General features: G+C 63.4%; 43 protein-coding genes and 1 pseudogene. 16 read left to right on the top strand and 28 right to left on the bottom strand.

What is annotated here, in order from left to right; translation table 11 throughout:
- A pseudogene (locus ABDB81_RS23270) lies at window positions 1-139 on the top strand (bacterioferritin); the annotation flags it as partial.
- Window positions 140-306: 167 nt separating this feature from the next.
- On the opposite strand, the gene ABDB81_RS23265 reads toward ABDB81_RS23270, so the two are convergent.
- From ABDB81_RS23265 to ABDB81_RS23255, 3 genes are all read right to left on the bottom strand, one after another.
- Window positions 307-1356 (bottom strand): DUF1254 domain-containing protein, encoded by a 1050-nt coding sequence (locus ABDB81_RS23265; RefSeq protein WP_249359568.1) that lies wholly within the window; start codon window positions 1354-1356, stop codon window positions 307-309.
- Between the two features lie 166 nt (window positions 1357-1522).
- Complete coding sequence (locus ABDB81_RS23260; protein ID WP_137926997.1) at window positions 1523-1912, bottom strand: hypothetical protein; 390 nt, start codon at window positions 1910-1912, stop codon at window positions 1523-1525.
- Window positions 1913-1996: 84 nt separating this feature from the next.
- Entirely contained in the window at window positions 1997-3772 is a 1776-nt protein-coding gene (locus ABDB81_RS23255; protein ID WP_346813718.1) for a cytochrome c biogenesis protein DipZ, read from the bottom strand.
- A 237-nt stretch (window positions 3773-4009) separates the two neighbouring features.
- On the opposite strand from ABDB81_RS23255, the gene ABDB81_RS23250 reads away from it, so the two are divergent.
- The 5 genes from ABDB81_RS23250 (at window position 4010) to ABDB81_RS23230 (ending at window position 7954) form a co-directional block, all read left to right on the top strand.
- Window positions 4010-4753 (top strand): response regulator, encoded by a 744-nt coding sequence (locus ABDB81_RS23250; protein ID WP_137926995.1) that lies wholly within the window; start codon window positions 4010-4012, stop codon window positions 4751-4753.
- Window positions 4750-6051, top strand: a complete 1302-nt coding sequence (locus ABDB81_RS23245) for an ATP-binding protein (protein WP_346813717.1) — start codon at window positions 4750-4752, stop codon at window positions 6049-6051. The genes ABDB81_RS23250 and ABDB81_RS23245 overlap by 4 nt, the downstream gene beginning before the upstream one ends.
- 364 nt (window positions 6052-6415) lie before the next feature.
- A complete protein-coding gene (locus ABDB81_RS23240) occupies window positions 6416-6820 on the top strand; it encodes a hydroxyquinol 1,2-dioxygenase (RefSeq protein ID WP_346813716.1) in 405 nt (134 codons plus the stop codon).
- 54 nt (window positions 6821-6874) lie between these two features.
- The gene (locus tag ABDB81_RS23235) at window positions 6875-7294 is read left to right on the top strand and encodes an organic hydroperoxide resistance protein (RefSeq protein ID WP_137928293.1); all 420 of its coding nucleotides are present in this window, start codon (window positions 6875-6877) and stop codon (window positions 7292-7294) included.
- A 69-nt stretch (window positions 7295-7363) separates the two neighbouring features.
- Window positions 7364-7954: a thioredoxin family protein gene (locus tag ABDB81_RS23230; RefSeq protein ID WP_137928294.1), complete on the top strand. Its 591-nt coding sequence runs from the start codon at window positions 7364-7366 to the stop codon at window positions 7952-7954.
- A gap of 18 nt (window positions 7955-7972) precedes the next feature.
- On the opposite strand, the gene ABDB81_RS23225 is transcribed toward ABDB81_RS23230, so the two are convergent.
- The 3 genes from ABDB81_RS23225 to ABDB81_RS23215 all read right to left on the bottom strand — a co-directional run bounded on the left by ABDB81_RS23225 (window position 7973) and on the right by ABDB81_RS23215 (window position 9900).
- On the bottom strand, window positions 7973-8311 hold the full coding sequence (locus ABDB81_RS23225; RefSeq protein ID WP_137928295.1) for a cupin domain-containing protein: 339 nt from the start codon (window positions 8309-8311) through the stop codon (window positions 7973-7975).
- 193 nt (window positions 8312-8504) lie between these two features.
- A complete protein-coding gene (locus ABDB81_RS23220) occupies window positions 8505-8834 on the bottom strand; it encodes a hypothetical protein (protein ID WP_160474423.1) in 330 nt (109 codons plus the stop codon).
- Window positions 8835-9024: 190 nt separating this feature from the next.
- Complete coding sequence (locus tag ABDB81_RS23215) at window positions 9025-9900, bottom strand: methyltransferase domain-containing protein (protein ID WP_346813715.1); 876 nt, start codon at window positions 9898-9900, stop codon at window positions 9025-9027.
- Between the two features lie 81 nt (window positions 9901-9981).
- On the opposite strand from ABDB81_RS23215, the gene ABDB81_RS23210 reads away from it, so the two are divergent.
- Entirely contained in the window at window positions 9982-10416 is a 435-nt protein-coding gene (locus ABDB81_RS23210) for a helix-turn-helix domain-containing protein (RefSeq protein WP_137928298.1), read from the top strand.
- An 18-nt stretch (window positions 10417-10434) separates the two neighbouring features.
- On the opposite strand, the gene ABDB81_RS23205 is transcribed toward ABDB81_RS23210, so the two are convergent.
- The 3 genes from ABDB81_RS23205 to ABDB81_RS23195 all read right to left on the bottom strand — a co-directional run bounded on the left by ABDB81_RS23205 (window position 10435) and on the right by ABDB81_RS23195 (window position 13566).
- Entirely contained in the window at window positions 10435-10935 is a 501-nt protein-coding gene (locus ABDB81_RS23205; protein ID WP_137928299.1) for a DUF3016 domain-containing protein, read from the bottom strand.
- An 89-nt stretch (window positions 10936-11024) separates the two neighbouring features.
- Entirely contained in the window at window positions 11025-12572 is a 1548-nt protein-coding gene (locus ABDB81_RS23200) for a M20/M25/M40 family metallo-hydrolase (RefSeq protein WP_346813714.1), read from the bottom strand.
- Between the two features lie 37 nt (window positions 12573-12609).
- Window positions 12610-13566, bottom strand: coding sequence for a tripartite tricarboxylate transporter substrate binding protein (locus ABDB81_RS23195; RefSeq protein ID WP_346813713.1), 957 nt, complete (start codon window positions 13564-13566; stop codon window positions 12610-12612).
- 197 nt (window positions 13567-13763) lie between these two features.
- Here ABDB81_RS23195 and ABDB81_RS23190 point away from each other — a divergent pair, with 197 nt between their 5' ends.
- Window positions 13764-14240 carry a nucleoside deaminase gene (locus ABDB81_RS23190; RefSeq protein WP_346813712.1) on the top strand — a complete coding sequence of 159 codons (477 nt, stop codon included), beginning with the start codon at window positions 13764-13766 and terminating at the stop codon, window positions 14238-14240.
- Here ABDB81_RS23190 and ABDB81_RS23185 read toward each other — a convergent pair.
- From ABDB81_RS23185 to ABDB81_RS23165, 5 genes are all read right to left on the bottom strand, one after another.
- On the bottom strand, window positions 14227-15189 hold the full coding sequence (locus ABDB81_RS23185; protein ID WP_346813719.1) for a tripartite tricarboxylate transporter substrate binding protein: 963 nt from the start codon (window positions 15187-15189) through the stop codon (window positions 14227-14229). The two genes, ABDB81_RS23190 and ABDB81_RS23185, sit on opposite strands and share 14 nt — an antisense overlap.
- A 269-nt stretch (window positions 15190-15458) precedes the next feature.
- Complete coding sequence (locus ABDB81_RS23180) at window positions 15459-16241, bottom strand: LuxR C-terminal-related transcriptional regulator (RefSeq protein ID WP_237380668.1); 783 nt, start codon at window positions 16239-16241, stop codon at window positions 15459-15461.
- Window positions 16242-16480: 239 nt separating this feature from the next.
- Window positions 16481-17554, bottom strand: coding sequence for an NAD(P)-dependent alcohol dehydrogenase (locus ABDB81_RS23175; protein WP_160474428.1), 1074 nt, complete (start codon window positions 17552-17554; stop codon window positions 16481-16483).
- 150 nt (window positions 17555-17704) lie between these two features.
- A complete protein-coding gene (locus tag ABDB81_RS23170) occupies window positions 17705-19084 on the bottom strand; it encodes an amidohydrolase family protein (RefSeq protein ID WP_346813711.1) in 1380 nt (459 codons plus the stop codon).
- Between the two features lie 3 nt (window positions 19085-19087).
- The gene (locus ABDB81_RS23165) at window positions 19088-20440 is read right to left on the bottom strand and encodes a nucleobase:cation symporter-2 family protein (protein WP_160474430.1); all 1353 of its coding nucleotides are present in this window, start codon (window positions 20438-20440) and stop codon (window positions 19088-19090) included.
- Window positions 20441-20575: 135 nt separating this feature from the next.
- Here ABDB81_RS23165 and ABDB81_RS23160 point away from each other — a divergent pair, with 135 nt between their 5' ends.
- Window positions 20576-21601, top strand: a complete 1026-nt coding sequence (locus ABDB81_RS23160; RefSeq protein ID WP_346813710.1) for an AraC family transcriptional regulator — start codon at window positions 20576-20578, stop codon at window positions 21599-21601.
- A gap of 281 nt (window positions 21602-21882) precedes the next feature.
- Here the strand turns inward: ABDB81_RS23160 and ABDB81_RS23155 are convergent, their stop codons facing one another.
- The 5 genes from ABDB81_RS23155 to ABDB81_RS23135 are packed head-to-tail and all read right to left on the bottom strand — an operon-like array spanning window position 21883 to window position 27224.
- The gene (locus ABDB81_RS23155) at window positions 21883-22965 is read right to left on the bottom strand and encodes a GTP-binding protein (protein ID WP_160474431.1); all 1083 of its coding nucleotides are present in this window, start codon (window positions 22963-22965) and stop codon (window positions 21883-21885) included.
- Window positions 22962-23588, bottom strand: coding sequence for a UbiX family flavin prenyltransferase (locus tag ABDB81_RS23150; protein ID WP_160474432.1), 627 nt, complete (start codon window positions 23586-23588; stop codon window positions 22962-22964). The genes ABDB81_RS23155 and ABDB81_RS23150 overlap by 4 nt, the downstream gene beginning before the upstream one ends.
- Window positions 23585-25870 (bottom strand): molybdopterin cofactor-binding domain-containing protein, encoded by a 2286-nt coding sequence (locus tag ABDB81_RS23145; RefSeq protein WP_346813709.1) that lies wholly within the window; start codon window positions 25868-25870, stop codon window positions 23585-23587. The genes ABDB81_RS23150 and ABDB81_RS23145 overlap by 4 nt, the downstream gene beginning before the upstream one ends.
- Window positions 25867-26364, bottom strand: coding sequence for a (2Fe-2S)-binding protein (locus tag ABDB81_RS23140; protein WP_346813708.1), 498 nt, complete (start codon window positions 26362-26364; stop codon window positions 25867-25869). Before ABDB81_RS23140 ends, ABDB81_RS23145 begins: the two co-directional genes overlap by 4 nt.
- The gene (locus ABDB81_RS23135; RefSeq protein ID WP_346813707.1) at window positions 26364-27224 is read right to left on the bottom strand and encodes a xanthine dehydrogenase family protein subunit M; all 861 of its coding nucleotides are present in this window, start codon (window positions 27222-27224) and stop codon (window positions 26364-26366) included. The genes ABDB81_RS23140 and ABDB81_RS23135 overlap by 1 nt, the downstream gene beginning before the upstream one ends.
- A 182-nt stretch (window positions 27225-27406) precedes the next feature.
- Between ABDB81_RS23135 and ABDB81_RS23130 the strand changes: the two genes are divergently transcribed.
- A complete protein-coding gene (locus ABDB81_RS23130; RefSeq protein WP_346813706.1) occupies window positions 27407-28321 on the top strand; it encodes a LysR family transcriptional regulator in 915 nt (304 codons plus the stop codon).
- 160 nt (window positions 28322-28481) lie between these two features.
- On the opposite strand, the gene ABDB81_RS23125 is transcribed toward ABDB81_RS23130, so the two are convergent.
- The 4 genes from ABDB81_RS23125 to ABDB81_RS23110 all read right to left on the bottom strand — a co-directional run bounded on the left by ABDB81_RS23125 (window position 28482) and on the right by ABDB81_RS23110 (window position 33499).
- Window positions 28482-29870: a nucleobase:cation symporter-2 family protein gene (locus ABDB81_RS23125; RefSeq protein ID WP_346813705.1), complete on the bottom strand. Its 1389-nt coding sequence runs from the start codon at window positions 29868-29870 to the stop codon at window positions 28482-28484.
- Between the two features lie 232 nt (window positions 29871-30102).
- Window positions 30103-31521, bottom strand: coding sequence for a UbiD family decarboxylase (locus ABDB81_RS23120; RefSeq protein WP_346813704.1), 1419 nt, complete (start codon window positions 31519-31521; stop codon window positions 30103-30105).
- Window positions 31522-31641: 120 nt separating this feature from the next.
- Window positions 31642-32556, bottom strand: a complete 915-nt coding sequence (locus tag ABDB81_RS23115; protein ID WP_160474762.1) for an amidohydrolase family protein — start codon at window positions 32554-32556, stop codon at window positions 31642-31644.
- A gap of 40 nt (window positions 32557-32596) precedes the next feature.
- Window positions 32597-33499 carry an amidohydrolase family protein gene (locus ABDB81_RS23110; RefSeq protein WP_137927339.1) on the bottom strand — a complete coding sequence of 301 codons (903 nt, stop codon included), beginning with the start codon at window positions 33497-33499 and terminating at the stop codon, window positions 32597-32599.
- Between the two features lie 311 nt (window positions 33500-33810).
- Between ABDB81_RS23110 and ABDB81_RS23105 the strand changes: the two genes are divergently transcribed.
- The 6 genes from ABDB81_RS23105 (at window position 33811) to ABDB81_RS23080 (ending at window position 42638) form a co-directional block, all read left to right on the top strand.
- Complete coding sequence (locus ABDB81_RS23105; RefSeq protein ID WP_346813703.1) at window positions 33811-34818, top strand: formylglycine-generating enzyme family protein; 1008 nt, start codon at window positions 33811-33813, stop codon at window positions 34816-34818.
- 295 nt (window positions 34819-35113) lie between these two features.
- Window positions 35114-36337, top strand: coding sequence for an MFS transporter (locus ABDB81_RS23100; RefSeq protein WP_160474440.1), 1224 nt, complete (start codon window positions 35114-35116; stop codon window positions 36335-36337).
- A gap of 94 nt (window positions 36338-36431) precedes the next feature.
- Entirely contained in the window at window positions 36432-36779 is a 348-nt protein-coding gene (gene czcI, locus ABDB81_RS23095; RefSeq protein ID WP_137927342.1) for a cation efflux protein, CzcI family, read from the top strand.
- Between the two features lie 72 nt (window positions 36780-36851).
- Entirely contained in the window at window positions 36852-38114 is a 1263-nt protein-coding gene (locus tag ABDB81_RS23090; protein ID WP_346813702.1) for a TolC family protein, read from the top strand.
- A gap of 28 nt (window positions 38115-38142) precedes the next feature.
- The gene (locus ABDB81_RS23085; protein WP_346813701.1) at window positions 38143-39444 is read left to right on the top strand and encodes an efflux RND transporter periplasmic adaptor subunit; all 1302 of its coding nucleotides are present in this window, start codon (window positions 38143-38145) and stop codon (window positions 39442-39444) included.
- 14 nt (window positions 39445-39458) lie between these two features.
- Window positions 39459-42638, top strand: a complete 3180-nt coding sequence (locus tag ABDB81_RS23080; RefSeq protein ID WP_346813700.1) for a CusA/CzcA family heavy metal efflux RND transporter — start codon at window positions 39459-39461, stop codon at window positions 42636-42638.
- A 10-nt stretch (window positions 42639-42648) separates the two neighbouring features.
- Here ABDB81_RS23080 and ABDB81_RS23075 read toward each other — a convergent pair whose 3' ends face one another.
- The 5 genes from ABDB81_RS23075 to ABDB81_RS23055 form a co-directional block, all read right to left on the bottom strand.
- Entirely contained in the window at window positions 42649-43374 is a 726-nt protein-coding gene (locus tag ABDB81_RS23075; RefSeq protein ID WP_346813699.1) for an anti-sigma factor, read from the bottom strand.
- Window positions 43371-43949: a sigma-70 family RNA polymerase sigma factor gene (locus ABDB81_RS23070; protein WP_137927347.1), complete on the bottom strand. Its 579-nt coding sequence runs from the start codon at window positions 43947-43949 to the stop codon at window positions 43371-43373. Before ABDB81_RS23070 ends, ABDB81_RS23075 begins: the two co-directional genes overlap by 4 nt.
- An 85-nt stretch (window positions 43950-44034) precedes the next feature.
- Window positions 44035-44580, bottom strand: coding sequence for a DUF3455 domain-containing protein (locus ABDB81_RS23065; protein ID WP_346813698.1), 546 nt, complete (start codon window positions 44578-44580; stop codon window positions 44035-44037).
- A gap of 200 nt (window positions 44581-44780) precedes the next feature.
- Window positions 44781-47006 (bottom strand): hypothetical protein, encoded by a 2226-nt coding sequence (locus tag ABDB81_RS23060; protein ID WP_346813697.1) that lies wholly within the window; start codon window positions 47004-47006, stop codon window positions 44781-44783.
- On the bottom strand, window positions 46999-47673 hold a 675-nt coding region (locus tag ABDB81_RS23055), incomplete at its 5' end, for a hypothetical protein (protein WP_346813696.1). The genes ABDB81_RS23060 and ABDB81_RS23055, both read right to left, overlap by 8 nt.

Below are 47673 nucleotides of genomic sequence, written 5' to 3'. Positions count from 1 at the left end.
TCGCGAGATCGTGCATTACATCGGGGAAAAAGACCCGACGTCACGCCGGCTGATGGAAAGCATCCTGGCCGTTGAGGAAGAACACGCGGATGAAATGCTGGACTTGCTGGCGGCGAACCCGGATGAGAAGTCGCACTAAAGTTTGAATCACTGATTGTTTTCTCCCCTCTCCCTCCGGGAGAGGGGCGGGGGAGAGGGCAAGCGGTGCAAATTACGATGTAATCGGCAAGCAGGACCTCCTGCCCTCTCCCCTAACCCCTCTCCCGCTCGCGGGAGAGGGGACCACGTTGACGGAATGCTTGAACCTCACTTCACCGCCACCGCCTCCGGAAACACAAACTTCCCGTTCAGCACTTCCTTCTTCGGCTGGTACAGCCGCACCGTGTAGTTCCATCCTTCCATGATGGGCAGGCAGTTGAACGTCTGCGCATCGCAGTTGCCGAACTGGATCTTGATGCTGCCATCGGTCTCGCGCCGGGCCGTCACATTGTTCAACGTATAGGCATTGGCTTCGTTCTTCTCGAAGTAGCCCTTTGCGTTGTAGACGCTGACCGACCAGAAGCCGTCCACGGGCACTTGACCCACTTTCAGCCGGTACACGGTCTTGCCGTCGTTCTGCTTGGGCGTGACGTTGAGGTACTGGGCATCGCGATCCGGATTGCCGCCCCAGCCTGCGGCCGTACCGATGATGTGCTTCAGCGAATCGACTTCGCCCTTCTTGCCGAAGGACTGGTGGAAGTCAGGCATCACCGAGGCCAGCACCAGTAGCGCATCGCGGATCTTCTTCTGGCCTGCGGGGTCCCAGTTGGGCAGATCAAGCTTGCCGGGCGATGCCTGGCTGACCTGGATGGCATCCTGCAATGCATGCACGCGCTTGGCGTCTGCGGGATCGTCGGGATCGATCAGCGTGCGGATGCCAACCACCGCGTAACGCGTGCCCACGTTCGCGCGGGTCAGCACACGCTTGCCGGCACCGTAGTACACCGCCTGGGTGTAGTGATCCTCGTTGATGACCTGCATCGAGAAGAACCGCTTGCCCGGATCAGGCATCGTGATGGTCACGGGGCCGGCATCGAGGTCGAACACACCGGACGAGTAGAGCGTGTCGCGGTTGAGTCGGACCACGGTCTGGTGGTCGATCGACGCGGGCTCGCGACGATGCAGGAGTTTGCCAACGCCCCCTTGCTTCGCCAGTCCGGCGAAATACATGTCCGATTCGGCCCGCACGAAGTTGTCGAGCGTGACCGGCACGGTGGCAGGTGCAGGTGCTTGCTGGGCATGCGCCACGCCTGTCGCGGCAAGCGCGGCTGCGACGATGAATGGGCTAACGATTTTCGCGATCTGTGTGGATTTCACTGGCTCACCTCTCCTCGGGATGGAAGACTCCATGGCCGGGGCAGTATGCCGTACGCCTTCACACACGCGAACGCGCGACGAAAGGTGTCAGATCGCGCCTTGAAATAATTGAATGCGATGTCCGGATTCGACTCGAAACCGTCGATTCTGGACGATCAGAAACGTCTTACCGCACTGCCGTGCCGGGCTTGCAGTCCCTGACGTAGCCGGTCACGCGGCCCTGGCTCAGCAGCGGCCGGAAATCGCCGGCGGTGCTGATTTCCACGTTCGTACCCTGCTGTGCGGCGCGCAGGCGGATCAGGTAGGAATAGCCTGCATCGGCGCGGCTGCCATAGCCCACGCGGACATCGACCTTGCCGGGTTCGGGATAGGCCATGACGTTGGCATCGTCACCGAGCTTGCGCTTCAGGCAGAGCACCAGATCGCCCACGCTGGCATCCGAGTGCAGGTCCTTGCCGTCCTGGGCTTCCAGATACTCCACGTTTGTCCCGCTGGCGCAGGCGCCCAGCAAGGGGGGGATGATCGCTGCAAGCAGCATGGCACGAATCCGGGTCATCGATGCTCCTGTTCCTGAAAAGGCATGAGCCGCGATGCTGCCACGGGCGGGCGCGGCGGTCAAAGTCCCGCCGCGCCGCGCCGCTCAACCGAACGTGAACGCGTAAGCCTGCGCGCCCGGGTCCAGGAAACGGATTTCGAAGGTGTGCTCGCCCACTTCGCCCGCTTGCCGCACCAGTTGATAGAGCCGGGTCTGCGTGATGGCACCGTTGCCGTTGGCGTCGATATCGGCGCCGTGGCTCGCGCCGGGCGGCTTGCCGTCGATGGTTACCAGGAACCGCACGGCACGGCCATCGGGGGCCGGCCCCAGCACCAGATGAAGATCGCGCGCCTGGAAGCGGTAGCGGATGCTGCCATCGGCGCGCTCGAGCGCGGCGTGGTCCGGACGCACGGTCCACTGGCCGTTCAGTCCCCACTGGTTCAGGCGCAGGTCGCCCACGGTGTAGTTGCGCGGGGCATCCTGGCGGATGCCGCCCGGCGATGCGAAGTTCGTCGCCTGCTCATAGCCCACGTAGGTTTCGCCGGAACGCAGATCCTTGAGATCGGGGGCGGCCTGCGCACCGGGCGCGTCGGGCGTCACCAGGTCACGCGAGGCGGACGGCTGGCCGGCCTCGGCGAGCAGCGTCTGGATGACGCGCTCCGACTTGCCATAATCCCCCTCGCCAAACTGGTGATGACGGATATTGCCCTGTGCATCGACGAAATACGCAGCCGGCCAGTAGTTGTTGCCCCAGGCGCGCCAGATGCGGTAATCGCTGTCCACCGCCACCGGGAACTTGATCTTGAAATCGGCAATGGCGCGGCGCACGTTGTCGGGATTCTTCTCGAAAGCGAACTCGGGCGTATGCACGCCGACGACCGTCAGGTTCGGATACTTCTCGGCCCAGGCGCGCAGGTACGGCAGCGTGCGGATGCAGTTGATGCACGAGTACGTCCAGAAATAGACCAGCGTGACCTTGCCCTGCAACTGCTCGCGCGTGAGCGGTGGCGAGTTGAACCACTGCACGGCGCCGTCGAACGATTGCATCTTTCCCTCGATGGGCAGGCGGCTGCCAAAGCCAGGGCTGGTGTCGTTGGCGGCCAGCAGCATGCCGGAGTCGGCGGGCACGCTGGCCTGGGCCGATGCCTGGCGGCCGGCGTGGAACTTGTCGATCAGCGTCTGTTCGAGTCCGGCCGTGCTGCCCGTGGAGAGACGCGCCAGCAGGCCCGTATCGGCGCCAAAGGCGATGGCGGTCACACCGGCCAGCACACCGACGCCCAGCCCCCGGCGCAGCCATTCGCCAGTGCCCATCGAGCGCTTCATGGCCGCGAACAGGCGTCCGCCGAGACCGAGTGCCGCCGCCAGCGAGGTGGCCGCACCCGCCGCGTAGGCCACGAGCAGCAGCGAGCTTTGCACGCTGGCGCCTTGCAGGGCCGCCGTGGTCAGCACGATGCCGAGGATCGGGCCGGCGCAGGGCGCCCAGAGCATGCCCGTGGCCACGCCGAGCAGCAGCGATGCCCAGGGCGAGGGGCCACCGTCGGCGTGAACCCCCTGCCTGTTCGTCAGCCGGTTGCCTAGGGCCACCACGGGCCGAGCCAGCCATCCGGCCAGTTGCGGCACCAGCAGCGACACCCCGAACACGGCCAGCAGCGCCAGCGCGGCATAACGGCCGTACTGGTTGGCTTCCACGGCCCAGGCACCGCCGATCGAGGCCAGCGTGGCCACCCCGGCGAAGGTCAGCGCCATGCCGGCCAGCATCGGCAGCCGTCCGCGCAGGAACGGCTGGGTGCCCCGGCTCAGCACGAACGGCAGCACGGGCAGGATGCATGGGCTCAGGATGGTCAGTGCGCCACCCAGGTAGGCAAGGATCAGCAGGGTCATGGTCGTGTCTCTCTCGGTGGTCTTCTTCGGGTCTGCAGGGCAGGCCAAACGCTGGCATGCCGCTATGAGACGCCTGCCATCTTCCGCAGATGTGTCGTGGAAGCGCCGAGTTGTACCGGATTGTGGGACCCGCGCGGCCAGATACACTGCGATACACGTTGCCGGCGCACCCCCCATACAATGGCGGCCAGCAAGGCAGATCGCCCCCCAGTTCCAGAAAGAAAAAGGTGAATAGGCATGGAAACGCACGTGGACCACATCCTGATCGTCGATGACGACCGCGAGATCCGGGAGCTGGTCTCCACCTACCTGACCAAGAATGGCCTGCGCGTGACCATGGCGCCCGATGGCCGCCACATGCGCCAGTTCCTGGATGCCAACGCGGTGGACCTGATCGTGCTGGACGTGATGCTGCCCGGCGATGACGGCCTGGTGCTGTGCCGCGAGCTGCGTGCCGGCAAGCACAAGACCACGCCCATCCTGATGCTGACCGCGCGAGACGACGAGACCGACCGCATCATCGGCCTGGAAATGGGGGCCGACGACTACCTGACCAAGCCCTTTGCCGCGCGCGAATTGCTGGCGCGCATCAAGGCCGTGCTGCGCCGCACACGGATGCTGCCGCCCAACCTGCAGATCACCGAGGCGGGCCAGATCCTGGCGTTCGGTGACTGGCAGCTCGACACCACCGCACGGCACCTGATCGACCAGGAGGGCACCATCGTGGCCCTGAGCGGCGCGGAATACCGGCTGCTGCGCGTCTTCGTGGATCATCCGCAGCGCGTGCTGAACCGTGATCAGCTACTGAACCTGACGCAGGGGCGTGAAGCGGAAATGTTCGAACGGTCGATCGACCTGCTGGTCAGCCGCCTGCGCCAGCGGCTCAATGACGATGCGCGCGAGCCCGCCTACATCAAGACCGTGCGCAGCGAAGGCTATGTGTTCTCGATGCCGGTGGAGATCCGGGAGGCCCGTCAGTGAACATCCGCCACTGGCTGTGGCCGCGTTCCCTGGTATCGCGGCTGTTCCTGATCCTGCTGGGTGGCCTGATCGTTGCCCATCTGCTGTCGTTCGCGCTGCTGTTTTCCGAGCGGTACCTGTCGGCGCGGCAAGTGATGCTCGGCACGCTGGAAACCGACGTGGCCACGTCCGTGGCGATTCTCGACCGCCTGCCAGCGGCGGAGCGGCCCCAGTGGTTGCCGCGCCTGAATCGCGGCAACTACCAGTACATCCTGGGGCCGGGTCTGCCGGGCACGCCCGAGATGACGCAGCGCGGACGGGACATCGCCGATCGCATCATGGACGCCAGCGGCGGACGGTTTCCGGTGTCCGTGGAAGAAATTCCCGGCGATGGCAAGCGGCTGCAGGCGCACCTGACACTGAGCGACGGCAGCCCGCTGACCATCGACGTGCATCCGCGCATGACGCCTGTGGCGCAGTGGCTGCCGTACACGTTTGTGCTGCAGTTGCTGCTGCTGGTGCTGTGCTGCTGGTTCGCGGTGAGGCTGGCCATTCGTCCGTTGGTGGCGCTGGCCGATGCAGCCGACGCGCTCGATCCGAATACCAAATCGACACCGCTCGACGAATCCGGCCCCACCGAACTGGCCCGCGCCGCGCGTGCCTTCAACGCCATGCGCGACCGCATCGCCAAGTTCGTGGAAGAGCGCGTGCAGATCCTGGCGGCGATTTCCCATGATCTCCAGACGCCCATCACGCGCATGAAGCTGCGCGCCGAGATGGCCGAAGATACCGAGGAAAAGCGCAAGATGGTCAGCGATCTGGCCGAGATCCAGACGCTGGTGCAGGAAGGGCTCGCCTATGCCCGCACCACGAGCGGCGAGGGCGAGAAGCCGTCACGCATCGATCTTGGATCGTTTGTGGAGAGCCTGGTCTATGACTACCAGGACACCGGCAAGGCGGTCAGTATCACCCAGAATGCAGGGGGGGCGCTGACTACGCGGCCCCATGCGCTGCGTCGGATTCTGACCAATCTGGTGGATAACGCGCTGAAATTCGGCGGCGCCGCCGAGCTGGATGTGCGCCGCGAAGCCAATACCGTGATCATTGAAGTGCTCGATCGCGGTCCCGGTATTCCTGAAGACAAGCTCGATGCGGTGCTGCAGCCATTTGTGCGCCTGGAAGGCTCGCGCAGCCGGGAGACGGGCGGCAGTGGGCTGGGTCTGGCGATTGCCCACCAGTTGGCGTTGGCTGTGGGCGGATCGCTGAAACTGCGGAATCGTGAGGGCGGGGGGCTGGCCGCGGAGATTCGGCTGGGGTGATCCTCTCCAATCTGACTGTTTGTTCCCCTCTCCCGCTGCGCGGGAGAGGGGCCAGGGGTGAGGGCAGGGCTTTACGCCACTAGCCACGCTCGTCAAGCACGACACGCTGGCCCTCACCCCCAACCCTTCTCTCGCCTTGCGGGAGAGGGGAGCAAGACCCCCGCCTCCCCCTCTTTGTACCCCCATGTATCAACCCGCCGTACCGATACGCGCCCTGACATAAACGGGGCCAGATCGCTACGGGCGCGATACGTCGGACGCCTTAAATACGTCTCGTGGCCGGATGCAACGCAACGAAGCGAATCCCGGTCCCGGCACCTGCCGATGCAAGTTTTCATCGAAATCGACTTTAAGGAATCTGATCATGTCCAAGACCCTCACCGCCCGCCTCGTCCTCGCCGTTGCCCTTGCTGCCGCCGCCGCTGGCGCACAGGCATCCGTCTCGAGCCCCCGCGACCCGTACACCGACGGTGCACGTACCGTCCAACAGGATCGTGACGTCTACAGCGAAGGTGCCCGTTCGGTTCAGGAGCCGCGCAGCCCGTACACCGACGGTGCCCGCACCGTGGCAGCCATCAACACGCCGGCCGACCCGTTCACCCAGGGTGCCCGCTCGGTGCAGGAACCGCGCAGCCCGTACTACGACGGCGCCCGCAACGTTGACCCGTACTACGACGGTGCCCGCACCGTAGCCGGTCTCGACCGCGTCGGTGTCTCGGCCGATCCGGCGCGCAGCGTCGATCCGTACACCGATGGCGCGCTCGCCTGAGCCTTGCCGAATTCACCGAACTTCCAGCACAACCACCAAAAAGGAGAAACCACCATGATCCGCATCGAAAAAGTCCTCTACACCGGCCGTGTCCACACCACCTCGGGTGGCCGTGATGGCAAGGCGTTCAGCGATGACGGCAAGCTCGATATCGCGCTGTCGTCGCCGGGCAGCCGGGGCATGGGCACGAACCCCGAGCAACTGCTGGCTGCCGGCTGGTCGGCCTGCTTCATCGGGGCGCTGAACAAGGCTGCGGTCAAGCATGAAGTGAAGCTGCCGGCGGACCTGTCCGTCGACGCCGAGATCGACCTCGGCATGACGGCCGACGCCTACCTGCTACAGGCCCGCCTGCGCGTGAACCTGCCGGGCGTGGCGTCCGACGTGGCGCAGAAGCTGGTGGAAACGGCACACGGCACCTGCCCGTACTCCAAGGCGCTCACCGGCAACATCCATATCGAATTCGAGATCGCCTGATCTCACGATTCGCCCGCTGGCAGGCCAATGCATGGCATGCCGGCGGGCATCTTCACGAAAGGCCCCATCATGCGCCGTACCCTTGTTCCCGCCCTGTTTGCAGCCGTCTGCATTGCCATCCTCTACAACTTCGCTGCAGGTGCCTTTGCATCGAGCCCGCGCACCGGCGATCAGGGTCCGGCCCCTGCATTCACGAACATCACGCATTGGCTCAACTCGCCGCCGCTGACGATGGAAGGACTCAAGGGCAAGGTGGTGCTTGTGGATTTCTGGACATACGCCTGCGGCAACTGCGTGAACACGCTGCCGCATGTGAAGCAGTGGTATGACAAATACAAGGACCAGGGGCTGGTGGTCGTGGGTGTCCACACGCCGGAATTCCCGTTCGAGAAATCGACGGCCAATGTGGAGCAGGCGCTGAAGGAGTACGGCATCAAGTACCCCGTGGCGCAAGACAATGACTACGGCACGTGGGCGGCGTATCACAACCAGTACTGGCCTGCGCTCTACCTCGTGGACGCGAATGGCCGCATCGTCTACCAGCACTATGGCGAAGGACGCTACGACGAGACCGAGGCAGCCATCAAGAAGCTGCTGGCCGAGCGCAAGGTCAGCCAGGCCAGCCGCGTCATGGCTGCGGCGCCTACCCCCGTACAGTAAGCCGGAGACAGCGGCGGTCTAGCCGCCGTTGCCCAGCAGCACGATGGTCAGCAGCACCGTTGCATCGGTAATCGCCTTGAGGTCGTGCCTGACGTTGCCGGCGAGATAGATCAGATCGCCCTGATGCAGCCGCTGCGAATTGCCATCGAGTTCGACTTCCACCTCGCCCTCGATGCACTGGATGGTGAGCGGGCCGGCCACGGCATGCGGCGGCAACTGTTTGCCCGCGAGCATCACGAGCCGGCACACTTCCATGTGCGGTGCCTTGAACAACGCGGTGGTGGGGGTGTTCTTGAGATTCGCGCCCAGCGGCAATACGCTGGCGGTCTGGCCGGAAGCAAGGTGGGGAATCGACATGGCTCTTCGCTCGCTGGTGGAGGATTGGCTGATAAAACAGCTGCGCCTTCGCTGCGCGGTTGTGTTCAGTCTAAAAGCAAACCACCCTCCCCATGCAAGCGCTGTGTGGCAAAACCCGCGTAAACACCGATCCGCTCGCATGACACATCGCAGACCAGGCTTTTCCAGGCCCGGCCCGCGATGTGTTCACCGCTCAGGCCAGCGCGCCGTCCGTGTAGACATCGAACTGACGCGATGGCTCCGAAGAAACGCCCCGGCGATCGAGACCCGACAGCGAACGGTCCGAGTCGCGGTCGCGCGTGGTGGCTGGTGTCACGTCGCGTGCGCCTTCGCTGAACGTATCGAAGCGGCCGCTGCGCGCGCCGTCGCTGTAGACGTCGCGGGTTTCCGCGCGGAAGCTGTAGCCGTACTTGTCGCCGGCGTGCGTGCTGTCGCGCGGTCCCGATGCCTGGGCGGCGCCTGCGATCAGTGCGGTGGCGAGGGTGATGGTGGTGAGAACAAACGTGGTGAATCTGCGTTGCATGACAGGACTCCGATGGACAGTAGCAAGGAAAAACACAGAACGCGTAGGGGGCGTTCCCTTGCCATATCGCAGAAGTCGTACCAGTTGGCGTGCGGGCCACAAAGTGATGCCGATGGCGCGTCCCGGCCAGTGTCGGGACTGAAAACGGCTGGACGTGTTGGCCTGTCGCCGACATGCGATCAACACGGTGTCATCGCGGTGCCGACACCGGGATCGATCGGTGTCCAGCGCGCGCATCGATTTGCCAGCACGCTGCCGTAAAGCGCACGTCGTTCCCATCGACGAAGGGTTCGAACGCCGCGCGAACGGTCTCGATCACCCGCGTCCGCGTAGCGGCATCGACGGATAGCAGGCGCTGCCCGACACTCCCCAGCCAGCCGATGTAGTCGATCAGTTGCCCTTCCGTCAGCGTGCACGCGACATCGATCGGCGCGATGTCGATGTCCTGCCAGCCCGCTTCGGCAAGGATCGTGGCCACGCGCTGCGCGTTGGCGAAACCGAACTGCCCGGGCGCATCGGGTGCCCGGGGCGGCACGGGCGGCAGTAGTGGCTCTGCGGTGCGCTCGGCGATGGTCATGAATGGATTCTCGGCGGGGCTGCGCCACGCAACGGCGCGCAGCACGCCATCCGTGCGCACGGCGCGCCGCAGGTTGGCGAATGCCGCAACGGGATCGTCGAAGAACATCACGCCGAAGCGCGACACGATCACGTCGAAGCCTGCCGCATCGAAGGGGTATGTCTGCGCATCCGCCCGCAAGAATCGGGCGTGGATGCCTTCGCGCTCCGCGCGGGTGCGCGCCAGATCGAGCATCGGCGTGGAAAGGTCGGCCCCTGTGCAATGCCCGGCGCCGCCCATCTTGCGCGCCGCAGCAAGGGTCACGGCACCCGTGCCGCAGCCGATATCGAGCACCCGCTGCGCGGTGCCGGCGGCTACCGGCGCAAGCAGGACAGGCTCGAATCCCGCGAACATGCGGTCCAGCGTCGCCTGGTTCCTGACCCAGGCGTGGCCGCCGGTACCGTTCCAGAGCGTGTCCTGATCGATGTTCGCGCGAGGCTGATTGTCCATGATGTGCGTTCCTTGTGAACTGGTGGAAAGCTACACTGTGCGCGTTCAAGTCAGCTTGAGGTCAAGGGGGGACAGCGGCACATGCAGCTCGATATCGGCGAGGTAGCGCGGCAATCCGGCGTGCCGGCCTCCACATTACGCTTCTATGAGGAAAAGGGACTGATCGCGCCCTCGGGACGCAGGGGGTTGCGCCGGCAATTCCATGCCGACGTGCTCGAACGGCTGGCGCTGATCGCGCTTGGGCAAGCCTGCGGCTTCTCGCTCGACGAGATCGCCGGCATGCTGGCCAGCCACGGACAGGTGGAGATAGACCGGACGCTGCTTGCCGGCAAGGCCGACGAACTCGACCGTACGATCCGCAGGCTTGTGGTGCTACGCGACGGATTGCGGCACGCAGCGGCATGTCCTGCGCCGAGTCATATGGAATGTCCGACATTCCGCCGCATCGTGCATGCCGCAGCGTCCGGCGCCATCGTGGAACGGCGTGGAACGCGGAAACTGACGGCCAGCGGTTGATCCACCGCGGCTTCGTCGCTACTCCTGTATGCGTCGCGCGATGGATCGTTCGAACCAGTCGTCGAGCATCGCTTTTTCGTAGCGCAGCGGATCACTGTAGCCGTAGGTATTGATGCCCCAGTGGAAGTTCATGTTGTTGATGCGCTCCTGCTGGTCGACGATGGTCTGGTCGCCATGTCTGAGCGCATAGTGCAGCGTCATGCGCGGCCACGTGGCATCGCGGATCACGCGCACCTGGCTGGCGGTGCGCCACTCGATATAGCCCGCGAGATCGATATCGAGCACATCGATCGACAGCGAGTAGCCGGACGGCAAGCCGCGATCTGCCAGCTTCTGCAGGTGCTGGCGAATTGCGTCGAGCACTTGCGGGTCGCTGCCGTAGCCATAGCGCCGCGAGGCGTCCTGATAGGTGTCGGGTTTGACGAAGGTGACGGACAACACGTCACGAGAGGGCTCGGCCGCCAGGGCCGGGCCCATCGTGGCCAGCAAGGCCACGACACACATGGATAAGCGATACATGGCACTACGTCCTTCACGGGACGCACGGCTCCCAGCGGAAGCCGTGCGCTGCTATCAGCTTAGACCATGCGAGGCGGGTGCAGCAGGCTTCAGAACGACGCCGTCATCAGGCCGTAGAGTGTACGCACGCCGTTGACGTAGTTGCCCATCCGGAGATTCTCGTTCGCCGCATGCTGGTTGTTATCGGCATTGACCAGCGGAATGATCACGAACGGCACGTTGAGCACATCCACGATTTCAGCGGTCGGCACGGTACCACCCATCATGCGGATGCGGACAGGCTCGGGGTTGGTGCCGAACGTGCCGGTGATGCTCTGGTACGCCCATTTCGCGACACCGGAATCCATCGGCGAGCCGGCAGCGTTCGCACCTTCGCTCTGATACGAGAAGCTGGCGAGCTTGTCATAGCGCGCACGGTCCTCGTCGGTCGGCGTGCCTTTGACGAGGTGATAGCCCTGCTTGACGATGTACTGTTCGATCAGCTTGCCGAGGTATGCCGCGTCGGAGTCCGGCGTGGTACGCAGGTCCAGTTCCGCCTCGGCCTTGTCCGGCACGATATTGGCAACCTTGTCACCCACGGCGGCAGATGCCATGCCTCGCACGTTCAGCGACGGGTACTGCAGCGCCTCCTGGTAATTGGCGCCGACCTTCTCGGCCTTCGCAATACCGATACGCGTTTTCAGCGCTTTCTCGTCATCGGGCACCGCCGCCATGACCTTGCGCTCCGCAGGGCCGAGGCGGACCTTGGCGTAGTAGCCGGGGATGGTCACGCGACCGCTCTCATCCTTCATCGAACCGAGCAGGCTCGCCAGCCGGAAAGCAGGGTTCGGCGCGTAGTTGCCATAGTGGCCGCTGTGCAAGGGCGCCTTCGGACCATACACGGTGATCTTTGCCTTGGCCGCACCACGGTTGCCGAAGATCAGCGTGGGACGATTGGTGGCGTGCATCGGGCCATCGTGGATGATCATGCCGTCGCAGGCCAGCAGGTCGCGATGGGCCTGCATTACCTTGCCGATAGAGGGCGAGCCCTTCTCCTCTTCGCTATCGAGGATGACCTTGATGTTCACGCCGGGCTGCGCACCCGCCGCCTTCATTGCATCGATGGCCGCCAGCAGCATCATGATCGGCCCCTTGTCATCGGACGAGGAACGACCGAACACGCGCCACTCAGGGTCCAGCGCACCCGTGAGCAGGTTGTTCATGTCGATCTCTTCCCAATCGCCGTTGGCGCCTTTCTTTTTCAGCACCGGTGTCCAGGGACTCTTCTGGGCCCACTGCGAAGGGATGACCGGCTGGCCGTCCAGATGCATGTAGAACAGCACGGTCTTGCGCGATGCCTGCTTGCCCGGATACTCGGCAAACAACATCGGCTTGCCATCGTTATCCAACGCCTGCGTGGTGAAGCCGCGCTTCTTGAACGCCTGATCGAGCCACGCCACGTTGCGCTGGATATCCGCAGGCACCACCGAGTCATTCGGAATGCCCAGCAGATCCAGATACTCGCGATAGCTCGCCTGCGATTGCTGCTGCGCGGCTTCGGGGGCCAGGGTGGCGGCGTGGGCGGCGATGCTGGTGAGGCTCAGTGCGACGGTAGCGGTTGCGCACAACGTCAGGCAGGTGGCGAGGGGCTGCTTCATTCTTGTCCTCTTCGTTTTGGTCTTGTTGCGTTGGAATTCAATCGGCGGTGGCACCGGAACGCTTCACCACCGTGGCCCATTTGCGGATTTCCACATCGACAAATTTTCCGGTCTCAGCCGGAGTCATCGGCATGGGTTCGGAGCCACGATCGGTGATGAACTTCGCAAGCTCGGGCGACTGGAGCGCCTTCACGGTTTCCCTGTTAAGAAGCGCGATCGTGTTCGCTGGCGTATCCGCCGGCGCCATCAGGATGGCCCATCCCAATGCCTCGAAGCCCGGCACGCCTTCTTCACGTACCGTCGGCACGCTCTGCAGTTGTGGCACACGCTTGGCTGTGGTCACGGCAAGCGGTATCGCCTTGTTCGACTGGATCAGCGGCATGGCGGCGGTAACGGAATCGACCATGAGCGGAATCTGGTTGCCGAGAAAATCGGCTTGCGCGGGGCCGCTACCCTTGTAGGGGATGTGGACCATGAAGATGCCCGCCTGCGCCTTGAGCATCTCGGCAGAGAGGTGCTGCGTGCCGCCAATGCCGGCGCTCGCATAACTGATCTTGCCCGGTGCCGCCTTGGCCTTGGCAATCAGCTCGTGCAGCGACTTGTAGCCGGACTGCGGCGTGGCCAGGAATACCAGCGGCACCGAGAACACACCGGAGACCGGCGCGAAATCGTGCAGCGGGTCGTAGTTGATCTTCTTGTAGAGCGTCTGGTTGATCGCCATCGCACTGCCGGCCATGACCAGCGTGTAGCCATCGGCCGGTGCCTTCGCCGCGATTTCCATGCCGATGTTGCTGCCCGCACCGGCACGGTTCTCGACGACGATGGATTGCCCAAGTTGCTTGCCGAGCTTCTCGGCCAGCGCGCGGGCAAAGATGTCAGTGGCCTGTCCGGGCGGGAAGGGAACAATCAGCTTGATGGGACGGTCGGGGTAGGCGGCTTGCACGGTGCCGGCAGCAGCCAGCAGCAATGCAACGAGAGTCTTGCGCAGGGGCATCAACAATGTCTCCAATCTGATTGCGGCACCTGTCTGGTCGAGGTGCTTGAGGTGATTCTACGTGCGTAGGGCGTGAACGGAAATGGGCTTGGATGACCTTCAGAGAATCCGTGCGATCCCACGGATTTTGCATCCAACGGACAAATAAAGAGGAAAATCCGTGCGATCCCACGGATTTTCACTTTGGAGAACTCACCATGACGCAAGCCGAACACTTTCTGCGGCAGGCCATCGCGCTTGCACAGGCCAACATGGAACAGGGCGGACGACCGTTCGGTGCCGTGATCGTGCGCGATGGCAAGGTGGTGGCTACCGGGGTCAACGAGATCCTGGCGACCAACGATCCGACTTCGCACGCCGAACTCAATGCCATCCGGGCCGCCAGTCAGTCGCTGGGCAGTGCCAGCCTTGCAGGATGCGCAGTGTACGCCAGTGGCAACCCTTGCCCGATGTGCATGGCGGCGATGCGCATGGCAGGAGTGGTCGAAGTGGCGTACGCCTATTCGAATGACGATGGCGAGCCGTATGGTCTGTCCACGGCGGCCATCTATGCGGACCTTGCGAAACCGTTCGCGGAACAGTCGATGCGGATTGCGTATGTGCCGGTCAGGCTGGCGGGCCAGCCTGACCTGTATGCCGCATGGCAGCGCAAGCAAGAAATCAATCGAGCGTGATCTTGCCCGCCTTGACGATCTGCGCGTAGCGCGTGGTATCGCGCTCGATCAGCTTGCGGAACTCGTCGGGCGTGCTGCCCACGGGAATGAAGCCAAGTTCGGTCAGCTTCTTTGCCACGTCGGCACTGCGTGTGGCGGCGGCGATTTCCTTGGCCATGCGATCGACGATGGGCTGAGGGGTGCCGGCGGGTGCCATCAGGCCGGTCCACGAACTCATGACGAAGCCTGGAAAGCCGGCTTCTTCCATCGTCGGGATGTTGGGCTCACCTGGCCACCGCTTGGCCGAGGCCACGGCCAGTGCGTTGATCTTGCCGGACTTCACGTGCGGCATCGGCACGAGCAGCGGATCGAACGCGACGGATACCTCGCCGGACACCAGCGCGGGCAGGATCGGTGCGCTGCCGTTGTACGGCACATGCGTCATCTTGACCTTCGACTCCATCGACAGGCGCTCGCCGGTCAGGTGGGCCGAACTGCCTACGCCGCTGGAGCCAAACGTCAGGGTGTCGGGATGCTTCCTGCCATAGTCCACCAGTTCACCCACGGTCTTCACGGGCAGCTTCTTGCTGGCGAAGAGGAACAGCGGCAGCTCGGCCATTTCGGCAACAGGCGCGAGATCCGACGGCTTGTAGCTCAGCTTGGAATAGAGCGACATGTTGGCGCTATACGCCGCCAGCACCGATACGAAGGTGTAGCCATCGGGCGCCGAGCGCGCAGCCACGCCAACGCCCAGCGTGCTGTTGGCACCCGGTTTGTTCTCGATGATGATGGGCTGGCCCAGGCTTTGCGATACGCGCTCGAACACCACGCGCGACACGGTATCGGTGGAACCACCCGGCGTGTACGGCACGATGACCTTGATCGGCTTGGTGGGCCACGCTTCGGCGGCCACTGCCTGCGGGCCGAACACGGCCACTGCTGCGAAAACGGAAGCGATGGCCACGGCCATCCCGCGCGCGCGACGCACGGTACTACGCTTGCTACTGCTCACTGCATCTCCTTCCACTGATCATTCTTCAGCCCGCTTGTTGTTGGGGCTCCTGGGCCGATGGCATCGGCCTAAGCGATTATCGGTGAGGAGATTTGCCGCCGTAGTCGGGGTCAGCCCCCGGTCAGTCGATGCAATGTGCGATAGCCGCACCGTCTGGCGCGGAACGGCAGCACGATGACAGTGCGGTACTGCAGGGCAGGACAATGGCGCCGCTAACGCATCAATCGCTATGCCGCCACGCCCTCGATATCGCTGCCTGACGACGCACCCGATACCGCAACAAGCCGCGCGCCTTTCTCGCGCGCTACAAACACGGCTTCGGTCTTGTTGCTCGCTGCAAGCCTGCGATAGATCTGCAGCGTGTGGCTTTTCACGGTAGGCACCGAGATATGCAGCCGCCGGCTGATGAGCTTGATCGACAGCCCCTTCGACAACAGCACCAGCACATCGTATTGCCGCTGGGTCAGATTGAGCAGGCGCGCCTCGGTAACACATTCGGATACGCCAACCAGCATGGACCGGTCGATCGGCGTGGCAAACGGGGTGGCAAACAGGCTGGGATCGATGACGATAGGTTCGGCAGCCGCGGAGCCGCCCGCGTGATCATCGGAAAAGCTGGCGGCATGCCCGGCCCGTCCATTCGCTGCTCCATCGATCAGCAACACCGCACCGGATGCGGAGATGTCGTGACAGTTTGCCGATCCCGCCGCGCGCAGCGATGCGATCAGCGTGCGCACCGTGTGTTCGATGGCCTCTGGCGAGGCATGCTCGGGCAGCCACGAGAGCAGCGGGGGCACCTCGCGCGGCGGCATCCATTGCACTTCGCCCGCTGGCCCCATGTAGAGTACGCATCGCACGGCGGATGCCGAGCTGAGTAGCTCGAGCATGGCGGGGCTGTAACCCTGTGGCAGTTCCCCGACGATCAGCAGTTCGATGGACCGCAGTGAACTCGCACCGCCCAATTGCGGCGAGACCACGCTCGATGCTTCGATATCGACGATCCTGTGCAAGACCCGTTGAATTCCGATCCCGACCAGTGGCCGGGCCTCCAAGACGGCAGCCCTCATGGCAGCGCTCCCCAGTTTCTACTTCTTATGTTGTTGTTTCATGTGTCCGTCATCAGACAAGGGGCAAGAAGCGTTCCATGGGTGCGTGGGCCGCAAAGGCTGATGGGACCGTGCTTTTTGGCAGGTAGACGCGTTACGCGTTACGTAACGGCCAACCGGCGCCGGCACGGTCCGATTCATGGTCAGGGGGTAATCGCCACCTTCAGCACGCCATCGCGTTGATGGGAGAACAGGTCGTAGGCCGTCTCGATCTCGGCCAGCCGGAATCGATGGGTCACCATCGGGGAGAGATCGATCCGTTCGGTTTCGATGACGTTCATGAGACGCCGCATGCGCTCCTTGCCGCCGGGACACAGCGAGGTCACGATGCGGTGATCGCCCAGCCCGGCGGAGAAGGCATCGAGCGGAATGCGCAGGTCGCTGGAATACACGCCGAGGCTCGACAGCGTACCGCCGGGCTTGAGCACGCGCAGTGCGGACTCGAAAGTGGATTGCGTACCCAGTGCCTCGATCGATGCGTCCACACCACGTCCACCGGTGAGCCGCAGGATTTCCTGGACGACATCGACCTCGCGATAATTCAGCGTCACATCGGCACCCATCTGGCGGGCGATGGTCAGACGGTCACCGATGCCATCGACGGCGATGATCATCGATGCACCGCGTAGCCGCGCGCCAGCCGTGGCGCACAGGCCGATCGGTCCCTGCGCGAAAACGGCCACGATATCGCCAATCTTGATGTTGGCGTGTTCTGCGCCGGAGAAGCCCGTGGACATGATGTCGGGACACATCAGCACTTGTTCGTCGCTGAGGCCGTCTGGAATGGGCGCGAGGTTGGCCTGCGCATCGGGCACCAGTACGTACTCCGCCTGCGTGCCGTCGATGGTGTTGCCAAAGCGCCAGCCGCCCATCGGCTTGTAGCCGTGCGCATGGCCCTGGCCGTCCTGCGACGAACAGCCGTCCTGGCAAGCGTAGGAATAGAAGCTCGGACAGATGGCACCGGCAATCACGCGCTGCCCTTCGCGATATCCCTGCACACCGCTGCCGAGTTTTTCAATGATGCCAACGGGTTCGTGGCCGATGGTCAGGCCCGGTTGCACCGGATACTCGCCCTTGAGAATGTGGACGTCGGTGCCGCAAATCGTGGTAGTGGTGATGCGGATCAGCGCATCGGTGGGACCCACCGCGGGAATGGGCTTCTCGCGTAACGCGATCTTGCCGGGTTCCACAAAAACGGCCGCTTGCATGACTGCCATGGCGCCTCCTTCAGACTTCAGACGGATGAAGAAACAGGCCCCGACGCGCAGTGAAGCGTCGGGGACTCAGCCAGTCTAGGTCAGCGGTCCATGAGCGTTTTGATGGCTGTCAACGTCAGAAGACACACCATCAGAATCCGTCCCACAACGCTACGGCAGCAGGGCCGTCAGCGCATGTGCTGCATCGCGGCGCAGGCGTTCGATGTCGAGGCCGACCACTGCGCCGTCCTGCACGACGTGGCGCCCGCGCACGAAGACGTCGCGCACCGGCGTGGGCTCGCCTGCCGCCACGGGCGCCGTGGCGAGATCGTGGAAGCCGGCAAAGCGCAAGCCGCTCACATCGTAGATCGCGAGATCCGCCGATTGTCCGACTGCCAGCGTGCCGACGCCGGGCAGCCCCAACACCTGCGCGCCGCCCGCCGTGCCCCAGTGAATGACCTCTTCGACGCGCGTCTGTTTCGCACCGCCCAACGCACGATGCACGAGCCACGCGAAGTTGGCTTCATGCACCATGCTGCCCGATTCGTTCGAGGCCACGCCATCGACGCCGATGGACATCGGCACGCCGGCTTCCACCATGGCACGCACCGGTGCGATACCGCTACCGAGCCGCGCGTTGCTGACCGGGCAGTGCGCCATGCCCGTGCCGGTCTGGCCGAGCATGCGGATCTCGGCGGGCGTCACCGCAACAAGGTGCGCGAACCAGACATCGGGACCGAGCCAGTCATGATCGGCCACGAACTGTACGGGCGTGCAGCGGAAATTTTCCGCGCAGAACTTCACGTAGTTGTCCGTCTCGGACAGATGCGAATGCAGGCGCAACTGCATGCCGCGCGCGAACGATGCCACCTCGCGCAGCAACGAGGGCGGCAGCGAGAACGTGGGCGTGGTCGGCGCCACTACCACGCGGCGCAGCGCATCGGCGCTGGCATCGTGATAGCGCGACTTGAGCCGCTCGATATCGCCGAGCATCTCATCGAGCGTTTCCGGCACCAGCGCCGTGGCACGCATGCCCGGATGACTGGACTTCGATTGCACATTGCCACCGCGGCACAGCACCATGCGCATGCCAAGTTCGTCGGCCACATCGAACAGCACATCGCCGGTCTCGGCACCGTGACCGTGGTGATACAGGTAATGATGATCCGCGCATGTCGTCGTGCCCGACAGCAGCAGCTCCGCCATGCCGAGCCGCACCGCCGTGCGGAAAATCTCTGGCGTAAAGCGGTCGAGGCGCGGATACGGCACGCTCGCGAGCCACTCCTGCAGATCGGCATTCATGCCAGCGGGCACGGCCTTGAGCAGGTTCTGGAACAGGTGATGATGCGTGTTGACCCAGCCAGGGTAGACCACGCAGCCATCGGCATGGATCACGGTCTCGTCGCCTTGCGGTGCGAGATGGGCGGCGAGTTCGGCAATGCGTCCGTCACGAATGCGGATATCGACGGCACCGGCGCGTGCGGCATCGCCGGCACGACCCGTCATCACAGCGGCGGCACCGCGAATCAGCAGGTTGGATGATGTCGTCATGGATCAGATCTCCCGCACGGGTTCGGCCGACACGGCGTGATGGTCTTCTTCTTCGCGTTTGGGAATACCGTTGAGGACCAGGTTCAGGACGACGGAGACCACACAGGCGATGATCACGCTGCTATGCACAAACGGTTGCAGCGCGGCCGGCAGCTTCGCCAGCAGGTTCGGCATGATGACGGGCATCAGCGCACAGGCCAGCGTCAGCGCTACCACGCTCATATTGGCGGGCTTGTTCTCGTAGTCCACCTGACCGAGCGTGCGGATGCCGGCTGCCACGACCACGCCGAACATCACCAGCGTGGCGCCGCCCAATGCTGCGGCAGGAATCGACGAGAACAGCGCGCCGATCTTCGGCACCAAGGCCACGGCGCACAGCATGAGCCCGCATGTGGCAACTACCCAGCGGCTGCGCACGCCGGTCACGATCACCAGTCCCACGTTCTCCATGAACGCGATGAACGGAAACGCCGCGAACATGCCGCCGATGGCGCTGGCCAGTCCGTTGGCACGCAGGCCGTTGGTGGCTTCCGCTTCGCTGACCGGGCGCTTGACGATATCGCCGATGGCGACGAACAGGCCCATCGATTCCACCATCTGCACGACCATCACGATCACCATGGTGGCGATGGCGCCCGCATTGAACGTGGGCAGGCCAAACGCGAAAGGCGTGACCATGGTGAACCAAGGTGCGCGCGCCACTTCGTCGAAATTGCCCATGCCGAGCATCCACGCCGCAGCCCCGCCAATTGCGAGCCCCACCAGCACGGCCAGGCTGCGCAGCAGGTGTCCGCCATGGCTGTTGAAGAAGAGGATCAGCGCCACGGTGCCGAGCGTCACGATCAGGAACAGCGGCGAACCAAAGTCTTTCACGCCGTGTCCGCCGCCGGCCCACTGGTAGGCCACGGGAAACAGCGATAGTCCCACCGAAGTGATGATGCAGCCGCTGACCACGGGCGGAAAGAATCGCTTGAGTCGTCCGATGACCGGCGCCAGCAGCATCGTCACGATCCCGGCACCGATCACGGCACCGCAGACACCGGTGAAACCGAGCGACGGATCGCTGCCGATGGCGATGACCGGCCCGACCGATCCAAACGCTACGCCCTGCATCAGCGGCAGGCGCACGCCGAACTTCCAGAAGCCAACGGTCTGCAGCAGCGTGGCAATGCCGGAGGTGAACAGTGCGGTACTGATCAGCAATGTGGTCTCGGCAGGCGTCATCTTGAGCGCGCCGGCCACGATCATCGGCACGGCAATCGCACCAAGGTAGCTGACGAGCATGTGCTGGAAGCCGAGCGAGACCATGGCCCGTGCGGGCAGGATCTGGTCGACGGGGTGGACGGGGGTGGTCATGGCGGCTCTCCTGCCAGTTGTCGTGGGGTGTGCAGACAAAGTAGCGGGGCCGGCGTGGCGCGTGTAGCAACATTGCGCAAGCGGGCGCATGGAAGCGAAGGCGCGCGGGTTTTCCACAGCTTGCACGGAAACTGCATGGCTCCCAGGATGAACCCGTTCCCGCCCCAAGCTCAAGCGCGCTGCACCATGACGCCTCATGCTGCACCAGGATTGAACACCGCCCGCCACGCCCGCGCGCTCGACCACGTGCAGGCGCTGTCCGCGCGCGTGTTCGGCCCCACACGGCTGCGCACCGAAAACGACTTCCCCGATGTGCGGCTGCAGGTCTGTCGCATCGGCCCGCTTACGCTCGCCACCACGCGCTACGACCACGCCATGGAAGTGGAGCCGCAGCCGGGCAAGGACGAGTATGTGATCCAGACCGTGCTCTCGGGCCGCTGCCGCGTGGAGATGGATGGCGCGATGGTGGAGATGACACCGGGCGACACGTGGGTGTTCTCGCCATCGCTGGCCGTGCGGCTGCATCTGGATGCGGACTGCGAACGCTTCAGCGTGGTAGTGCGACGGCAGACGCTGGAGGAAGCCTTCCGTGCGAGCTTTCACTTCGATGCCCCGGCACCGCTGGTCTTTCCTTTGCAACCGGTGTCGGACACGCAGTTGTCCGCCCGCTGGCACGCGATGATGACGTGGCTGCGCGCCGAGGCCGCGATGCGCGTGGATCGTCCAGGCCCGCCAGCCGCCGATGCGGCCATCGGACAGATTGTGCTGTCCAGTTTGTTGATCGACCATTTCGGCAAGGACGGCAGCCTGTTGCCACGCGGATACCTGCCGACCCTGCCGGGCTATGTGCGCTGCGCGATCCGCTATCTGCGAGAAAACCTCGACAAGCCCGTGACGCTACAGGCTCTGGCAGAACACTGCGGCGTTTGCGAACGCACGTTGCAGCTTGGCTTCCGCAAGAGCAAGGACGTCACGCCGATGGAATACCTGCGCCTGCTGCGTCTGCAGGGCGCCCGCACGGCGCTGCAACGCGCCATGCCGACACCAGGCGTGGTGGCGACGATTGCCGCGCGGCATGGATTCACACATTTGAGTCTGTTTTCGCGGGAGTATCGGAAGGCGTTCGGGGAATTGCCTTCGGCGACGCTGCGGGGGCGTTGAGCGTTTGACTTTCCCTCGTGGTTTTCTCCCCTCTCCCGCTTGCGGGAGAGGGGCGGGAGAGGGGCGGGGGAGGGGCGGGGGAGAGGGCCAGCGACGCAAATTGCGACGTGGTTGGCAAGCAGAGCCTCCGGCCCTCTCCCCCAGCCCCTCTCCCATTGCATGGGAGAGGGGAGCAAACCAACAGCGGTCGATATGCCCCGCCAAACAAAAAAAGCGCAGCCACCATGAACGTGGCTGCGCCAAGCACCCATCGGTATCGCGATGGGGTCCCAGAGCCTGCGTTACGCCGCTACCTGCGCCGGTTGGCAGACGCGCAGCAGCGTTTGCAGCCGGGCGCGATCCAGGTTGCGGCCGATGAAGACGAACTTGCTTTCGCGTGGCTGATTGCCCCACGCATCCGCCGGGTGAAAATCCATCAGCCGGTGCACGGCCTGCAGCACGTGGCGCTGTTCATCGTCCTGCACGGCGACGATGCCCTTCATGCGGAACACATCGTCACCTTGTGCAGCCAGCAGCGCGCGCAACGCGTGTTCCAGCCGCTGGCGGTCAAACGGCACATCGAAGACCAGCGACACCGATGACACCGACGGATCATGCCGGTGCGCATGCTCGTCATCGTCATGCGCGTGATCGCACAGTTCATCGCAGACGTGATCGGCATCGTGGTCATGGCCGTGATGATGGTCATGCGTGTCATCAGGCAGTTGTGCCAGGCCCGGCGTGAAGCCGCCGATACCAAGAATGCGCGACAGATCCACCTGCGCATAGTTGGAGCGCACGATCTGCGCGCCTTCGTTCAGATGATGCAACCGTGTGGTCAGCGCATCGAGCCGTGCATCGGACACCAGATCGCACTTGTTCAGGATGATGCGGTCCGCCGCCACGATCTGGTCTACCGCCTGGTTGTCGAAACCAGACAGCTTGGGATCGTCGAGATGGTCTTCGATATGCACCGCATCCACCAGCGTCAGGATGCCGTCGAGCGTGACCTGCTTTGCCACGTCGTTATCCATGAAGAACGTGGCGGCAACCGGTGTCGGGTCGGCCAGTCCGCTGGTTTCCACCAGGATATGGTCGAAGCGCTCGGGCCGTTCCAGCAGCGTCTGCAGGATGCGCACGAGGTCCGTGCGCACATCCACCACGCAGCAGATACACCCATTGGTCATCTGGTAGATCTCTTCGTCGGATGTCATGACGAGATCCGAATCGACATCGACTTCACCGAATTCGTTCTCGATCACGGCGATGCGGTGCCCATGCTTCTCCGTGAGGATGTGGTTCAGCAGCGTGGTCTTGCCGGCGCCGAGGAAGCCGGTCAGGATCGTGACGGGAACAGGCGGCAGGGCTTTATGGTGGTGGGTCATGTCGTCTCCGGGATAAGTTCTTCGTTGGTATGGGGTGCGAGCGCGGCACGCATGCCGGCCCATCGTGAAACAAGGCCCGCGTGATCGATGCCGAACAGGTCGAGCACACGGCCCACGGTGTGGTTGACGATGTCGTCAACGTGCTGGGGATGCGTATAGAACGCGGGCACCGGTGGCATGACGATGGCGCCCATCTCGGTCACGGTGGTCATGTTGCGCAGATGTACGAGGTGCAACGGTGTCTCGCGCGCCAGCAGCACGAGCTTGCGGCGCTCCTTGAGCATGACGTCGGCGGTGCGTGCGATCAGGTTGTCTGCGAGACCCGTCGCCACGGCGGCGAGCGTGCGCATCGAACACGGCGCAATCACCATGCCGTCGCAGCGAAACGATCCGCTGGCCACGCTGGCGCCGATATCGCGCACGTTGTGGACGACACCGGCGATTCGTTCGACATCCGCGCGTTGCATCCCGAGTTCGTGATGCAAGGTCAGTAGTCCTGACGATGAACAGATCAGGTGCGTCTCGCAGTCATCGTTCATCGCCAGCGCCTGCAACAATCGCACGCCATACACCGCGCCGCTCGCGCCGGTGATTGCGACGACGACCCGGCGCGCGGTGCTCATGCTGCAACCTCCGCCGCACGTTTCGCAGCCAGCGCCTGCAATACCTGCTCGGGCTTGATCGGGTAGTGGCGGAAGCGCACGCCAATCGCATCGAACACGGCATTGGCGATGGCCGGTCCAATGGCGACAATCGGATCTTCGCCCACGCCCTTCGCGCCGAACGGGCCGCCCGGATCGGGCGCGGCTTCGAGCAGGACAGTGCGAATCTCGGGCATGTCCATCGCCAGCGGCATCTTGTAGTCGACAAAGTTGGCGTTGAGCGAGCGGCCCGTCTGCATGTCGATCTGATAGTCCTCGTACAGCGTATGGCCAATGCCCTGTTGAATGCCGCCTTCGATCTGTCCTGCTGCGGCTACCGGATGGATGACCTTGCCAATGTCGTGCACGGGCACCACCTGCTTCACGGTGATGAAGCCCGTCTCGGTATCGACTTCGACCTCGGCGAAATGCGCCGCGAACGAATATGACTTGGTTGGGTGATACGTGGCGGTGCCGACAAACTGCGCAGCAGGCAGTCCCTTGCGTGGCATCACGGCCTCGCGCACGGTCAGCGTCGGGCCATCACGGCCCACCACCGACATCACGCCGTTGTCGATGACAAGCTGCGATGGCTCCGCTTCCATCTGCTTTGCTGCACGCGCCAGCAACTGCGTCTTGATTTCCGTGGCAGCCATCTGCGCCGCGCGGCCCACCATATAGGTGGTGTGGCTCGCGAATGCGCCGATGTCCCAGGGCACCACGTCGGTATCGCCGTGCACCACGCTGACGGTATCAAAAGGAATCGCCAGTTCCTCTGCCACGATCTGTGCGAGCGCGGTATGCGCGCCCGTGCCAAGCCCGGCAGCACCGGTCAGCAGCACCACGGTGCCATCCTCGTTCATCTTGACGATGGCGTTGCCCTGCTCCTTGATGCCGGGATACGCGCTGCTGCCGTGCATCTCGCAGCCGATCCCCCATCCGCGCCGGATCACGCCTTGTTGCTGAAGTGTGCGCGCGCGAGCCGCCTTCCAGTCGACCACCTCCATCCCTTTCTCGATGCACGCTTCGAGACCGTGTCCGATCAACGGATGATTCGACGGTGCGATATCGCCTTCCCGCACGGCATTCTTGAGCTTGAGTTCGGCGGGATCGATGCCGAGACGTTCGGCGGCCTCGTCCATCTGGATGTCGAGCGCGTAGTAGGTCTGCACCACGCCATAGCCGCGAAAGGCGCCGGCAATCGGGCTGTTGGTATAGACGCAGCGTCCTTCCAGCCGGACGTTCTCGCACCGATAGAGCGACACCATCGCCGCCGTGCCTACGTTCGTCACGCCGGGGCCATGCGAACCGTAGGCGCCGGAATTGAACACCACCTTGGCTTCGCGCGCGGTGATCGTGCCATCGTTGCGAAAGCCCTGGCGCAGCCAGATCTTTGCGGGATGACGCGTGCGTCCGCCCGTGAAGGTTTCTTCACGCGTGTATTCCATGCGCACGGGGCGGTGCGTCTCGCGCGCCAGCAGCGCGCAGAGGAACTCGCTCTGAAACAGATCCTGCTTCGCGCCGAAGCCGCCGCCCATGTGATCGACCAGTACGCGCACCTTGTGCAGCGGCAGGCCCAGCACTTCGGCCATGATGCCGCGCACCATGAAGGCGGTTTGCGTGGAAATCCACACGGTCAGGTTGCCATTGCCATCCCAGCGACACGTCAGCACGTTGGGTTCCATATACGCAGGCGTGGGCCGGCCCCCTTCGTATTCGCCTTCGAGGATGAAGTCGGCTTCAGCAAAACCGCGCTCCACGTCGCCACGTTCGATGCGTACCGGCGGCAGCACGAGGTTGCCACCGGGTTCGCGGTCGTGGATCAACGTCGCACCGGGCGCGGCAGCGTCTTCCACCGTGAATGCTGCGGGCAGCGGTTCGTACTCGACTTCGATCAGTTCCACGGCACGCGCCGCAATCTCTTCGCTGATGGCCGCAACGGCCGCCACGCCTTCACCCCAGTAACGCACCTTGTCGTCGAGGATGTACTGATCGCATGTCACCGATGCCGAGCGCGGGTGTGGCGAGCCGGCATGCAGCACGCGCGGCACGTTCTCGTGCGTGAGGACGGCCTTGACGCCGGGCAGCGCCAATGCAGCCGAGGTGTCGATGCGAACGATGCGTGCGTGCGCTACGTTGCTACGCTTCATCTTCGCGTGCAGCAGGCCAGCCATCGGCATATCGGCCACGTACTTCGCGTTGCCGGTGACCTTGTCGAGCAGGTCCGTGCGTTTGACGCTATGTCCGATCACGGCATGAGTCATCGCGTCACCTCCGTCATGGGCAAACCTGCCATGTCTGCGGCGGCGCGCTCGATGGCTTCGATGATCTTGGTGTAACCGGTGCAGCGGCAGATGTTGCCGGCGATGGCAAAGCGAATTTCGTCGCGCGTCGGTTGCGGGTTGGCGTCGAGCAACGCCTTGGCCGCCACGACGAAGCCGGGTGTGCAGAATCCGCACTGTGCAGCGCCGCAGCGCATGAACTGCTCCTGCACGGGATGCACGGCGTCGGGACTTGCCTGAACCCCTTCGATCGTGGTCAGGCTGCAACCGTGGGCTTCCGGCGCGAGCATCAGGCAACTGTTCATCGGCGTGCCGTTGACGAGGATCGTGCAGGAGCCGCATTCGCCCACATCGCAACCCTTCTTGGTGCCAGTGAGTCCGGCATCGTTGCGCAATGCATCGAGCAACGTGCTGTGGGTTTCCACGGCCAGCTCCATCGGCTCGCCGTTGATTTCGAGTGCAATCAGTTTGCGCATCAGAGCATCTCCAGGGCCTGGGCGATGGCGCGGCGCGTCAGCACGCCCACCATCTCGCGGCGGTATTCGGCGCTTGCGCGCACATCGGTAATGGGGCGGGCATCTTCCATGGCCGTGTGCGCGGCCTGAAGTACCAGCGCATCGCTCAGGGAATGGCCGCGCAGCACGGCCTCGGCTTTCGCTGCGCGCAGGGGCTTCGGTCCCACGGCGGCGAGCACGATGCCCACATCGGTGCAGTGTCCGCGCTCGATCGTGATCGACACCGCCACGCCTACGGTTGCGAGTTCCATCTGCACGCGGCGCCCGTGCTTGAGATACGCCTTGCCGGTGTTCGGCGCCGGTGTGGGGATCGTGATGCGCGATACCAGTTCATCCACGCCGAGTGCGGTCTTGCCCGGCCCGGTAACGAACGCCTCGACGGACATCGACCGCGACCCATGGAGGCCGTAGAGATGCACCTCGGCGCGGTCGGCAATCAGCGGCGCGAGTGAATCTGCCGAAGGCGAAGCGCGACACACGTTGCCGACGACGGTGGCGCGATTGCGCACCTGGATCGATGCGAAGTCCGTCACGGCGCGCGCCAGGCCCGCATAGTGGCGGCGCACGGCGTAGCTGGTTTCCACTTCGCGCGTGGTCACCAGTGCGCCAATGCGCAATCCTTCGGCGGGATCGAAGGACAGCACATCCATGCCCGGAATCTTCTTGATGTTGATGACGTGTGCGGGCTGGCGATGCGACTCCTTGATCTGCACGAGCAGGTCGGTGCCGCCGGCCAGTACGCTGGCGCGGCGACCGCAGCGCTGCAGCAGCGCAGAGGCTTCGGCCAGCGTAGCGGGTTCGAGGTATTCAAACGCTCTCATCTTCACTCCTGTGGAATGCCGTTGGCCCGTGCGCGAGTGGCGATGCCAGGAACGCTTGGCCGTCCCTGGATGATGGTTGGTGCGATGTCATCGGTAAATGCCCGGAATCGGATTTATTGATCGTGTTACCCTCTGAATCGACTGCCATCGCCAATACAACAGAGCAACAGAGCAGGGGAGACATGCCCGCAAACCTGAACGTTTCGCTGCGCCAGCTACGCGCTTTCATCGCCGTGGCCGAAGAACTTCACTTCACGCGCGCCGCCGAAAAACTGAACTTGTCGCAATCGTCGATCAGTGCATTGATCCACGAACTCGAAACGCATCTGGGTCTGAAGCTGTTCGATCGCCATACACGGCTCATGCAGATCACGCAGGCCGGCGCGGAACTGCTGCCCATGGTGCGCAAGGCCGTTGCCGATATCGACAGCGTGCTCGACAGTTCCGTCGAACTGCGCACGCTGGGACGCGGACGCGTGTCGATTGCCGCGTCATCGATCCAGGCCGCGCTGATGCTGCCGCGCTTTATCCGCGAGTTCAGCGTGGGACATCCGGGCGTCAAGGTGGAACTGCACGACGTGGCCGAGGATGAAGTGCCGCGCATGGTCAGCGCGGGCGCGGTGGATTTCGGCATCGGCACGATTCCCGAGGGTCAGCCCGATCTCCTCGCGCACCGGCTCTCGTCCGACGCATTCGTCATCGTGATGCCGCCGAGCCATCCGCTGGCGCGCCGCCGCGAGTTGAAATGGGAGGACGTGGCGAAGCTGCCCGTGATTGGTCCCCATCGCGGCAACCCGATTCGCGATTGCCTCGACGCCGCGCTCGCCACGCACAACATCACGCTATCGCGCGTGCATGAGGTGTCGCTGCCGCTGACGATGGTGGGCATGGTCGATGCGGGACTCGGGATTGCGGTGATGAGTACTGCAGTGACGCGGTTGACGTCGTCGCTTGGGCTGGTGACGGTGATGCCGCAAGACCCGGTGATCTCGCGCGAGATTTCATTACTGACGCACGCGGATCGGTCGCTGTCGCCACCGGCGCAGAGCTTCCGGGAGATGATGATGCGACATCGGGGGGAGATGGGGAGGTCGTAGTTTCCCGCTTGGTTGCTCCCCTCTCCCGCAAGGCGGGAGAGGGGTCGGGGGAGAGGGCCAGCAGTTCAAACTGCGATATCGGCAAGCAGAACCGCCCGCCCTCTCCCCCGCCCCTCTCCCATTGCATGGGAGAGGGGAGAAAACCGAGAGGGGTTCAACCTCAAGCCATCTTCTTCCCCATCATCTGCGGTGCGCTTTCCCCCCGCACGTTGAACAACAAATTCAACAACACCGCGCTCAACGTCCCCAGCAGAATCCCGTTCTGACAGAACTTGGCCGTAAGCTCGGGCAACTGCGCAAAGAACTTGTCCGCCACCAGCGGGATCATGCCGAGCGCGATGCTCACGGCCACGATGTACGCATTCTTCTTGTTCTCGACAAAGTCCACATGTCCAAGAATGCGTACCCCGGTGGCAGCGACCATGCCGAACATCACCAGCGCCGCGCCACCGAGTACATACGTCGGGATCGATGCCGCGAAGAAGGCGAGCTTCGGCAAACAGCCCAGCACCACGAGGATGCCGCCCGCCGCTGCGCAGACCCAGCGGCTGCGTACGCCGGTCACCTGCACCAGTCCCACGTTCTGCGCATACGAGGTGTACGTGAACGTGTTGAACACCGCGCCCACCAGCGCACCCACACCATCGGCGCGCAGGCCGCGTGCGAGATCGTCGGGCGTGACGGGCCGTTCGACGATCTCTCCGAGCGCCAGGAACTGCCCCACGCCTTCGATCATGATGACCACCATCACCACACAGAGCGTAACGGCCGTCATCAGGTCGAAAGTCGGCCAGCCGAAGTGGAACGGGGTGATCAACGCCACCCAGTCTGCCGCATGCACGCCGGTGAAGCTGACCTTGCCCATTGCCACGGCGATGACGAACCCGACCGTAATGCCGATCAGCACCGCGATATTGCAGAGAAAGCCGCGAAAGAACGCGATCATGCCGAGCACGGTCAGCAGCACGACCGTGGCGATGCCGATATGCAGTGGCAATCCGTATGCGGGATTCGGCACCGGGCCGGCGGGCGTGCTGAGCGTGGGATTGCCACCCGCAGCCCAGTTCACCCCCACGCGCATCAGCGAGATGCCGATGACCAGCACCACCGTGCCTGTCACCACGGGCGGAAACCAGCGGATCATCTTGCTCACGTAAGGCGCGGCAATCAGCGTGAAGATGCCTGCGACCATCACCGCACCGAACACGGCTGGCAGGCCGAGCGATGGATTCGATCCTGTGGCGATGATCGGTGCGATGGCTGTGAACGTCACGCCCATCATCACGGGCAGGCGGATGCCGATCTTCCAGACGCCGATGCTCTGGATCATCGTCACCAGTCCGCAGCAGAACAGGTCCGCCGCAATCAGGAAGGCGATCTGGTCCTTGGGAAGATGCAGTGCGCCGCCGATGATGAGCGGCACGGCGATGGCGCCCGCATACATCACGAGCACGTGCTGGAGGCCGAGCGCGGCCAGGCGTAGCGGGGGCAGGACTTCATCGACCGGATGCACCGGAGCGACATTGCGCGAGGTGTGTTGGGGGGTCATGCTGTCTCCTTCGTCTTCCAGGCCGGAACTGCCCCGCATGGTTGGTCGGAGGAGGAGCCACAGTTGCCGCCCCCCGTGGTCTGTGCCACGTCTCTCGCCACCTGCGTATTGTCTTTGGGGCAGCATGCCAGCCGCCGGACATGGGGTAAATGGGGCGCAGCGGATGATTCGATCGGGTTAGACGATCAATGCCGCAGGGCGCCGTACTTGTGTACGTTTCCGAACGTCCGGGTCAGTGTTTTCCCGGATCGATACGGGCCAGCGACGCCGCCGCGCGTGCCATGGCGTCCGTGCCGATCTGCGCGCGGATGCCGTCGAAGTTCGGCCCGCGCGTGGCATCGAGTCCCATGCGCGATGTGGTGCCCGCACCCGATGCGGAAGGATCGAGCGCGCTGCCGGGCAGGCCATCGACCACCACCACGTCAAGATGCGGCTGCAGATGCGTGGCGATGGCCCACAGCACCTGCTCGTCGCGCGTGATATCGACATCCTCGTCCACGGCCACCACGGTCTTCAGGTACGGGTCCCAGCCAAGCAGCCCGAGCATCACCTGCCGCGCTTCGCCGGGCCGCGATTGCCGCAGCGCCACGTAGGCATGGAAGTGCGTGCCCGAACTCGGATAGTGCACGGCGGTGACCGATGGAAAGCGTTCCCTGAGCTTCTCGACCATCTCCGACTCGCGGGGAATGCGCCCGAGGTTCAGGTGCTCCGCCGAATTGCCGCCCACCACATCCACGAGCCACGCATCGCTGCGCCGCATCACGGTTTCCACGCGGAACAGGTTGTTGGTCGAGCGATCCGACGAGTAACCCGTGAACTCGCCGAACGGTCCTTCCTCCACGCGCGCCGTGGGATCGAGCACACCTTCGAGCACGAACTCCGCATGCGCGGGCACGGCGATGCCGTAGCGCGGCGTGCGCACGACGTCGAGCGGTGCACCGAACAGTCCGCCCGCGACGTGGCGCTCGTCTACGCCGTATGGCAGGCGTGCCGCACCGGCGAGCATGAACAGCGGGTGCGCACCGATGACCATCGCTACCGGCAACGGCCGCCCCTGTTCGACAGCACGCTGGAACATGCGCCACAGATGGCCGCGCGAATGCAGGCTCGTCGCAATCTCGTTGGGCGAGTGCAGCATCGAGCGGTGATAGCTTGCATTGCCGAAGCCGAGTTCACGGTCCTCGGCAATCAGGATCGCATTGGTGATGTAGGGCCCGCGATCCGATGCGAAATGGCGGATCGTCGGCAGCGTTGTGATATCGACCTGTTCCTGCACGATGGATGTCACCGCGCCGGATTCGAGGACGCGCGGCGGCATCGCGCGTCGGCTGCGCGCCTGATACTCGGCATGGATGCCCGCAGGCGATACGCCGCCGAGCATGCGGCCCACGCGCTCGCGCGATGCGAACAGGTTGGTGACAAGCGGCGCGCCGAGTCCGCTCACCTGATCGCACACGACGATCGGATGACGATCCTGCGCGGCCAGCGCCCACACCAGCGCAGTAGGGTCCTGGTCGGCGCTCACGGGCTCGCGCACGGTCAATACATCGTCGGGGAATGCCGCACGATACGCGGCGAGGAAACTGTGAAAATCCTGCGAGGTGTCTTCGAACACCGGGCCGGAAGAACCGGAAGAAGATGAGGATGTCATGGCATGGCTCCAGAAGGAAAGGCCAATACCGTTGCCGCGCCCTGCGTCGCATGAAGCGGCGCAGGGCGTGACCAGACGGGAGTTACTTATCGATGCATATCAGCGCATGCTTAGCGCATATCAGCGCGTGCTGGCGTAGGTGTCCTTCAGACGTGCCTGGGCTTCTTCCTGCGTCTTCGGCGGTGCGGTGGTTTCGATTCCCACCAGTCGCGCGATGTTGTTGCCCATGTAGTCCTCCAGCCCGTCCTCGTCGAGATCCATGCCCTGCGGCGCGGGGCCACACAGCATTTCCAGCTCGCGCAGCCACATGCCCGGCTCGTTCGGCGGCGTATCCGTGCCGAACACGATCTTGTCGCGCGGCAACTGACGCGCAAACTCGACAATGCGTGACTGGAAGCACCAGCCCGATTCGCAGTACACGTTCGGCGTATCCATCGCCATCCAGAACGCCTCGAATGAATAGTTGCCGCCGGTCTGGATGCCGAAATGCCCGATGATGAAATTGACCATCGGGAACTCGCGGATGACCGGATAGAACATCGTCGGAATCGTGTACGGACCGTCGCCGGTGTGAATCAGCACCACGATGTTGTACTTGGCGCAGACCTTCATCGCCGGGCGCAACCAGTCCAGCGCGCGATCAGGGCGATAGCCGTGCATGTTGGCGTGCAGCTTCAGCATCTTGAAGCCGTACTCCTTGATATGGAACTCCAGTTCCAGCGCGCCTTCTTCCGGACCCCAGCGCGGATTGAACGTGAAGTTGCCGATGAAACGATCCGGGTACTTCTGGCACAGGCTCGCCACGTAGGCCATGTAGTCGCGGATGCCTTCACGGCCACGACGGTTGCCGTCGCGATAACCCGTGTTGCCGGGCGGTGGCTGGATAAAGCCCATGTCGATGCGGCGCGGCTTGCCGTTGATCATGTAGGGGCCGTCCATCATCTTGAGCATGCGCTCGCCGTTGAAGGGCTCGCCCGTATGCCGCCATGCTTCGTCCACGAGGTTGGTGGGGTGCAGATGGGTGTCGATGATCATGTTCGTGTGCTCCGTCGAAATCTCGTTTTGCGTGGGAACGTCATGCAGCCAGGCGCGCTTTCGCTTCTTCCAGCGTGCGCGGTACGGGCGTCGGCTCCAGGCCGATCATGCGGGCGACGTTATTGCCGAGGTAGTCCTCAAGCGTGTCCTCATCGAGATTGAGCCCTTGCGGCGGCTCGAAGCAAAGCACTTCCAGCAGGCGCAGCCACATGCCGGGCTCGTTGGGCGGCGTATCGGAGCCGAACAGGATCTTGTGTTTCGGCAGCACCTTGGCGAACTCGACGATGCGCGATTGCAGGCACCAGCCGGATTCGCAATAGACGTTGGGCATGTCCATGGCCATCTGGAACGGCTCGAAGCAATACACGCCACCGGTCTGCACACCGAAGTGAGCCATGATGAAGTTCACGGTCGGGAATTCCTTGATCATCGGCACCCATTCGGTGGGAATGCTGTACGGGCCATCGCCGGTGTGCAGCTTGACCATGACACCCAGTTCCGCGCATTTCTGCAACGCGGGGCGCAGCCAGTCGAGCGCGCGGTCCGGACGGTAGGCGTGCATGTTGGCCTGGAACTGGACCATCTTGAAGCCCAGGTGCTTCACGTAATGCTCGATGGCATTGACGCCGTTCTGCACGCCGCAGCGCGGGTTGTAGACGAAGCAGCCGATGAAACGGTCCGGATATTTCGCCACCATCTCGCGCGTGTAGCCCATGTACGCGTCGATCGATTCGGCGCCGGATTTCTCGCCATCGGTGTACGTGTAGATGGTGTTGCCTTGCGGCGGCTGGATGAACGCCTTGTCGATGCGGCGTGGCTTGCCATTGATCGTGAACGGGCCATCCATCATCTGGATGAGACGCTCGCCGGTGAACGGATCGCCGTCGTGCCGCCAGGCCAGGTCGACCAGGTTGGTCGGATAACAGCTGGTGTCGATGATCATTGAGATCCCCTAACGATGACTCTGGTGAAAGACAGGGAGTCGTGTCAGGGAGGTGGGACCGGCCTGGTCGAACGCGCCACTGACAGGAACTCCGTCAGTGAGCAATCTCCAGATGAACGTCGCGGCATTGCGCCGCTGCTGTTCAATCGACCGCTTCTACCCACGCCGTCGTTATATAGCGTGCCGCGCACGGGCGTCAAGCGCGAGATGTGCTGCGCTGCACGAATATCGATAGCCGAAATCATTCGTTAGTGGCGCGCGCGTGGCTTCTTAGCATGACGGTCTTCCTGTCATCCGGTGCAGAGTGTGCGATGAGAAAAACAGTGGCGTGGGTGGTGCTTGGCGCGTTCGCCGTGGGGGCGGCGGCCACGCTTGCCGTGCGCGCCGTACCGTTGCATGCTTCGGCTCCGCTTGGCACGCCCGGCCAGTGCACGGGCTACAGTGGCGTGCCACAGGGTTGGCGCAAGGCGCGCACGGCCGGCATGGCACATGTACGCGGCGGCGAGTACGTACCGGGCACCACGCTCGGCTATCCTGATGAAAGACCAGCGGGCAAAGTCCGCGTGCGCGATTTCTGGATCGACCGCACGGAAGTCACCAACGCGCAGTTCGCCGCGTTCGTAAAGACCACGGGTTATGTCACCGATGCCGAGCGCGCGGGTGAAGCCGTGGTCTTCCACAAGCCGAGCGGCGAAGAACTGCAGTCGCGCCCCTACGCATGGTGGTCGATGGTGCGCGGCGCGGACTGGCGACATCCTTCGGGCCCGACGTCATCGATCGAGGACAAGGACAATCAGCCGGTCACACTGGTGACGCAGGCTGATGCGCGCGCCTATGCAACTTGGCTCGGTCGCGATCTGCCGACCGAGGATGAATGGGAGTACGCAGCAAAGGCCGGCGAATCCGGGCCTGCGTTCGAGACCATGCCCAACGATGCCAACGGCATGCCGACCGCGAACTACTGGCAGGGGATTTTTCCAACGCTGAACAGTGCGAAGGATGGCTTCGATGGATTGGCGCCGGTCGGGTGCTACACGGCCAATGCGTTCGGCCTCTACGACATGATCGCGAATGCGTGGGAATGGACGGGCGATGCCTATACGGGGCCGCGCCAGTCGCATGCGAATGGGGATACTGCATATGTGGCCGCGCAATCGACGCGCAGGGCTCGCGATACGCGGATGGCAGTGATCAAGGGTGGGTCGTTCCTCTGCGCGCCGGATTTTTGTGTTCGCTATCGCGCATCGGCGAGGGAGCCCGCGGAACGGGATCTGCCGACTTCGCATATTGGATTCAGGACGGTGTTGCGGGGCGGGTGAGTTTTACCTTCGCCCGTCGCTATGCGCTCCCCTACGGTTTGCTCCCCTCTCCCGCCATGCGGGAGAGGGGTTGGGGGAGAGGGCCGGCGGTGCAATCACCAACACGTCTCAATTTGCACTGCAAACCCTCTCCCCCGCCCCTCTCCCACTTCGCGGGAGAGGGGAGAAAGTCAAAATCCGCGTTCCATACTGCCAGGCAACACCCCCTACGCGTTGTCGCCAATAACGCATCTACGCGATTTGCTGCAAAATCGGAAACTTCGCATTCCGCCCCGCCCCCACGGAGCTTCCCGTCATGTCTCGGCTGTCTTCCCTGCGCCCCGTGTTGCCTATTCTCATTGGCGCATCCGTGATGTTGTCCCTCGCCATGGGCCTGCGACAAAGCCTGGGAATCTTCGTGCCGCCGCTGACGCGTGACGTCGGGATCTCGGTGGGTGACTTCACCATTGCCGTAGCGATCCAGAATCTCACATGGGGCATCCTGCAGCCGATTGCCGGTGCGCTGGCGGTGCGCGTCGGGTTTCGTCCGCTGATGGTCGGTGGTTCCGCGTTGTATCTGCTGGGCCTTGTGCTGCTGGCGTCCGCGCATTCGCTGCTGTTCGTGATCATCGGTGCCGGATTGCTGATCGGCACCGCCATGGCAACGACCGGCACAGCCATGGCGATGGCCACAGCGTCGAGCGCCGTATCGCCACAGATGCGCAGCATGGTGCTGGGCTTCGTGTCCGCATCCGGATCATTGGGTGCGATGCTCGCTGCGCCAATCGGCCAGGCGATCACGCAGGACTGGGGCTGGCGCATGGGCGTGGCAGCGTTCGTCGTGCTGGCGCTCGTGATGCTGCCCGCCGCATGGGCAGCGGGTCGTGTCGACAAATCGCGCCCGCCGCTTGATGCCCGACAGGCAGAACAGAGTGGACGCCAGGCGCTGATGAGCGCGTTGCGCCATCCTCCCTTCCTCGTCATGGCGTTCGCCTACACGGTCTGCGGCATGCAACTGGTGTTCCTGACCACGCACCTGCCTGCCTATCTCGATATCTGCGGCATGGACCCCATGCTCTCCGCGCAGGCGCTGGGCCTGATCGGCGGGTTCAATGTACTGGGCAGCCTGTTCTTCGGATGGGCCGGCGGACGCGTGAACAAGCTGCTGCTGCTCGGCTGCATCTACATGCTCCGGTCGGTCGGATTCATCTGGTTCTTCCATACCCTGCCGACGCCCGGCAGCACGATGGTCTTCGCGTCGGTAATGGGATTTCTCTGGCTTGGTGTGTCGCCGCTGGTGCAAGGGTGGATCGCCCAGACCTTCGGGCTGCGGTGGCAGGCGATGATCGCCGGGGTGGCATTCTTCAGCCATCAGCTTGGCAGCTTTATCGGCGCTTTTGGCGGCGGATGGCTGTACGACCTGATGTCGAACTATTCGATGGCGTGGAAGATCGGCGCCGGTCTGGGGCTGACCGTGGGTGCGATCCAGATTGGCTTTGCGCTGCGCTCGCGCACGCAGGCGCCGCGACTGGCTGTGTAGCCCTTGAGGCGCGCGGTTGTCGCCATATCGTAATGCGGCGGGTATCCGGATTGCGGTATCCTTGCGCCGACCCTCTTCTCAAACCTCCAGCTGGATGCGTCGATTTTTTCTGATTTGTCTGTTGCTCGTGTTGCCGTTCCAGTTTTCCTGGGCGGCAGCGGCTCGCTATTGCCAGCACGAATCGGCAGTGGCGTCGTGGCATCTCGGACATCACGATCATCGTCATCAGGCCGCGCAGGGGGATTCGGAGAAGGAAAAGGCCGGGGTTGCCGATACTGACTGTGGCGTCTGCCACATCGTTTCGGTCCCGCTGGCCTTTGGCACGTTCGTGGATAGCGGAGATGCGCGGTTCCAGGACGTGAGCATTCCCCCGCACGTCTGGCCCTTCTCCTCGCGCGGCCCCACCGCGCCGGATCGTCCGCAGTGGCTTCGTCTCGTTTAACGGCGAGACGCACCCTTCACAATTCCGAGTCGTTTCGCCGAATTTCCCAGTCATTTTTCCTGGTGCAATTCGATGCGAAGAATCCTCACGCCGCTTGGGCTGGCGGCCGTATTTCATAGCCCGTTTCTGATCTCGATGCCTGCGATGGCGCAGGCGCCCGCGAACGTATCCGTCGCCTCCCCCGTGGAAGGTGCCGGACCGCTCGGCCTCGATGCCGCGCTCTCGCTGGCGGCGGCCAGCAATTTCACGCTGTCGGCGGCCGGCAAGGAGCTGGATTCCACCGAGGGCGGCATCATGCAGGCCCGTACGATTCCGAATCCGGAAATCTCGGCAAGCATGGAAGACACGCGCAAGTCGACGCGCAGCACTACCGCGCAGGCCAATATCCCCATTGAACTGGGTGGCAAGCGCTCCGCGCGCATCGGCGCGGCAGAACGCGCACGCGAGGTAGCGCAGGCCAGCCTGGCGAGTGTCCGCGCCGATATCCGCGCGCAGGTTATCGAATCGTTCTTCTCGGTATTGATTGCGCAGGAGCGCGTGAAGCTCGCCAACGGATCGGCAGATATCGCGCGGCGCGGCGCGCAGGCGGCGGCGCGGCGTGTGGCGGCTGGCAAGATTTCACCGGTCGACGAGACCAAGGCGCGCGTGGAGCAGGCCAATGCCGAGTTGGAACTGGCCGAAGCCACCGCGAGCCTGATGTCGGCGCGTCAGTCGCTGTCGGCACTTTGGGGCAACATGGCGCCGCAATTCTCCGAAGCACAGGGCGATCTGGATGCGTTGCCATCCCGGCCCGCACCGGCCGCCTTGCAGAAGGCGCTCGACGACTCGCCGCTCGTGGTGATGAGCCGCGCGGAACTGGATCGGCGCGAGGCGGTGGTGGGCGTGGAACGTAGCCGCCAGTATCCCGACCTCACGCTGAGCCTCGGCGCCAAGCGCGACAACGATGCCAACCGCAATATGGCGGTCATCGGCGTGGCCATTCCGCTGCCGCTGTTCGATCGCAACCAGGGCAACCTGTATCAGGCGATCCGTCAGGCGGACAAGGCGCAGGACGAGTATCTCGCCAATCGCATCGCGCTATCGCGCACGTTGCTGCAGGCGTCGAACCAGCTTTCCGTGTCGCGGGATTCGGCGCGGACGCTCAAGGACACCGTACTGCCCGCTGCCGAGCAGGCGTTCCACGCGGCGACCATCGGTTTCGATGCAGGCAAGTTCAGCTATCTGGATGTGCTCGACGCGCAGCGCACCCTGTTCCAGGCTCGCATCCGCTATCTCGGCGTGCTGGGCCAGACCTACCAGTCCGCGACGACGATCGATCGCATCCTCGGACACTAACGCGGCGTACGTTCAGACGGAATTCATCATGGCAATCACGAAGAAGCAAAAGACCGCCATCGCGGCAATCATCCTGGTAGGGGCGCTCGCCACTGGCGCTGCGCTGTTCACGAACATCGGCGGCAGTAGCGGCGGGCACGACGACGAGCATGCGCACGAGAAGGAGCATGCACACGAGAAAGAGCATGCGCATGACGAGAAGGAGCACGCGCACGACGAGAAGCACGACGACAAGGCGCAGCACGGCAAGGAAGAGAAGGGACACAAGGATCACGGCGAACGCAAGGAAGTCGCCGAGACACCGGGCAAGATCGCGCTGACTGCCGAGCAGGTAGCCAAGGCAGGCATCGTCGTGACGGCGGCAGGCCCGGCGCAGGTGTCATCGGGCGTGGAATTTCCCGGCGAAATCCGCTTCAACGAGGATCGCACTGCGCACGTTGTGCCCCGGCTCGCAGGGGTAGTCGAAAGCGTACCCGCGAACATCGGGCAGCAGGTAAAGAAAGGACAGGTGCTTGCCGTGCTCGCCAGCACCACGCTGTCCGATCAGCGCAGCGAGCTGCTGGCGGCGCAGCGGCGCCTGGAACTGGCACGCACCACGCATGATCGGGAAAAGAAGCTCTGGGAAGGGAAGATTTCCGCGGAGCAGGATTACCTCGTGGCGCGCAACGCGCTGCAGGAGGCGCAGATCGCGGTGCAGAACGCGCAGCAGAAACTGACGGCGGTGGGCGCATCGACCAGTTCGTCGGCACTGAATCGCTATGAACTGCGCGCGCCGTTCGACGGCATGATCGTGGAGAAACACATCTCGCTGGGCGAGGCCGTGGCGGATAACACGAACGTCTTCACGCTGTCGGATCTCTCGGCGGTATGGGCGGAGTTCGTGGTGTCGGCGCAGGATCTCGACCGGGTGCGGCTTGGCGCGAAGGTCGAGGTTCGTTCGACCGCGTTCGATGGCAAGGCCGAGGGCACGGTGTCGTATGTGGGCTCGCTGCTCGGTGAACAGACGCGCACCGCCAAGGCGCGCGTGACGCTCACCAATCCGCAAATGGCATGGCGTCCGGGCTTGTTCGTCACGGTCCGCGTGATCGGTGCCGCCGTGGACGTGCCCGTTGCCGTACCGGCCGATGCCATACAGGAAGTGGAAGGGAAGACCGTGGTGTTCCTCTCGGCGCCGGACGGATTCACGATGCGCACCGTGAAGGTCGGACGCACCAACGGCAAGGTCGTCGAAATCGTGGAAGGACTCGATGCCGGCGCACGCATCGCCACGGCCAACAGCTTCGTGCTGAAGGCCGAACTCGGCAAGTCCAGCGCCGAGCATAGCCACTGAACCGGGAGCACGCCATGTTCGAACGTCTGATCCGGTTCGCCATCGAGCAGCGATGGCTGGTGTTGCTGGCCGTGCTTGCCATGGCCGCGCTCGGTGTCTACAACTATTCGCGCCTGCCCATCGATGCGGTGCCCGACATTACCAATGTGCAGGTGCAGATCAACACCTCGGCCCCTGGATATTCCCCGCTGGAGACCGAGCAGCGCGTGACGTATCCGCTCGAAACCGTGATGGCCGGCCTGCCAGGGTTGCAGCAGACGCGTTCGCTGTCGCGCTACGGGCTGTCGCAGATCACGGTGATCTTCAAGGATGGCTCGGATGTCCACTTCGCGCGGCAGTTGGTCAACCAGCGGCTGCAGGAGGCAAAGGGCAACCTGCCACCGGGCGTGGTGCCGGCGATGGGCCCCATCTCCACGGGCCTTGGGGAAATCTATCTGTGGACTGTGGAAGCCGATGAAGGCGCGCGCAAGGCGGACGGCACGCGCTACACGCTCGCCGATCTGCGCGAGCTGCAGGACTGGGTGGTGCGGCCGCAATTGCGTACCGTGCCGGGTGTTACCGAAATCAACACGATTGGCGGCTTCGACAAGCAGTACCTCGTGGCCCCAAGCCTTGAGCGTCTGGCGTCGTATGGGCTGACGCTCGGCGATGTGGTGACCGCGCTGGAGCGCAACAACGACAACGTTGGTGCGGGCTATATCGAGCGACGGGGCGAGCAGTATCTGGTGCGTGCGCCGGGGCAGGTGAAATCGGAAGACGATATCCGCAACGTGATCGTCGGCACGGCACAGGGCCAGCCGATCCGCATCCGCGATATCGGCAACGTCGAAATCGGCCGCGAACTGCGTACGGGCGCGGCCACCGACAACGGCAGGGAAGTGGTGCTCGGTACGGTGTTCATGCTGATCGGCGAGAACAGCCGCGCAGTGTCGCGGGCGGTGGACGAGCGCGTGGCATCCATCAACCGCACGATGCCGGACGGTGTGCAGATCGTGACGGTGTATGACCGCACCAAGCTGGTGGACAAGGCCATTGCCACGGTCAAGAACAACCTGCTCGAAGGCGCGGTGCTGGTCATCGTGATCCTGTTCCTGTTCCTCGGCAATGTGCGCGCGGCGCTGATTACGGCGCTCGTCATTCCGCTGTCGATGCTGTTCACGTTCACGGGCATGGTGCACTACCGCATCAGTGCGAACCTGATGAGTCTTGGCGCGCTCGATTTCGGGATCATCGTGGATGGCGCGGTCGTGATCGTGGAAAACTGCGTGCGGCGGCTCGCGCACGCACAAGGGGTGCAAGGCAGGCCGCTCACACGGTCCGAGCGATTCGAGGAAGTGTTCGCCGCTGCGCGGGAAGCGCGTCGTCCGCTGCTGTACGGCCAGTTGATCATCATGATCGTCTACTTGCCGATCTTCGCGCTGACGGGCGTGGAAGGAAAGATGTTCCATCCGATGGCCTTCACGGTGGTGCTGGCGCTGCTCGGCGCGATGATTCTCTCGGTCACGTTCGTGCCGGCTGCGGTGGCGCTGTTCATCGGCAATCGCGTGGCGGAGAAAAAGAACCGCCTCATGCTGTGGGCGAAGGCGCGCTATGCACCGCTGCTGGAGCGCTCGCTGGCGAATGCGCCGGTGGTACTGACGCTCGCCGGTGTATCGGTGGTGTTCTGTCTGGCAATTGCCACGCGGCTCGGCAGCGAGTTCATCCCCAACCTCAATGAGGGCGACATGGCGATTCAGGCGCTGCGCATTCCCGCCACGAGCCTGACGCAATCGGTCGAAATGCAGAAGACGATCGAAACCACGCTGAAAGCGAAATTCCCGGAGATCGAACGCATCTTTGCACGCACGGGTACGGCGGAAATTGCATCCGACCCGATGCCGCCGAATATCTCCGACGGCTACGTCATGCTCAAGCCGGAGAAGGATTGGCCAAAGCCGAAGAAGACGCACGCCGAACTGCTGGCCGCTATCCGCGAGGAAGCGGGCAAGATTCCCGGCAATGCGTACGAGTTCTCGCAGCCGATCCAGCTTCGCTTCAACGAGTTGCTCTCGGGCGTGCGTTCCGATGTGGCTGTGAAGATCTTCGGCGACGACAACGCGGTGCTCGACGAGACCGCGAAGAAGGTGGCGACGGTGCTGCAAGGTATAGCGGGCGCACAGGAGGTCAAGGTGGAGCAAACCACCGGGCTGCCGATGTTGACCGTGAACATCGACCGCGACAAGGCCGCGCGCTACGGCTTGAACATGAGCGATGTGCAGGACGCCGTGGCAGTCGGCATCGGCGGACGCGAAGCGGGTCTGTTCTTCCAGGGGGATCGACGCTTCAATATCGTCGTGCGATTGCCGGAGGCAGTGCGTGCCGACATCGAAGCGCTGCGCAGGTTGCCGATCCCGCTGCCGAAGGGTAGCGCAGCCGATGCCCGCACCACGTTTATTCCGCTGAGCGAGATTGCGACGCTCGACATGGCGCCAGGCCCCAACCAGATTTCGCGCGAGGACGGCAAGCGCCGGATCGTGGTCAGTGCAAACGTGCGCGGCCGGGATATCGGCTCGTTCGTGCCGGAAGCAGAGAGCGCGATCCAGAGTCAGGTCAAGCTGCCAGCCGGGTACTGGACCACGTGGGGCGGCACTTTCGAGCAACTGCAGTCTGCGAAACAGCGTCTGCAGGTGGTGGTGCCCGTGGCGCTGCTGCTGGTGTTTATCCTGCTGTACGCGATGTTCAACAACCTCAAGGATGGCCTGCTCGTGTTCACGGGTATTCCGTTCGCGTTGACGGGCGGCATTCTTGCGCTGTGGCTGCGCGGCATTCCGTTGTCGATCTCGGCGGCGGTGGGCTTTATCGCGCTATGCGGGGTTGCCGTGCTGAACGGACTGGTGATGTTGTCGTTCATCCGCTCGTTGCGTGAGGATGGACACAGTCTCGACGATGCGGTGCGTACCGGCGCGCTGACGCGACTGCGCCCTGTGCTGATGACCGCGCTCGTGGCATCGCTGGGATTTGTGCCGATGGCGATTGCCACGGGAACCGGGGCCGAGGTGCAACGTCCGTTGGCGACCGTAGTGATCGGCGGCATCCTGTCCTCAACCGCGCTGACGTTGCTGGTGCTGCCAGTGCTATATCGACTGGTTCATCGAAAGGAAGCCGGCAGCACCGCTATCGCACAGGCTGCCCCATCGGTGCCGGAAACCGCGTGAGCGGGCGCGATCAACCGACCCGGATCGCGCGGCCGATGTAGAGAATGGGTCCGGTGGGTCGTCCGGTCGGTGATCCGGCGGGCGGCTCCAGCGTGATCTCGAACAACTGGTTTGGCTGCAGTGGCGGCAACTTGTTGATCGGGATCTCCAGCCGCTGGCCGGGACGTACAAGTCCCAGCGATACCGGCCCCGTCCAATCATCGGCCTTGGTCCAGAACTGCAGGCTGCGCCCGCTCGGCGCGGCTTGCGATGACAGTGAAACCAGCGACAACGTGCGGTCGGACGACGCCTGGATCAGCCAGCCCGGCGTCTTGTCGCGCGGCTCGGCGAGCACCACGACATAGCGCGGACCCGCAGGCGCCAGGACTTGCGAGCCCAGCAAGACGCCCAACACCACCGCACACGCGGATGCCCCAAGCGCGAGACCGCGCCACACGGCCAGTGTGCTCCACCAGTTTTCTGTCTTGTCTTTTTTGATCGAGCGAAGTCCGACGCTGGCCGCGATGCGATGCCACAGCGCAGCGGAAGGCTGCACCGGCTCGGCAAGCGCGGTAAGCGGATGCATGCGGCTTTCCCATTCGCGCACCCTTGCGGCGAATCCGGCATCGGCGCGCATGCGCTGTTCCACGTCCTCGCGTTGCGATTGGGAGAGTGTGCCGATCACGTACTCGGCGGCAAGCTGATCCAGCGCATCGTCTGGCTCTCGGTCGTCGGGACCGGGTGTGCCGGCACTCATTGCATGCACTCCTTTAGCGCGCGCAGGCCGCGTCGAATCCACGCCTTGACGCTGCCAAGCGGCGCGCCCAGGCGGGTGGCAACTTCCGCATGCGAGCAACCATCGAGATAGGCCAGCAGGATGCTCTCGCGCTTTGGTGGGTCGAGCTGGGTCAGGCAATCACCGAGACGACCCGCCAGCACGCGCTGCTCCGCCGCATCGATCTCGTCGCCGTACGCTGCCAGTGCTGCCTCGGCATCGAGCGCCTCTGCGGTGTCCTCATCGACCGTTACGGTGCGCAAGCGACTGCGCACCACGTTCAGGGCCTCGTGCCGTACGATCGAGAACAGCCACCCGCGCGCCTCGCCCCGGTTGCCGTCGAAGCTGCCGGCGGCGTTCCAGATTTTCAGGAAGGCATCGTGCAGGACATCCTCGGCCGTCTGCCGATCCCTGACGATGCGCAACGCCACGCCCAGCAGATAGGGCGAGGCGTGATCGTAGAGGCGGCGCAGCGCCCCCGCATCACGCTTCGCGCAACCGGCAAGGGCGCCCGCGTAATCGAACAAATCCTGAATGCGAGGCGCAGCGGTGTCCAAATTGGCGTCCTGGGTCTGCCCCTTTGTCACGAGGCGATGGGCGCATCATAGCCGCCCAACGCACGTTTCAGGCGCCCGGCCGATTTCAGGACGCTTTCCAGAACAGATAGTCGGCCTGATAACCCACGGTCTGCTTCGCCCCGACATTGGCGCTGGAGCACGGCATGCTCGGCGCCACCCCACCCTTCGTGGCCACGCGCTGGATGAACGTGACGCCCATCATGCTGCCCGCGCCCATCGCCGGATTGGCCTTGACCAGTTGATGCGGAATGTTCCCGTCACCGCCCGGCGCCGTAGCCACCTGCGTAGCAGTGACCTTCGACCCATCGCTCGATTCCCACGTAGCCGGCGGCCCGTAGTACTTGCCAACCGTCGCGCCGCCACGATCCTTCAGCACGGCAGTGGGCCCGACGAATACCCATTCATGTTCGGCCTGGGTGTTGGCTTTCACACGGCACTCATAGAGCAACTGACCGCTGCCAACGGTCTGCATGGCCATCTTGTTGCCAGCCGGCACTCGAATGGCTTCCGCCACAGGCGCGGGTGGCGTCATCGACATATTGCCGCTGTTGGAGGCGCAAGCGGAAAGGAGAACTGCGGCGGCGGCGGGGAAAAATACGCTGCGAATCATGGTGGACTCCCGGTAGGGTAAAGCGCATCGAAGGATGCAAACCTCGGGGTTTGCATAGGCTCTACACGGGAGGGGGTGGTTTGGATGCAGGGGAAGGGGATTTTTTTGTTACTTGGGAAACCAAGCGGATGTTGATCGAAATGAGGCGGATGCACCCCTTGATAACACCAGGGACTTGCCGCCGCCCCAACCGATCGCAATCAGGGCAAGCGAAAAGCCTCTGCGCGCGCCCGCTTCGCCCTGTCCTCCCTGACCCAACGCTCATCAGCTTCTAGCCGCTTCTTCTCTTTCTCCTTGTCGGTTTCGCCGAACGCGTCGGTATCTCGCGTACGGAAGTACAGCGTGGAGGACACCAGATGATCGTGCCAGCTAGTCAGCATCGTGTCGTGTACGAGCAGGTCAAAGAGCGCCATCACTTTCTCGGGGAGGGGATCTCTGCCTTCGGTACCGTCCATCCAGGCTTCGACAAGATCGATTGCTCCCGGGCTTAGTAGAGCCTTCTCGGCGGCGTTGGCCCACCGTCCCGATTTCTCACGCTCGAACGGGTCACCATCGTTTTTCTCGACATCGCGAAGATCGGCGACCTTTTTCCGTTTCGAGTCCTGGGTTTTCAGCGCGTGCAGGTGCTCTGTGGCTTCGTCGCCAATGCGTTCGCGAATAGTAATGGTGGGATATGCCTCGACTCTACCCACCTCGTTTCCTGCCCACTCCGCCCTGGTCTCCGCAAGCTCCAGCCGGACTTTTGCCTTGTTCAAGGATTCCTGATGCCGGACCCTGCGATTCTCTTCTTCCCAGTAGGCCCAACGCGCCTCACGAAGCTCTGCTGATGCGTCAATCGCAATGCGCTCGGCCGCTGCGAGTTCGTCAGATGCCGACACAAAGAAATCGGGCGTCCGGTAGCGAACTGCCAGCCACTGGAGGAACACCCGCATGTGAGCGTGGAAATTGAGTCCTTCCTCGCGCGGCACCAGTGCCCGATAGGCGGCGACAAGCTCCGGGATCTGATAGCTGGACGCATGTTCGGTGATCGTGGGGGCGAGGGTGAATTTTTTGAAGGTCTCAGGTTTCCGATTTACCAGTTCCTCCAACATGTCCACTGCCGAGCCGGCCATCAGGGCTTCACGTAACATGTCGCGAAGCGTAATGCGTTGTAGCTCGCCCCGGGCCCCCAGCGATCCAGGCGCCGCTCCGCCTGTAATGTCTTCGCTGGAGCCCGGATACAAGTACTGTTTGCCGTGCGTCTTCTCCAGGCTGTCGAGGCGCTGATAAAAGCGAAGTTCATGGGCCGCTGCGAAATGCACGCATCTCTGCACGGCGGCTGGCACGGCCAGTTCGCGATCCTTGTGGTTCTGCTTGATCAGACTCACGTACGGCACATAGCTGAGCAGCTTGTCCTCGGCCATGATGGAAGACACGGCATCCAGCAAGCCCAGCATACGGATTTCGATCGGAGCGTCAGGGGTGTTGTCGCCGACTTTGAAGCGCATATCCAGGTCGGTATCTCTCTTGTGTTTGCGCACGAGTTCATTGACAAAGGCTCGTGCTATGACGCCGCCGCGATCTGCACCGAATACCGAGACTTCAATGCGCAAGACCTTACCCGCGGCGGATTTTGCGTCGTAGACAGCTGCTTCGAATTGTCGTAGCGCCGACCTTAACCGGTCTTCGACACCTGTGCCAACCACGAGCGAGATCGCCTTGTTGTCCCGCAGAAACGGAATGGAGTCCAACGCAACATCGGCAACAACAGCCTTGACCGCCGCGGCCGATGCTTTGAGCGGATTCTTCCTGAGCTCCCTCATCACGCCTCGCACGGCAGCCGTCCCGCGCGTCACCATCCGGTCAATACTTCCCATCATCCTCAGTACGCGCGCTGCCTGCGTGCGCGTGACTCTTGCATGCTTGACGATGTCGTCATAGCTTCTCGCGATCGGGCGCCATGACATTTCATCGAGCGCTTCAGCCAGCGCCTTTGCCGTGGTCTTGCCAACTGCCTTTTGCCGGTCGAGGATACTGCCTACGCCCGATACTTTCTCGAATGTCGTTTTGGCAGAGGATTTCGCAGCTGAAATAGCGCCTTTCCGGGCAGCCGAAAGCAATTCGTTGTTCACGGCATCCTCGTTGAGCGGCGCGCCGAGGCCGGAGAAATAGAAGCGATACCAGTACTCATTGGGCATGCTCCTACGACGCTCGTCGAGATTATTCCGATGCGCCTCCCAAAGCCGACAGATGTTGGAGTAGCGAGAGGTCACCGGATCATCGATATCTCGATGACGTCCGAAGCCGTCAAAGAAGAATCCCATCTTGATGACCGCGCCACACGGCGTATTTTTATAACGCGGGCAGGCGTGATGGGAAATTATCATGCCGTCCAGTACCTCGTCTGGTGTGATGTCCGCCGGATCGAGTTGGTTTGGCTTATCCATGGTTCTTTCCTGTCGCCTTTCGCTTGACCGTCTTGCGTTTTAATTGCTCGATAACCGGCGCTGGCAGATTTTCCATGGCATTGCCGAAGGCGCCAAGCTTCTCCTTGGTCTCGGCGATGATCTTTCGAACTGTCGGGTGCTCATCGAACTTCGGATTCAGCAGCGTGTAATAGACGTACTGCTGCAGATCTTTCGTATCTGTGAAGCGGTGCTTGAGCCATCCATTAGCCACAAGCCGCGCGGTCCGCCGATACATAACGGAAGTCTCGCCTTTGTTATCCGGATTGAGGAGCTGCTCATGGTTCGTCATTAGCCAATCCCATATCTCAAAGTACTCGATCCGCGTGCCACGCAGATCAGTTCGAAACTCGAATTCCACATGGTCATCAGGATAGAAGTGCAATCCGAGCACCCGCATCCCGAGGTCACCTTCGATCTTGGTGGCGGGGAGATGGACCGTCGTCTCCTTTGGAAATTTTTCTATTGGGCCGTAGATGTCCTTGAGGGCTTCGTCCGCGTCATAGAGTTCCCATTTGACGTTGAACTCCGTCCCCTTCAGCGTGTAGCAGCAACTGAGCGAGCCCTGGCCTGAGCCCGGCACGAGATCGCCGCCACCGCCCGCGCGGTTGCCATACTTGTCGGTGATGACGAACCGTGTGAGGTTGTA

Origin of the sequence: Cupriavidus sp. DL-D2 (assembly GCF_039710735.1) — a bacterium.
Classification (GTDB): Bacteria; Pseudomonadota; Gammaproteobacteria; order Burkholderiales; family Burkholderiaceae; genus Cupriavidus.
Note: the sequence above shows the minus strand (reverse complement) of the source record. Positions and strands in the feature narration are given on the sequence as shown.

Coding starts and splice junctions, on each gene's coding strand:
- ABDB81_RS23260 (WP_137926997.1), bottom strand. CDS start 1,912: ATGACCCGGATTCGTGCCATGCTGCTTGCAGCGATCATCCCCCCCTTG.
- ABDB81_RS23255 (WP_346813718.1), bottom strand. CDS start 3,772: ATGACCCTGCTGATCCTTGCCTACCTGGGTGGCGCACTGACCATCCTG.
- ABDB81_RS23250 (WP_137926995.1), top strand. CDS start 4,010: ATGGAAACGCACGTGGACCACATCCTGATCGTCGATGACGACCGCGAG.
- ABDB81_RS23240 (WP_346813716.1), top strand. CDS start 6,416: ATGTCCAAGACCCTCACCGCCCGCCTCGTCCTCGCCGTTGCCCTTGCT.
- ABDB81_RS23235 (WP_137928293.1), top strand. CDS start 6,875: ATGATCCGCATCGAAAAAGTCCTCTACACCGGCCGTGTCCACACCACC.
- ABDB81_RS23230 (WP_137928294.1), top strand. CDS start 7,364: ATGCGCCGTACCCTTGTTCCCGCCCTGTTTGCAGCCGTCTGCATTGCC.
- ABDB81_RS23225 (WP_137928295.1), bottom strand. CDS start 8,311: ATGTCGATTCCCCACCTTGCTTCCGGCCAGACCGCCAGCGTATTGCCG.
- ABDB81_RS23220 (WP_160474423.1), bottom strand. CDS start 8,834: ATGCAACGCAGATTCACCACGTTTGTTCTCACCACCATCACCCTCGCC.
- ABDB81_RS23215 (WP_346813715.1), bottom strand. CDS start 9,900: ATGGACAATCAGCCTCGCGCGAACATCGATCAGGACACGCTCTGGAAC.
- ABDB81_RS23210 (WP_137928298.1), top strand. CDS start 9,982: ATGCAGCTCGATATCGGCGAGGTAGCGCGGCAATCCGGCGTGCCGGCC.
- ABDB81_RS23205 (WP_137928299.1), bottom strand. CDS start 10,935: ATGTATCGCTTATCCATGTGTGTCGTGGCCTTGCTGGCCACGATGGGC.
- ABDB81_RS23200 (WP_346813714.1), bottom strand. CDS start 12,572: ATGAAGCAGCCCCTCGCCACCTGCCTGACGTTGTGCGCAACCGCTACC.
- ABDB81_RS23195 (WP_346813713.1), bottom strand. CDS start 13,566: ATGCCCCTGCGCAAGACTCTCGTTGCATTGCTGCTGGCTGCTGCCGGC.
- ABDB81_RS23190 (WP_346813712.1), top strand. CDS start 13,764: ATGACGCAAGCCGAACACTTTCTGCGGCAGGCCATCGCGCTTGCACAG.
- ABDB81_RS23185 (WP_346813719.1), bottom strand. CDS start 15,189: ATGGCCGTGGCCATCGCTTCCGTTTTCGCAGCAGTGGCCGTGTTCGGC.
- ABDB81_RS23175 (WP_160474428.1), bottom strand. CDS start 17,554: ATGGCAGTCATGCAAGCGGCCGTTTTTGTGGAACCCGGCAAGATCGCG.
- ABDB81_RS23170 (WP_346813711.1), bottom strand. CDS start 19,084: ATGACGACATCATCCAACCTGCTGATTCGCGGTGCCGCCGCTGTGATG.
- ABDB81_RS23165 (WP_160474430.1), bottom strand. CDS start 20,440: ATGACCACCCCCGTCCACCCCGTCGACCAGATCCTGCCCGCACGGGCC.
- ABDB81_RS23160 (WP_346813710.1), top strand. CDS start 20,576: ATGGCTCCCAGGATGAACCCGTTCCCGCCCCAAGCTCAAGCGCGCTGC.
- ABDB81_RS23155 (WP_160474431.1), bottom strand. CDS start 22,965: ATGACCCACCACCATAAAGCCCTGCCGCCTGTTCCCGTCACGATCCTG.
- ABDB81_RS23150 (WP_160474432.1), bottom strand. CDS start 23,588: ATGAGCACCGCGCGCCGGGTCGTCGTCGCAATCACCGGCGCGAGCGGC.
- ABDB81_RS23145 (WP_346813709.1), bottom strand. CDS start 25,870: ATGACTCATGCCGTGATCGGACATAGCGTCAAACGCACGGACCTGCTC.
- ABDB81_RS23140 (WP_346813708.1), bottom strand. CDS start 26,364: ATGCGCAAACTGATTGCACTCGAAATCAACGGCGAGCCGATGGAGCTG.
- ABDB81_RS23135 (WP_346813707.1), bottom strand. CDS start 27,224: ATGAGAGCGTTTGAATACCTCGAACCCGCTACGCTGGCCGAAGCCTCT.
- ABDB81_RS23130 (WP_346813706.1), top strand. CDS start 27,407: ATGCCCGCAAACCTGAACGTTTCGCTGCGCCAGCTACGCGCTTTCATC.
- ABDB81_RS23125 (WP_346813705.1), bottom strand. CDS start 29,870: ATGACCCCCCAACACACCTCGCGCAATGTCGCTCCGGTGCATCCGGTC.
- ABDB81_RS23120 (WP_346813704.1), bottom strand. CDS start 31,521: ATGACATCCTCATCTTCTTCCGGTTCTTCCGGCCCGGTGTTCGAAGAC.
- ABDB81_RS23115 (WP_160474762.1), bottom strand. CDS start 32,556: ATGATCATCGACACCCATCTGCACCCCACCAACCTCGTGGACGAAGCA.
- ABDB81_RS23110 (WP_137927339.1), bottom strand. CDS start 33,499: ATGATCATCGACACCAGCTGTTATCCGACCAACCTGGTCGACCTGGCC.
- ABDB81_RS23105 (WP_346813703.1), top strand. CDS start 33,811: ATGAGAAAAACAGTGGCGTGGGTGGTGCTTGGCGCGTTCGCCGTGGGG.
- ABDB81_RS23100 (WP_160474440.1), top strand. CDS start 35,114: ATGTCTCGGCTGTCTTCCCTGCGCCCCGTGTTGCCTATTCTCATTGGC.
- czcI (WP_137927342.1), top strand. CDS start 36,432: ATGCGTCGATTTTTTCTGATTTGTCTGTTGCTCGTGTTGCCGTTCCAG.
- ABDB81_RS23090 (WP_346813702.1), top strand. CDS start 36,852: ATGCGAAGAATCCTCACGCCGCTTGGGCTGGCGGCCGTATTTCATAGC.
- ABDB81_RS23085 (WP_346813701.1), top strand. CDS start 38,143: ATGGCAATCACGAAGAAGCAAAAGACCGCCATCGCGGCAATCATCCTG.
- ABDB81_RS23080 (WP_346813700.1), top strand. CDS start 39,459: ATGTTCGAACGTCTGATCCGGTTCGCCATCGAGCAGCGATGGCTGGTG.
- ABDB81_RS23075 (WP_346813699.1), bottom strand. CDS start 43,374: ATGAGTGCCGGCACACCCGGTCCCGACGACCGAGAGCCAGACGATGCG.
- ABDB81_RS23065 (WP_346813698.1), bottom strand. CDS start 44,580: ATGATTCGCAGCGTATTTTTCCCCGCCGCCGCCGCAGTTCTCCTTTCC.
- ABDB81_RS23060 (WP_346813697.1), bottom strand. CDS start 47,006: ATGGATAAGCCAAACCAACTCGATCCGGCGGACATCACACCAGACGAG.